The organism is Herbaspirillum sp. LeCh32-8, from assembly GCF_017814915.1.
Taxonomy (GTDB): domain Bacteria; phylum Pseudomonadota; class Gammaproteobacteria; order Burkholderiales; family Burkholderiaceae_D; genus Herbaspirillum.
Window position 1 is genome coordinate 56485 of sequence record NZ_JAGIPZ010000012.1, and the last position, 55595, is coordinate 112079.

Sequence of the window (55595 nt, forward strand, 5' to 3'; positions counted from 1 at the left end):
GTTGCCCGTCGCGGCGTGTGCAGTGCTGTTCCCACTGCGGGATTGCTGTGCGGCTTTGGCCGTTCTTCTGTGATGTTTATTATTTAAAACGGCTGGCTTACTACGAATGCTTACTTCTTCTCGCCGCCGGCGGTGTCGCCCGAAGCCGGCGGAGTGGCCGGGGTCGCCGAAGAGTCAGCCGGCGGTGCGGCCGAAGGCGCAGCCGGAGCGGCAGTCGAGCTGCCCGAATCGGTCGGAGCCGGCGTTGCCGGAGCTGCCGACGGTGCGGCCGGGGAGCTTGCCGGCGGCGTAGCGGCCGGAGTAGCGGGCGCTTCGTCGCGCTTGTTGCAGCCTGCGAGAACAGCGGTGAAAACGGCAGCGGCTAAGAGTGTGTGGCGAATCAGCATGTTTTGCCTCCAAAGGTTGTTGATCGGATTTGCCGAAGTTCATAGGTTTGCCGAAGTTCGACTACTTCTGATGCCAAATTATTCCCGTTTCAGCTGCCCGGGACTGTCAGAAAACGACGCATATTCATGTCAGCCATCCGAGGAAACATTGCTTCTACAACAACTCCATTTGGACCAAAAAGCCGTATCATCGCGGGCTATGACTCCTATCGCCGCCCGCCCCTCGCGCTCCGTGCGCCTGATGTATTCCCTGTCTGCCGCGGCCTTGCTGGCCGCCGTCTCGCTGGCGTCAACGGCGCACGCGGGCATCGTGCCGGTTTCTGCGGCGCAGTGCGCGCAAATGAAGGCGCGCAAGGTGATCACTCCCGCCAATCCGGTGCCTTGCTCGCGACTGGCGACGGTCAGTTTTGATTACACCGACTTCGACGGCGCCGTGCGCAACGGCTCGGTGGTGGTGCTCGACGCGGTGGCGCCGCAGGTGGAGTCGCTGTTCGGCGAGCTGCTGCTGCGCTCGGTGCCGATCGCCGGCGCCCAGCCGCTTGAGCATTTCGACGGCGACGACGAGAAGTCCATGGCGGCCAACAATACCTCCGCCTTCAATGGCCGCCCGATGACCGGCGGCGGCGGCTGGTCCAAGCATGCCTACGGCGCGGCGATCGATATCAATCCGCTGCAGAACCCTTACGTGACCAAGGCCGGCACCGCGCAGCAGGAAGTGCTGCCGCCGGCGTCGGCGGCCCAGTACGTGCAGCGCGCGCCGGTGCAGGCCGGCATGGCCGAGGACGTGGTGGGTGCGTTCTACGACCACGGTTTCCTGATCTGGGGCGGCAACTGGAAGCAGCCGATCGACTACCAGCACTTCGAGATCGGCAGCCGCGAGTTCATCCGCAAGCTGGCCACACTACCCAAACCTGAGGCGCGCGCCGAGTTCGAACGCTACGTGGCGCGCTACCGCAGCTGCGCGCACAAGAACGAAGAGGCCCATGCACCGGCTGCCGACAGCGACGACGACGCGCCGGAAGACACCTCCCTGCGCGACAGTTGCGCCGCGCGCTTGCGCCGCTAGATGACAGGCGGCACTGCAGGCGCAGCGGGCGCATGTCACGCGCGCGTCATCCTGCGGCGGTCGGCGTAAAGACCTGTAAGTTTGGGTTAAAAAGCACGGTCAGCACGTCACGCCCGCCTATACTTCCCCGGCAATATCAGTCTGGGCCTTGCTGCCCGGTGGCACACGCTTTCATGAGGATGAACACCATGGCGATCAACTCCGTCTCTACCAGCCACAACGCAGCTGCGCATGCGCACGCGCAGCCGGCCAAGAAATCGAATGTGAACTTCAGCGACCTGATGAACGCCGGCATGGCTGCTCAACCGCAGGCCGTCACACCGGCGCAGGCCACCGGCACCGCGTCGACCTCGACGTCGACGGCGACCACCAGCAAGATCTAAGACGCAACGCGCGACCTGCCCGCGCCCGGACCACGAAATCGAAAAAAAAGCCCGCAGCGTTCGCACGCTGCGGGCTTTTTCATGTCCTCATCCACGATCCCGCATCTGCATGCCGGGCCGTCTGGCTATACTGTGTGCTCCACAGGGAGGATGCGCATGAACCGGCATGAAGGCGAAGTCATCATCAGGACAGCGACGCGGGAGGATTTCCCGCAATGGAAGGTGCTTTGGGACGACTACAACGCCTTTTACGGACGCCAAGGCCCCACCGCCCTGCCGCTGGAGATCACCCAAGCCACCTGGGCGCGTATCCACGATGCCGGCGAGCCGGTGCATGCACTGGTGGCCGAGCGCGCCGGCCGGCTGCTGGGCATCGCCCATTACCTCTACCACCGCAATACCATCCTGATCGGGCCGGCCTGCTACCTGCAGGATCTGTACACCGCCGAAGCCGCCCGCGGCCAAGGCGTGGGCCGCGCGCTGATCGAGGAGCTGTACCGGCGAGCCGCCGCCGACGGCGCCGAGCGGGTCTACTGGCACACCCATCACACCAACGCCGCCGCGCGTCGCCTGTACGACACGATGGCGGCGGACTCCGGCTTTATCGTCTATCGCAAGTCACTGTAGCGAGCAATTAGTGCTGCGCGTTGGCCTCGTTCAAGGCATTGACGATGTCGGCGCGCTTCAGGTCGGGTGCGAACTGAAGGATGAAGTCATAGGCGTAGCCGCGCAGGTAGGCGCCGCGGCGCACGGCCAGGCGAGCGATGTTGGGCTTGAACAGGTGGGCGGCATTGATGGCCACCAGATCCTGGTGCTTGCCCTGATCCACCGCCATCGAGGCCACCAGGCCCACGCCCATGCCCAGCGCTACGTACTGCTGGATCACGTCGGAATCCATCGCGGTGAGCACGATATCGGGTTCGATGCCGGCCTGGCGGAAGGCCTCGTCGATATGACCGCGGCCGGTGAAGCCGACGTCATAGGTGATCAGCGGCCAGGTCGCCAGGTCCTCCAGGCTGACCTGCTCCAACCCTAGCAACGGATGTCCTTGCGGAACCACCAGCACGTGGCTCCAGGTATAACAGGGGAAAGACACCAGCTCCTTGAACTGCGACAGGCCCTCGGTGGCGATGCCGATGTCGGCCTTGCCCGAGATCACCCATTCGGCGATGTGTTCCGGCGCGCTCTGCTGCAGGGCGATGCGCACCTGCGGGAAGGCGTCGCGAAACGCCTGCACCACGCGCGGCAGCACGTAGCGCGCCTGCGTGTGGGTGGTGGCGATCGAGAGCGTGCCGCTCTGCTCGCCGGAGTATTCCTTGCTGGCGCGGCGCAGGTTCTCGGCCTCCAGCAGCAGGCGCTCGACGATGCCGAGGATGCCCTTGCCGGGCTCGGTCAGGCCGGTCAGGCGCTTGCCGTTGCGCTCGAAGATTTCCACGCCCAGCTCTTCTTCGAGCTCGCGGATCTGGCGCGACACGCCGGGCTGCGAGGTGAAGAGCACATTGGCCACTTCGGTCAGGTTGAAGCCGCAGCGCGCGGCTTCGCGGATGGAACGCAGTTGCTGGAAGTTCATCGCGCGTCCCCTTCTTCACGGGCGGCCTGATCGGCGAACACCCGCAGGCGACGCGGCTTGACCACCAGGGTTTCGCCGTTCTTCAGGTTCAGCTGGGCAAAACGTTCGTTGGGGATCACGGCTTCGATCCGTTGTTCGTTGTCGTCACGCTCCAGCTCCAGCTGGGCCAAAGGACCGATGGCGTGCGAGCGCTTCAGTTGCACCACGATGCCTTCGGCGCCGGGCGAGTAGCGCTCCACGTCCAGCTCGTGCGGACGCACGAAGCCGATGCCGGCCGCGTCCTGCGCGTCGCCGTGGCCGGGCGCGTCGAAACGCGCGCCGCCGGCGTCCAGCACGCCTTCATGCAGGCGGCCATGGAACAGGTTGACGTTGCCGAGGAAGCCGTAGACGAACGGCGACGCCGGCTGGTTGTAAACCTCTTGCGGCGAGCCGATCTGCTCCACTTTTCCTTTGTTCATCAGCACCACCTGATCCGCCACTTCCAGCGCTTCTTCCTGGTCGTGGGTGACGAAGATGCTGGTCACATGCAGCTCGTCATGCAAACGACGCAGCCAGCGGCGCAGCTCCTTGCGCACCTTGGCGTCGAGCGCGCCGAAGGGCTCGTCCAGCAGCAGCACGCGCGGCTCCACCGCCAGCGCGCGCGCCAGGGCGATACGCTGGCGCTGGCCGCCGGAGAGTTGCGGCGGATAACGATCGGCCAGCCAGTCCAGCTGCACCAGCTCCAGCAGGCTCCTGACCTTCTCGCGGATCACCGCTTCCGAGGGGCGCTGGCTGCGTGGCTTCACGCGCAGGCCGAAGGCGATGTTGTCGAACACGGTCATGTGCTTGAACAACGCGTAGTGCTGGAACACGAAACCGACCTGGCGCTCGCGCACGTGGCGCGCCGAGGCGTCGTCCCCGTCCAGCAGCACCTGGCCGGAGTCCGGCGATTCGAGGCCGGCAATGATGCGCAGCAGCGTGGTCTTGCCGCAACCCGACGGGCCCAGCAGCGCAGTCAGCTCGCCTGCCGGGAAGTCCAGCGAGACGTTGTCCAGCGCGGTGAAGTTGCCGAAGCGCTTGTTGATGTGTTTGACTTCGATGCTCATGTGCGACTCCCTTTATTCGCTCTCGGAGACGGTCAGCTGCTTGTGCAGCCGCCACTCGATGACGCTCTTGATCGCCAGCGTCACCAGCGCCAGGAAGGCCAGCAGGGACGCCACGGCGAAGGCGCCGGTGATGTTGAATTCGTTGTAGAGGATCTCGACCTGCAGCGGGATGGTGTTGGTCTCGCCGCGAATGTGGCCGGACACCACCGACACTGCACCGAACTCGCCCATGGCGCGGGCGTTGCACAGGATCACGCCGTACAGCAGGCCCCACTTGATGTTGGGCAGGGTCACGTGCCAGAAGGTGCGCCAGCCGGAGGCGCCCAGCACCAGCGCGGCTTCTTCCTCCTCGCTGCCTTGCGACTGCATCAGCGGGATCAGCTCGCGCGCCACGAACGGGAATGTCACGAACACGGTGGCCAGCACGATGCCCGGCACGGCGAACAGGATCTTGATGTCATGCTCGCGCAGCCACGGGCCGAAGTAACCCTGCAGGCCGAACAGCAGCACGTAGATCAAGCCCGAGATCACCGGCGAGACCGAGAATGGCAGGTCGATCAGCGTCAGCAGCAAGTTCTTGCCGCGGAACTCGAACTTGGCGATGGCCCAGGCCGCCGCCACGCCGAACACCAGATTCAGCGGCACGGCGATGGCCGCAGTCAGCAACGTCAACTTGATGGCGGACCAGGCGTCTGGCTCGGTGATCGAGGCCACGTAGACATCCCAGCCCTTCTTCAGCGCCTCGTAGAACACCGCCACCAGCGGCACGAACAGGAACAGCGTGAGGAAAGCCAGCGCGACGCCCACCAGCGCCACGCGCACCCACAAGGGTTCCAGCGTGGCGGACGGTGTCAGCGGCGGTTCGCCGCGGCCGTTGAAAGTACTTGTCGGTGCGCCGCTCATGTCAGGTTCTTTCCGCCCGGCCGCGCTTGCGGGTCCAGGCTTGCAGCAGGTTGATCGTCAGCAGCAACAGGAAGGACACGACCAGCATCACCGTGGCAATCGCGGTGGCGCCAGCGTAGTCGTATTGCTCCAGCTTGGTCACGATGAACAGCGGCGTGATCTCGGAGACCATCGGCATGTTGCCCGCGATGAAGACCACCGAGCCGTACTCACCGGCGGCGCGCGCGAAGGACAGCGCGAAACCGGTCAGCAGCGCCGGTAGCACGGTCGGGAAGATCACATAGGTGAAGGTCTGCCAGCGGCTGGCGCCGAGGCTGGCGGCAGCCTCTTCCAGCTCGCGCTCGGCGTCTTCCAGCACCGGCTGCACGGTGCGCACCACGAACGGTAAGCCGATGAAGGTCAGCGCCACCAGCACGCCCAGCGGGGTGAAGGCGACCTTGATGCCGACCTTGGCCAGCAGGCTGCCGATCCAGCCGTTCTGCGAATACAGGGTGGTCAACGCGATGCCGGCCACCGCGGTGGGCAAGGCGAACGGCAGGTCGACCAAGGCGTCGACGATGCGTTTGCCGGGAAAGCGGTAACGCACCAGCACCCAGGCCACGATGCCGCCGAAGACCACATTGATCAGCGCGCCGATCAGCGCGGCGCCAAAGGTCAACCGATAGGAGGCCATCACGCGCGGCGAGGTCACCGCGTCGACGAAGCCGTCCCAGGTCAGGGTGAAGGTCTTGAGAAACAGCGCCGACAGCGGGATCAGCACGATCAGCGCGAGATAGAAGATGGTGAACCCGAGCGACAGCCCGAAACCGGGCAGCACGCGCTTGCCGCGTCCGGCGCTTTGGGCCGGACCGACGGCCTGCGGGGCCACGATCGATACAGTTGATGCGGACATGGAAGCGTTCTCTTTTTATTACAAATGCGACTATAGGTGACCGATATTCGCATCCGTTAGTTATAAAGAGAACGAAGTTTTTTGCATTCCTTTAGACGAAAACCGAATATGGATACCCGGATCGGGTGAAGATTTCTTCGTGGAAAATTACCTTAACGGCAATCAAACCGGGCCGTCTGCGCGCTCCAGCAAGCCCAGCAGCAGGCGCTGGCCGTCGATCCAGTCGCCCAGGCCGGAGTCGGCGTTGATATGCCCCAATGCGCCGGCGCCGAGGAAATCCGCGCCCCAAGTAGCGGCCCATTGGCGGGCGCGCGGCGCGCTCATCCACGGGTCGTCCTCGCTGCCCACCACCAGCGCCGGAAACGGCAGGCGGTGGCTGACCCCGGCGGCGACGCCGAACTTCTCCGGATCGGCCGGGGCCACCAGCAAAGCAGCGGCGATGGGGGCGGCAGCGCCGGACTGCGCCTGCAAGGCGGCGGCGCGATGCACCGTGGTCAAACAACCGAAACTATGGGCCACGATCACGGTAGGTCGCGCCTGTTGCGCCAACACCTCGCCCAGGCGCTGCGACCAGCGCGGCAGGTCGGCCTGGCTCCAGTCCGCCTGCTCGACCCGTTCGAAGGCGGGATAGAGGCGCTGCCAGCGCGATTGCCAATGTTCCGGCCCGCTGCCGTGCAAACCCGGCGCAACCAGCACGCGATAAGCCGAAAGGCGCGACGAAGGCGCGGCGGCGACGGGATGCAGAGAAGGCTGGTTCATGGTGTCCTCGCTAGTCGACTGAGTAAGCAGGCAGATCGGCGTCGGGCAAGGCCGAGGCCAGGCTGCCTCAGGCGGCCTGCTGCCCTGCGCTGCCCCGACGCAGCTGCGCACCCGGGGTATCCCACAGGTAACCCTGGGCGTGGATGGGCTGGGCCAGCGCGCTGCCGTATTGTTCGAGCTTGTCGAAGACCTCGCGGTTCTCGACGCGCTTGAAGAAGATGCGTACACCCTGCTCCGCCGCGCGCAGCAGAAGCAGCGCCACGCTGTCCGGATCGGCCAGCTCGCGGGCGTCGACCTTGATCAGGTCGGGCTTGACCTTGTCCAGCAGCCCCAGCGCCTCCAGCGGGCTGTTGGCCGAGACGCCCAGGCGGAAGCCGTTGCGGCGGTAATTGTCCAGCACGTAATTGAGCAACCAGCGCTGGTTGGGGGTGACCACCGGCAGCTGCAGCACGATGCGCTCGTGCGGCAGCTCCAGCGCCGAGAGGATGCGGCGATACGCCACGCCGTGGTTGTTGTTGACCGCCGCCAGCAGGCGCGCGTGCACCGAGAGATGCAGCTCCGGCGCGGGATCGCCTGCGGCGTCGGCCTGGCGGTAGTAATTGATGGCGTGCAGCATGCGGCACAGCCGGTCCAGTTCGACCGACTCGTCATCGCTGGCGGCCTGGTCCAGCAGCTTCCAGAGGTGCAGGCCGTCGTCGATCTCGGAATAGCTGCGGGCAAACGCCTCCCAGGCGATCACCTCGCCGTCGCCGAAGCTGCGCACGGCCTGGAAGGCCGAGGTCAGCGAAGTATTGAAGAAGCGCCCGACCGCCCGGCCCTGATCATCCAGCCAGACCTTCGATGAGGTTCCGGCATTGCCCGCGTTGCCGTTGAGACGCTGCAGATATGCGTCCAGTGCCTGATAAGCCATCCGGCCTGCTCCATGAAAAAGATGCGCCGCTCCGATGACGGAGCGGCATTCGACTGCGCAGCAGATCACCTGCGGCATGCAGCGACGCTGCCGCCGGCTGTCACGCCGTGTCGGGTGTTGCGGTGATTACAGCTTGGCGATCGAGACCTCGGTCGCCTTCACCAGTGCCACCACTTCGCTGCCGATGGTCAGGCCCAGGTCCTTGACCGAGCGGGTGGTGATCACCGAGGTGACGATGCCGGCCGGCGTTTCGACATCGACTTCGGAGACGACCGAACCTTCGATGATGGCCTTCACTTTGCCCTTGAACTGGTTACGTACGTTGATTGCCTGGATGGTCATGCTCTGCTCCTTGGTGGATGGGCGGCGGCGACACCTGTCGCGCCGCAATGGTTGAAATGAGATTGCAACGACGGACGGCTTACACCGCCCACTGCACCTGCTGCACGCCACGCGGCGTGAACAGCTGCGAATGCTCTTCGATGTCCGGCTGCTCGCTGCCGGGATGGCGCAGCACGCGCGCCAGGATCGCTTCTTCCAGCAAGGCGAACTGCGCCTGGCCGCGCGAACGCGGACGCGCCAGATCGATACGTTGGTCCAGCGCGATATGGCCGTCTTCGATCAGCAGCACGCGGTCGGCCAGCGCAATGGCTTCCTGCACGTCGTGCGTGACCAGCAAGGCGGTGAAGCCGCGCTCCTGCCACAGCGATTCGATCAGTTCCTGCATCTCGATGCGGGTCAGCGCATCCAACGCGCCCAGCGGCTCGTCCAGCAACAGCAATTGCGGGTCGTGCACCAAGGCGCGCGCCAACGCCACACGCTGGCGCTGGCCGCCCGAGAGCACCGCCGGCCATTCGCCGGCGCGCTGATCGAGGCCGACGTGGCGCAGTGCCTGCAAGGCTTGCGGTGCCGCCTGTCTGGGCAGGCCGAGGGCAACGTTGGCCTGCACGCGTTTCCACGGCAGCAGGCGCGAATCCTGGAACATGATGCGGATCTCGGGATCGGCCACCGGCTGCGCGTTCTGCTCGTAAATCACCGCGCCTTCGGTGGCGCCGTCCAGCTGCGCCACCAGGCGCAACAAGGTGCTCTTGCCGCAGCCGCTGCGGCCGACGATGGCGACGAACTCACCCGGCTCGATCTCAAGGTCGATGCCATGCAAGACCTCGCGCCCGGCGAAGGACTTGGACAAAGCCTGCAGTCGGATGCCGACGCCGCGGCCCGCGGCGCGGCCCAGTTGGCGGTTCTCTTGTGCGTCGATGCGCATGGGGTTCTCCAGATTCGGTCGGGTGGCGCGGTTCATTGATAGCCGGGGTGCCAGCGCAGCCAGAAGCGTTCCAGCGCGCGCGCCGCGGTGTCGGCCAGCTTGCCCAGCAAGGCGTAGAGCAGGATGCCCACCAGCACCACGTCGGTCTGGAGGAATTCGCGGGCGTTCATGGTCATGTAGCCGATACCGGCCTGCGCCGAAATGGTCTCGGCCACGATCAGCAGCACCCACACCAGCCCCAGCGCAAAGCGCAGGCCCACCAGGATGGACGGCAAGGCGCCCGGCAGGATGACGTCGCGGTACAGCGCCCAGCCGGACAGGCCGTAGCTCCTGGCCATCTCGATCAAGCCTTTGTCGACCGAGCGGATGCCGTGGAAGGTATTCAGGTAGACCGGGAAGAACACGCCCACCGACACCAGGAACAGCTTGGCGGTCTCGTCGATGCCGAACCACAGGATCACCAGCGGAATCAGCGCCAGCGCCGGAATGTTGCGCACCATCTGCAGCGTGGTGTCGAGCAGCAGCTCGGCTGAACGCAGGCTGCCCGAGAGCAGACCGAGGATCAGGCCGAGGCCGGCGCCGACAGCAAAGCCGGACGCGGCGCGGCCGCTGGACACGGCCAGATGTCGCCACAGCTCGCCGGAGGCCGACAGGTTCCACACCGCTTTCAGGACCGCCCATGGCTCGGGCAAGATGCGGCTGGAGAGCCAGCCCGCCTGGGCGGCGATTTCCCACCAGGCCACCAGCGCCAGCGGCAGGATCCAGCCGACCCAGCCATGCCCTCGCGTGCTGCGGCCGGCGGCGGACTTCCTGGCTTTGCCTGCGATGGCCGGCACGCCCGCGGCGTCGACCGGAGGATTGGATGTGGCAGTGGTCATGATGGCCTCAGCTTGCCGACACGCGCACCGGCGCGGCCTTGGGGATTTCGGTATTGCCGACGATCTCGCCGGCCGGACCCGCCAGCTTGTGCGCTGCGGGCGTCTCTTGCTGCGTGCGCGGCAACAGCGGGAACACCAGCTCGGCAAAGCGGTAGGACTCTTCCAGGTGCGGATAGCCGGACAGGATGAAGGTGTCGATGCCCAGCGCGGCGTATTCCTTGATGCGCGCGGCCACGGTCTCGCCGTCGCCCACCAGCGCGGTGCCGGCGCCGCCGCGCACCAGGCCGACACCGGCCCAGAGGTTGGGGCTGACTTCCAGCTTGTCGCGACGGCCGCCGTGCAGGGCGGCCATGCGGCGCTGGCCTTCGGAATCCATGCGGGCGAAGTTGGCCTGGGCCTTGGCGATGGTATCGTCGTCGAGGCGGCTGATCAGTTCATCAGCGGCGCGCCAGGCGGCTTCGTTGGTGTCGCGCACGATCACGTGCAGGCGGATGCCGAAGCGCAGCTTGCGGCCGGCTTTCTCGGCGCGCTCGCGCACGCGGGCGATTTTCTCGGCCACGGCGGCAGGCGGTTCGCCCCAGGTCAGGTAGACGTCGACCTGCTCGGCGGCAAGGTCGATCGCTTCATCCGAGGAACCGCCGAAATACAGCGGCGGATACGGCGCCTGCACCGGCGGGTACAGCGCCTTGGCGCCCTTCACGCTCAGGTGCTTGCCGGCGAAGTTGGTCTCGCCGCCGGTGTGGGTCTTGGCCAGCACGTCGCGCCAGATCTTGAGGAATTCGTCGGAGATTTCATAACGCTCGGCATGGGTGCCGAACAGGCCGTCGCTCTCCTGCTCCACCGGGTCGCCGCCGGTGACGACGTTGATCAGCAGACGGCCGTTGGAGAGGCGATCGAAGGTGGCGGCCATGCGTGCCGACAGTGTCGGCGCGGTCAGGCCGGGGCGCACCGCGACCAGGAATTTCAGACGTTTGGTCGCATCGATCAGGCTGGCTGCGGCCACCCAGGCGTCCTCGCAGGAGCGTCCGGTGGGCAGCAGCACACCGTCGTAGCCCAAGGTATCGGCAGCCACGGCGACCTGCTTCATGTAGTCATGCGTAACCGCGCGCGCGCCCTCGGAGGTGCCGAGGTAGCGGCTGTCGCCGTGGGTGGGGATAAACCAGAAAACGTTCATGCCGGGCTCCTGTGATTCCAGTGGTTCCTGTGCGCTCAATGGCGTGCGATTACTTCAGCACCGCGTCGCTGACCTTCAACTGCTTGGGAATCAGCTTGAGCTCATAGAAGGCGTCGGCGATCTTTTGCTGCTCGGCCAGCACGCCGGCGTCAACCGGTTTGTAGACGTGGGCATAGCGTTTCAGGCCGGTCTCGATGATGTCGGCATCCAGGCCCTGGATCGGCGAGAGCTGCGCAGCGGCCTGGGCGGTGTGGGTGCGTACCCACTCGCCTTCACGGGTGATCTCTTCCAGCAAGATTTTTTCGATCTGTGCATTCTTGGCGGCGAAGGCGCGCGCGGAGAGGAAGAACTGGTGATGGCTGACCGCCCCTACCCCGGTGGCCAGGCGACGCGCGCCGATCTGCTTTTCGGCCGCGGCCTGGAACGGATCCCAGATCGCCCACGCGTCAACGGCGCCCTTCTCGAAGGCGGCACGGGCATCGGCCGGCGCCAGGTAGACCGGCTGGATATCGCTGTACGAAAGACCGGCCTTCTTCAACAGGGCCACCACCAGCCAGTGCACGTCGGATCCCTTGTTGAAGGCGATCTTCTTGCCCTTCAGTTCGGCCACGCTTTTCAGGGTCGAGTTCTTCGGCACCAAGAGGCCCTCGGCATCGGGGGTCGGGATTTCATAGGCGGTGTAGACGAAGTCGGCGCCAGCGGCCTGCGCGAACACCGGCGGCGCCTCACCGACGTAGCCGAAGTCGACCGAGCCGACGTTCAACGCTTCCAGCAATTGCGGACCGGCTGCGAACTCGGCCCATTTCACTTCCACGCCCAGCGGCTGCAGGCGCTTCTCCAGCGCGCCGTGCGCCTTCAGCAGCACCAGCGTGTTGGCGGCCTTCTGGTAGCCGATGCGCAGCAGCTTGGTTTCCTGCGCCTGGGCCAACGGCGCGGCGCCGATGGCAACCGCCAGCGCGCCCAGCGCGATGGCGCCCAGGCGGACCAGGGTACGGCGGCGGGTGCCGTAGGTGTTGTTCTTGTTTTGCAGGATCGGGTTCACGTCGGTTCTCCGTTTCGTTGGCGTGCAAGCGGCCTTCCGCTGCGCCAGCCGGTTGTCATGTCGGTTCTGTTTCGGGTGGCCGGCGTATGGTCGCCGGCGCATCAAGTGGCGTCAGACGCTACAGCGCACCTGCGAGAAAGGCACTTCACGAAATTCTTCGGGCGCCGCCTTGTGCAGCGCCAAGAGGCTCTCCGACAGCTGCGCCACGCCTTCTTCGACGCGGGCGGCGATGGGGGCATCGAGCTGCAGGCCCTTCTCCTCGCTCCAGGTGACCTGGGATTCGGTGGCGTAGATGCTGGGCAGCACGTGTTTGGGATTGAGCGACGACAGCACCGGGCGCAGCGCGTAGTCCAGCGCCAGCATGTGCGACTGGCTGCCGCCGGTGGCCAGCGGCAGCACCAGCTTGTTGGTCAGCCCGAACTGCGGCAGCAGGTCGAGGAAAGCCTTCAGGATGCCGCTGTAGGCGGCCTTGTAGACGGGGGTGGCGATCACCACCGCCGAGGCTTCTTCCACCGTCGACAGCGCGGCCTTGATCTGGGCATCGTTCCAATCGGCGCGCAGGATGGCCTGGCCCGGCAGGTCGCGCACCTCGAGGCGCGCGTAGCGATGGCCCCGCTGCACCAGCTTGTCGCCGACGTAGTTCAAAAGACGGGTGGAACGGGAAGGCGCCGAGGGGCTGCCGGCCAGCAACAGGATGGTCATGTCAGTCTGCTTCGCTTCTTGGGAGAACAGGCATTGCCGGTTCTTGTTGAATACGTGGCTTTGCGTTACTTGCGGGCCGGCGTCAACCGGCCCGCAGGGATGAATCACATTACTTCTTGTTCGGGGCGTACAGCTGGTCGAAGGTGCCGCCGTCGGAGAAGTGGGTCTTCTGGGCCTTCTGCCAGCCGCCGAAGTCGCGGTCGATGGTCACCAGGTTCAGCTTCGGGAATTGCGAGGCGTACTTGGCGGCGATCTTCGGATCGATCGGACGGTAGTAGTTCTTGGCGATGATTTCCTGGCCTTCTTCCGAGTACAGGTGCTTCAGGTACTCTTCGGCCACCTTGCGGGTGCCGCGGCGGTCAGCCACCTTGTCGACCACGGCCACCGGCGGCTCGGTCAGGATGGAGATCGACGGCGCGACGATGTCGAACTTGTCCGGGCCCCATTCCTTGAGCGAGATCAGCGCTTCGTTTTCCCAGGCCAGCAGGACGTCGCCGATGCCGCGTTCAACGAAGGTGATGGTAGCGCCGCGGGCGCCGGAGTCCAGCACCGGCACGTTCTTGAACAGCTTGCCGATGTAGTCGCGCGCCGCGGCGTCATTGCCGCCCTTCTTCTGCGCGTAGGCCCAGGCGGCCAGGTAGTTCCAGCGTGCGCCGCCGGAGGTCTTCGGATTCGGGGTAATGACCGACACGCCCGGCTTGATCAGGTCGTCCCAATCCTTGATCTGCTTGGGATTGCCCTTGCGCACCAGGAACACGATGGTCGAGGTGTACGGCGAGCTGTTGTGCGGCAGGCGCTTTTGCCAATCGGCCGGCAGCAGCTTGGCCTTTTCCGAAATCTCGTCGATGTCGTAGGCCAGCGCCAGGGTGACGACGTCAGCGTCGATGCCGTCGATCACCGAGCGGCCCTGCTTGCCGGAGCCGCCGTGAGAGGCCTTGATGGTGACGTTGTCGCCGGACTTCTCTTTCCAGTACTTGGCGAAGGCCTTGTTGTAGTCGGCGTAGAGTTCGCGCGTGGGGTCATAGGAGACGTTGAGCAGCGACAGGTCGGCCGCCTGGGCCACGTGTGCCGCTTGCGCCAGCACCAGCGTGGCGGCAACCGTTTTGATGATGTTCTTCAGCTTCAGCATATCCGTTCCCAGAGTGTCGTGTTTGTTATGGAGAGCACAGATTAATGAGCGGCCTTCCAAAAAAGAACGAATACTTTCTTCTCTGAATATGCGAAAAACAGATATGCAAGATCAGGCGCACGGAATAAGGCCGGCGCTCTTTATATCGAAAAGCGTAGATGCAGATGGCCGGCAATCAGCGCCCCCGCCCCTTGGGTTGCAAAATGACAATATTCAGAAGACCTGTCGCGAACGATGATGCACACGCGGCAAGCATTGCCACAGCTGAGCCCGTGGCCTATGTCTCAAAGAATGCCCAGCCATAAAAGCACGACCGGACTTTTTGTTGTTTTCACAATGTGGTATAAACAAGGCTATTGCAACGCACCAGACTGCACCATGAAAAAAGAAGCGGCAGGCGAGACAGAAAACATTTCCATCCAGGTCATCGAGCGCATGGTGTCGCTGCTTGACGCGCTGGCCGCTTATCCCGACCCGGTGAGTCTGAAGGAACTGTCGGCCGCAACCGACCTGCACCCTTCCACCGCCCACCGCATCCTCAATGACCTGGTGGTCAAACGCTTCGTCGACCGCGTGGAGCCGGGTACTTATCGGCTGGGCATGCGTCTGCTGGAACTGGGCAACATCGTCAAAAGCCGTCTGTCGGTGCGCGAGGCTGCGCTGGATTTCATGCGTGCGCTGCACCGCAAGACGCACCAGACCATCAACCTCTCGGTGCGTCAGGCCGACGAGATCGTCTATATCGACCGCTCTTTCTCCGAGCGCTCCGGCATGCAGGTGGTGCGCGCCATCGGTGGCCGCGCGCCGCTGCACCTGACGTCGACCGGCAAGCTGTTCCTCTCGGTGGACGATCCCAAGGCCGTGCGCGCCTACGCCACCCGCACCGGGCTGGCCGGCCACAACAAGAACTCGATCACCGACCTGACCAAGCTGGAACGCGAACTGTCGATGGTGCGCGCGCTGGGCTATGCGCGCGACAACGAGGAGCTGGAACTGGGCGTGCGCTGCATGGCCGCCGGCATCTGCGACGACAGCGGCAAGCTGGTGGCCGGCCTGTCGATCTCGGCGCCGGCCGACCGCCTGCAGGAGGAATGGGTGGACGACCTGGTCAGCACGGCCAACCAGATCTCATCGGCGCTGGGCTTCGACCGCAATCGCGCCTGAGCGACAACGGCAGGCGCCGCTGCCGACGCTGCTGTCACGACTACCGGGCTGCATCCGGGCATAAAAAAAGCGAACCAGAAGGTTCGCTTTTTTGTTGTTGCAGACGCCGGCGCGATCAGCCCTGGTCGGCGCGTACCATCTTCACGCGGGTCAGGTTCTTGGGTTGGTCTTCGACCAGCCACTTGCGCATGCGGGCGGCATCGCCGACGTGCGACAGGCGGCCCTTGGAGTCCAGGAACACCATCACGATGGGACGACCTTCGATGCGGGTGTACATCACCAGGCAATGGCCGGCTTCGTTGATGAAACCGGTCTTCTGCAAACCGATGTCCCAATCCTTGTTCGAGGTCAGGCGGTTGGAGCTGTTGTACTGCAGCGCGTGGCCGCTGGGTTCGACCAGATACTTCGGATCGGTCGAGTACTGGCGGATGATCGGATAGTTGTAGGCGGCGACCACCAGTTTGGCCAGATCACGCGCGCTGGCGACGTTCTGGCTGGACAAGCCGGTCGAATCCACGTAGTGGGTGTCCATCATGCCCAGCGAGCGGGCCTTGGCGTTCATCGCCGCGACGAACGCCGGCAGGCCGCCAGGGTAGTTGCGACCCAGCGCGGAGGCAGCGCGGTTTTCCGAGCTCATCAGCGCGATGTGCAGCATGTCGTCGCGGGAGAGCGTGGCGCCTACGCGCAGGCGGGAGCTGCTGTGCTTCTCGCGGTCGACGTCGTCGTCGCTGACGGTCAGCGTCTCTTCCATGTTAAGGCGCGCTTCCACCACCACCAGCGCGGTCATCAGCTTGGTGACGGAGGCGATGGGCAAGGCGACTGCGGAATTCTTTTCAAACAGGACCTGGGAGCTGGCCTGGTCGATCACCAGCGCCACGTTGGAGCGCAGGGCCAGCGGATCCGGGGTCAGATTGAGGCCGGCGATGTCGCCTGCGGTCATCACCGGCGGCACGGCGGCCACCGAGGGAACGGCCGACACGCGCTGGTAGCTGACATGGCGCTTGCCGCGCACGACGGTGACCTTGCGCACCAGTTTCTCGCGGTTGTTCAGCGATCCTTTGGCGGGGGTGGTGATAGTGCGTTTGGCAACGACCTTCTTGGGGGCCGCCTTCTTGACGACGGTTTTCTTGGCGGCCGACGTTGTCTGGGCGTTGGCGGGCGCCAAACCAGCGTGGATGAAAAGTAGCGTTGTAAAAATGGCCAGCGCTGATTTGATCATAGGTTGATCTCCCCCATTTAACCCGGATAGTACATAAGAGAAACGTTGGCAGTGTAGCAAAAAGCAGAAATTTCGCAAGAGAATTAAGTAGTTAGCGCGATTAATTAAACGACTTTCTACTTTTCGCCCTGCCCCGCGCCCCCGCGCGACTTCGTCTTTTTATTGTGTAGACGGCGATTTTTTGCTTGATTTAACTCTAATGCTGTCGGTATTTACCGACACCAACACAAAACCCAACGCATGATACCAGTCTAAGCCTGCGCCCTGCTGCGCCATTGACATAACAAAGGCGAATATCACGGCCAGATGAGCGAATTGGCCAGGCGCAACAGCACCGGCCGTCGAACAATGCATCGGGGTTGGAAAAGATAACGGCGCGAGAGGACGCGCCGTTGACGGGAAAAACCTGATATCGACAGCGCCCGCTTCAAAGAAAGCGGGGCCGTACCGACTTAGGGAGCGCGGGCGTCCAGCATGGCCACGTCGATGGAGAAGGAATACTTCTGGTCCAGCTCGAAGTAATCCTTCACCTCCTGCGGCGCGCTGTTCCACAGCGCCTTGATGGCGGTGATGTTGTCGGCCGGCGTACGCATGCGCGTCACCCAGGAATCGAACTCCAGGCGCAGCTTCCAGGTCTTGTCGGCGGCGATATCGAAGCCGGCCTGCTGCAACAGCTTGCGCCAGGAGTTACGGCTGATGTTGCGCACGTGGGAGGTGTCACGCAGCAGCTCGATCGCCTGCACGTAAGTGTCGGCCAGCACATCGGCCGGCGCGGCGGTGTCGATGGTGATGAAGCGGCCGCCCGGCTTGAGCACGCGCCGCACTTCACGCAGCGCCTGCGGCACGTTGCGCCAGTGATGCACGCTGAAGCGGGTACACACCATGTCGAAGCTGGCGTCGGGAAAATCGAGCTGGTCGGCGCTGCCCTGACGTACGGCGAGGTTGCCCAGGCCGCGCTCCTTGGCGGCGGTAGCGACCACATCGAGCATCTGTGCCGACAAGTCATAGGCAATCACCTTCTGCACCACCGGCGCCACCGCAAAGCTGGCGTGGCCGCCGCCGCAACCCAGGTCCAGCACACGCGCCTCGGGAATGCCGGCGGCGATCGTCGCCAGCTCCTGCAGATCCGCGCCCTGCGCATGGACGGCGCTGGTCAGATAGGCGGCGGCGGTGGTTCCGAATTGTTCTGTGACGACCTCTTGGTGGCTACGCATTTGCTTGGCTCCGGTTGTGCTGCGGTTGAAACGAAGGGATGAGGCAGCCCAGTCTAGACCTTTTTTATCCTGTTACAAGTTAGCCATTTATACTATTACCAAATGCAATAGCCACTACCCCGATATATGGACAACGACCTTGCGCGACGCCGTGCCCTCGGCGAATTCATCAAGACCCAGCGCGAGCAGACCGCGCCCTCGCAGGCGGGCCTGCCGCACCGGGCGCTGGGCGGCCGCCGCCGCACGCCCGGGCTACGACGCGAGGAAGTGGCGCAGTTGTGCGGCATCAGCGTGACCTGGTACACCTGGATCGAACAGGGCCGCACCGACTCGGTCTCGCCGCAGGCCTTGTCGCGCATCGGAGAGGCGCTGCATCTGCCGCGCGCCAAGCGCGCCTATCTGTTCGAACTGGCGGGGAAGAAAGACCCGGTGCTGCCGGAGCACGGCGACGAGTCGGTGATCGCGCCGGAAATCCTGGAGGTGGTGCGCAACTTCCGCGCGCCGGCCTACCTCATGGATCGCTACTGGAACGCGGTGGCGTGGAATCCCGCCGCGCGCAAGCTGTTCGCCGGCTGGCTGGATGCGCGTACGGCCAATCGCAGCCTGCTGCATTTCATGTTCTGCACGCAAGAGGCGCAGACGCTGACGGTGGATTGGGAGCAGCGCGCGCGGCGCGTGGTGGCTGAATTTCGCGCCGATTGCGCGCAGGCGCTGGACGATCCGCAGGTGGCCGCCATCGTGGATGAGCTGTCGGCGCGAAACACCCTGTTCAAGCACGCGTGGAGCCTGCAAGACGTGGTGGAACGCGAAGGCGGCGAGCGTCGCTTCCGCCATCCCGCGCTGGGCGAGCTCAGTTATCGGCAAGTGAATTTTCGCGTCGCCAACCGGCCCGACCTGAAGCTGGTGACATTGATGCCGGACGCCGCCGGCGACGCGTAATGAAGAAGAAAGAGGCGCAGGCCTACTTGCGCACCACGAAGGCTACGCCGATCACCCCAATCAACATGCCCAGCGCGCCGATCAGGCTGAAGGCTTCGCCGAACATCAGCCAGGCCATCACGGCGGTGGTCGGTGGCGTCAGGTAAAGCAGGCTGGTGACGCTGGTGGCCGCGCTCTTGCGAATCAGCGCAAACAGCAGGAAGATCGCGCCGATCGACAATGCCAGCACCGACCACAGCAAGGCGCCGACAAACTGCGGCGTCCACGACACATGGCTGAGCTTCCAGTCCAAACCTTCCACTGCCACAGCAAACGGCAGCACCACCACCGCGGACGCCAGAAACTGGATCACGGTACCGGTGCGCAGGTCGAAGTGCGCGCAATAGCGCTTCTGGTACAGAGTGCCGGCCGTGATACAGCACAGTGCGAACACGCACAACGCGATGCTGGCCGAGGACAGGCCGATCAGCGAAATCTTGTTGGCCACCACCAGACCCACGCCGCAAAGACCGAGCAGCAAACCCACCCATTGCTTGCCGCGCACCGACTCGCCCAGCAGCGGCGCGGCGAATGCGGTCAGGATGGGCTGCAACCCGACGATCAGGGCCGACAGACCTGCCGGCATGCCGATCTTGATCGCACACCAGACGCCGGCCAGATACCCGGCCTGCAGCAGCACGCCGGCCGTGGCCACGTGGCGGATACGACCATGCGGCCACGGCGCGCGAAACAGCAGCACCAGCGGCAGCAGCACCACCAGCACGCCGGCGAAACGCAGCAGCAGGAAAGTCAGCGGCGGCGCATACGGCAGGCCGAACTTGGCCACGATGAAGCCGGTGCTCCAAATCAGCACGAACACGAAGGGAACCAGGCTCATCAAGAGCTGGCGTTGCCGGCTGGCGCCGGCGGCGGATTGCATCATTTGTTTTTCCAGGGGAGGGCCGCGTGGCGGCCTGGCTCATCTCATCCGTTGTTCCAGCCGGCGGCGTGGAGGTTGGCGAGTCTTATCGTTTGTATGTGTACGGCGACGGTCTGCGCGATGTCGCGCCCGTAACCGCCCGCCATCGTAACCGCAACCGGGATTTTGTGCTGGCGCGCGAAGGAAAATACCGCCTGGTCGCGCGCCGCGAGCCCTTCCATGCTCAGCTTCATCTTGCCCAGGCGATCACCTTCATGGGGATCAGCGCCGGCCAAGAATATCAGCAACTGCGGGGCGAAGCGCTGCTGCAATGCCGCCAGCGCTTCCTGCAGCGCGGCCAGATAATCGGCATCCCCTACCCCGTCCGGCAGGGCGACGTCGAGGTCGCTGCGTTCCTTCTCGAAGGGGTAGTTATTCTGACCATGCAAGGACAAGGTGAACACCGAGTCGTCGCGCGCCAGGATGGAGGCGGTGCCGTTGCCCTGGTGCACATCGAGGTCGATAATCGCCACGCGCTGCGCGCGCCGCTCGGCCTGCATCAGCCGCGCGGCGATGGCCGAGTCGTTGAAGACGCAAAAACCGGCGCCGCGATCGGCGTAGGCATGGTGCGTGCCGCCCGCCAGGTTAACCGCAACGCCGTCGGCGAAGGCGGCGCGGCACGCAGCGATGGTGGCGCCGGATGAGCGGCGCGAGCGTTCGATCATCTGCGGCGTCCACGGAAAGCCGATCTCGCGCTGCTCGGCAGCGGTGAGCTCGCCGCGATCGGCGCGGGCGATGTAGTCGGGATGGTGAGCCAGCGCCAGCTCGCCGTCCGAGGCAGGCATCGCCTCCTGAAAATCCAGTCCCGGCACGGACGCCGCCGCCCCCTCGCGGATCATGCGGTACTTGATCATGGGAAAACGATGGCCGGGCGGCAACGGCAGGACGAAGTGATCGCTGTAAAAGGCTTTCAAACCAGATTTTCCGCAAGACAATATCAAGGTAATGATGACAACCGCGACTCCGACGATGACCGCGCGGAGCAACATCAGCGCCAGGGCCGCTGATGCGATGCGGGATGTTAGCACCAGTTGCGAACCAGGAAATGCTCATGCAGCGAGCAAAAATTCAGAATCGGTTACGTAACTTTTTGACCTGCGACAAACCGTGTTTTCGAACTACTTCTATCTTTCGTCAGAGTATGGGTAGCATCGACCAAACGTGAGTGCCAAGGCGATTAAATTAATGATTCCCGTAGTTTGAAAACCATTGACTTTGTGTCTTTTTAATCTAGAATCGTTTTGTGCAACGCATCATATCTAATAAGAATTACATCGGAGATCCCCATCAGTTCAGATCGGCCCGTAAGCAATCACCCGTAGTGACAGTCCTTTTCATCAACCATTCCAAGCGAAGGATGTTTCAACATGACGACCTACACCGAGCAATTTTCCGCCGCTGCCAAAGCCAACGCCGAAGCGCAGATCGCCCTGTTCAGCCTGCTGGCCAGCAAGACGTTTGAAGGCGTGGAAAAACTGGTGGACCTGAACCTGAAGGCGGCCAAGTCTTCCCTGGAGGAAAGCCAGGCCGCCGCGCAAAAGCTGTTCTCCGCCAAGGACCCGCAAGAGTTCTTTGCACTGACCTCGGCCCATGCCCAGCCGACGCTGGAAAAGTCGGTGGCCTATGGCCGCCACCTGAGCGGCATCTTCTCCAGCACCCAGGCTGAACTGACCAAGACCGCCGAAGCCCAGATCGCCGAAGTCAACCGCAAGGTGATATCGATGATCGACGAGGCGTCCAAGAACGCCCCGGCCGGCTCCGAGCAGGCCATCTCGCTGCTGAAGTCGACCATCGGCAATCTCAACGCCGGTTACGAGCAATTCAGCAAGAGCGCCAAGCAGGCCGCGGAAGTGCTGGAAGCCAATGTGACCAATGCCGTCGACCAGCTGTCGCAGGCGTCCACCAAGGTCACCAAGGCCACCCGCAAGTAATCGCGCATCACTGCGCACAACGCACGGTGGTGCTAATGCATCGCGCGTGCGTCTGACGGTCTGATAAGGCGTCAAAAATGCGAGCCGGTTCTGAAATTTTTGTCTATGATGAAGTTTCGGGCCGGCTCGTTTTGTTTTTCTTGCGCTGTCCGCCCGTTTGAATTTCCGCAGTCCTGCATTTCCCGCAACAGCCTCGCGGACAGGTTCCGCTGGCAGGGCTGATGCGCGCCGCGGCCAGGGGATGGCCGGAACGGCAAACCAATCGATTCCGCATGCGCTGCTGTGCGTTCATTCGCCTGCAGCGACTGCCCAAGCATTTTCCGGCGTCAGCCGGCTTGCGTGAAAAGATTGTCTCCTCGGTATCTGACTCCTCCTACGATACCGTTAAATGCCTCGGTGACGCCGAGGCATTTTTTTACCGGACGCATCCCGCCGCCGGCTGATGCGCGCCATGCGACAACAACCGGATACCGCTCAGCCGTTGATCTGGAATTCCGCCTTCAACTGACGCAGGCCTTCCTGCATCTTCTCAAATGCCGGCTCCACCTGGTCGGGGTCGCCCTTGACGCCAAGGTCGATGTGGCGACGCGTCTTCTCGTCGCCCACGTGCGGCAGGCTGAAGACCTTCACCAGCGGATATTGCGCCTCGATCAATTCCATCAGCGGCGTCAGCGTCGACTCGGCTGCTTCGAACACCAGCATCGAACGCTCCGCCCACGCGCGACGATGGAACAGGTCGGCGTAATGCGTTTCCAACACCCATTCGAACATCGGCCAGGCCATCACCGGGAAACCCGGCGCAAAGTAATGGGCGCCCTGCCCGCTGGTATTGCTGACGGAAAAACCGGGGATCTTGTTGTAGGGATTGGGAATGATGGCCGCACCCTGCGGAAACTCACCCATCTTCAGGCGATGCAGGTTTTCAGGAGAATCGAAATTGGGTTCGATACCCGCCTCGCGCGACGTATCGGCGATACGCTCGCGGATCTTTTCCTTCGCTTGCGGGTGCAAGGCCAGCGGTACGCCCAGGGCGGCGGCCGCGCATTGACGGGTGTGATCGTCAGGTGTGGCGCCGATGCCGCCGGTGCAAAAGACGACGTCGCCGCCGGCCAAAGTGCGCTTCAGAGTCGCGGTGATGCGCTCGGGTTCGTCGCCCACGTATTCCGCCCAGGAAAGCTGCAGGCCGCGCTCGGACAACAGTTCGAGCACCTTGGGAAAATGCTTGTCGATGCGACGGCCGGAGAGAATCTCGTCGCCGATAATGATGAGTCCGAATGCCATGAGTCTGCTCTGCCAGTAAGGTTGGTCAAACTCCGACGATTATGCCCGATTCCCCCTGCGCCCGCCGATACGATGGCGGGTCGGAGGCAGAGACGGGCTCAGCGCGGGTCGACGTCTATGATGTCGGCTGCCGGCCTCAGCGAATCGTCGGGCGACAGCGGCACATCCGGCGGCTGGCCGGTGCGGTGGCGCAGCAGTGCTTCCAGGCAGTAATACTGGAACCACAAGCCGGTAAACACAAAGACCAGCACATACAACCAGATGGCGCCGGCCGCCAGCACCGGGAAAAAGATCACCGACAGCGCGCCGCCCAGCCACAGCAAGGTCGGCGCCGCGCCCATGGCGCCGGCGATGGTGCCGATCGCCAGCAAGGGCCAGCGATGCAGGCGCAGCAGGATGCGCCGCTCCTCGGGTGTGGCGTAATCGGCTAGCGTGTCGTAGGCCATCACGCGATAGGTCAGCCATCCCCACAGCAACGGATGAACGATGAAACTCAGCGGCGGAATCAATGAGACCGGCAGCGTCAGCAGCCACAACACCGTGAACACTGCGAAACACCACAGCGAAGTCCACAGGCTGCCCCACACGCTGCCGCCGTGCTGCTTGGACAGGCTCGGATAATGACGTGCGCCGATGTGGCGCGCGACGGCCGGAATGGTGAACAGGCCGACGAACACTAGCGCCGTCAAAATCATCAGCGGCAGCAGCGCCCACATGGCCAGCATCGGCACGATCACCGTTTTCAGGGTACCCATGCCGAACCAGTTCAACACCGTGCCGGCGATGCCGAACACGCTGTGGACGATGAAGTATTCCTGCAGCCAGTCGATCATCGGCTGCAGCCCCAGCCACAGGCATACGGCCCAGATGCTCAGCGAAAACACGAACGGCAGCAGCGTCAGCAACAGCATGCGGATGTGCAGCTGCGACAGCAGCGCGCGTCCGAAGGAGGCCAGGAACAGCCGCATCAGCGAACCTTCTTCCGGCGCGAGAACTCCACCAGGCGCCTCAAGCCGAGCCACTGCTGCATCCAGAAGCCGCGACCATAGTCACGCCCTTTTCCTGCCGGCGGCGGCAGTTGGTCCCGCACCCCGGTCATGGCGAAGCCCTCGCTGAAATGCGCGGTGCGGAACAGAACATCCCAGATCGGGAACAGCACGGCGAAGTTATGTCCGCCCAACGAATTGCGGCCGCTGCTTTCATGGCCGATGCCGATGGCATGATGCGTGCGATGGAAGCGTGGCGACACCAGCAGGTATTCGCCGACGCGGCCGAAATGAATGCGCACGTTGGCATGCTGCAAGCTTTGTAGCATGCGCGACAGCGACACCAGCAGGATGTATTGCGACGGCTCCACGCCAATCAGCAGCGCCACCAGGCCAAGGAAGATGTCGTGCACCAGGTCGTCCAGCACGTGGTTGCGATCGTCGCTCCACAGGTTCATGTTCTGCTGGCTGTGGTGCAGGCTGTGCAGCGCCCACATCCAGCGCACATTGTGCTGCGCCCAGTGATACGCGTATTCGCACAGGTCCAGCACCACCATGTAGAGCAGGAAGCTGACCAGCGCCCGGTCGGTCACGCCCGGCCAGACCTGGTCCAGGTTCCAGGTGCCCCAGCCTTCCAGGTGCAGCGCCTCGGAGGCGTATGACAGTGCAGGATCGAGCAGCACGAAGGCAAGAATGGGGATCACCCCCAAGCGCTGCAGCACGGTGTAGATGAAATCGTTCCAGCGCGCGCGCGGGTCGTTGATCTTGTGCACCGGGATCATGGACTCCAGCGGGCGCAGGATCAGGAACAGGATCACCAGTTCGCAAATGCCCACCAGCACCCACTCGGTGCCGGTGAACGCTTCTTCGACGAACTCCCCCATGCCGATGAAAAACACCAGCGGCTGCACGAGGGTCTCGAACAGCCAGCCCTGGACGGCGGCAAATAGCTCTGAAATGGTTTGGATCATGATTCTGGTCTTGGTATGGTCTTGCACCACAGTGATCGGCGCCCCTCCGGCGGCCGATCGCCCCGTTTCGACTGAGCCCGCGCCTCAGCGTTCCTTGCCGCCCGCAAACAAATGACGATAGGCCGGGTGCTCGCGCAGCGTGGCAAAGCAGAAGCCCTTCTGCTCCAGCCCGGTGATCAAGGGCTCCAGCACGGCCGGCGCCCACGGATCCTGGCGCGACCAGATTCCCATATGGGCCAGGAAGATGTCGCCATCCTTCAGCCCGGCCAGCGCCTTCTTCAGCAAGCTCTCATTCGGGAATTTGTCGCTGGGCAACTCGTCTCCCGAAAAACCCGCCGGCGCCCACGCCACGTGGGCATAGCCGCAGGCCTGTCCGGCCTTGAGCAGGTTGGGCGTGAGCTTGCCGCCGGGAGCTCGCCACAGCGGATCGAGCTTGCGCCCGGTCATTTCCTCGAAGCGATGGTCGACCCGCGTCATTTCCTCGCAATACTGGGCCGGCGTCCATTGCAGCTTCTTGCCTGCCTGGGCGCCGAATTGCGGACGCACCTCGATCTTGTCGCCGGGCAGGTCGCGCACCACGTAGACGTGGTCGAAGGTGTGCGTGCCGAAGGCGTGCCCCTCGGCCGCCAGTCGCTTCCACAGCGGCTGCCAGCCAGGGTCGAGTGAATAATCGCCGTGGATGGTCTTTTCGTTGGCCAGGAAGAACGTAGCCTTGATGTGATGGCGCAGCAGGGTCTGCTCGATCAGCTCGGCCTGCGACTGGCTGCCGGTGTCGAAGCTCAGGTAGATCGTCCCCTTGCAGGCGGCGGCCGTCGATGAGGCCGGCGTCGCCGATTGCGCCGCGGCCTGACCGGCCGCCAGGATAGCGAGCAGGGTCAGGCCGCGGAGTTGCTTGTTTGGCATCCGTCGCTTCATGCCTCTCAGATGTCGGGCGCGCGGTTATACAGATAGATGCCGTGCGGCGAGCGGCCGACCGGGATCACCTTGCTGATCGAACGGCTGGCCAGGTCGATCACGGCGACCTTCTTCACCCAGCGCAGCGTCACCCACATGGTCTTGCCGTCGTCGGTCACTTCCATGCAGTCCGGGCCGCCCGGCACCTTGATGGTGCCGACGTTTTCCAGCGTCTGCATGTCGACCACGCTGATGGTGTTGGCCACGCGGTTGGAGACATACACGAAGCGCTTGTCGCCCTGGGCGCGGAAGTTGTGGGCGCCGTTGCCGGTCTTGATCTGCTTGACGACTTTCTGGGTGCGCCAGTCGATCACCTGCACGTAGTCGCTGCCCATGATGCCTACCAGCAGGTATTTGTTGTCCGGCGTCATCATGATGCCGGCCGGTAGCTTGCCCACCGGCATGGTCCACTTCACCTGCTGGGTGGCCAGGTCGATGGCGCTGATCTGGTCGCTGCCCTGCTGGGTGATGAAGGCAGTGGTGCTGCCGTTGTCGAAGGCGATGTGGCTGGGCGTCTTGGCCAGCGGGATACGCTTGGACAGCTTCAGGTCGGTGCCGTCATAGCTATAGACGTCGACGCGATCCAGGCGCAGGCCGGTGGCCACGAACCACTTCTGGTTGGGGGTGAAACCGATCTGGTAGGGATCGACGATGTCGCGAATGCGGCGCTGGACCTCACCGCTCTTGGGATCGAGGAACAGCAACTGATTGCCGGTGGCGCTGGCGACGATCAGGGACTTGTTGTCCGGCGTGGCCATCAGGTGGTGCGGCTCCTTGCCCACAGAGAAGGTGGAGAGCTCCTTGTGGTTGGCCTGGTCCAGCAGCGAGACCGAGGCGTCGCCCGAGTTGAGCACCACCACCACGTTGGCCTCGGCAGAGACGGCCGCAGTGGCCATGACGGCCGATACTGCCGTGACGCATGCCGCGCGGAGAGAAACGGAAAAAAGTTGACTGAATCGACGCAACATGACGAACTTTACACAAAAAGGCCTGCTCTCACCGTGCGGAAGGCACGTCTTGAGACCTTAACGTATGCAAGGACGATCCGGCTGACAAGTGCCTGACGCATTCTGCAAAAAATCCGCAGTTTTGGTTTACACTGCCTGCCGTTCCGGTCGCATCCCGCAGCCGGAGCGGCCTGCAGCCCCACCAGACCAAGGAAAAAGGGCTGCGCCGTCCGCCTGAAAAGTTTCCCGCAAGCATGCGTTTCCTTCAACCGAAACGCACCCGCGGGCGACTCCTGCCAGGACGAATGGCCGCCGGCTGCGACGACCGCAATTCTCCCCATCCATCTGAAAGGAACATGATGTCCACGATCACCACAGCTTCCGGGCTGCAATACGAAGAAATCAACGTTGGCTCGGGCGACGAAGCCAAGGCCGGCAGCCACGTTACCGTGCACTACACCGGCTGGCTGCAAAATGCGGACGGCAGCGCCGGCAGCAAGTTCGACTCCAGCAAGGATCGCAACGATCCGTTCGCGTTCCCGCTGGGCGCCGGCCATGTGATCCGCGGCTGGGACGAAGGCGTGCAAGGCATGAAGGTGGGCGGCGTGCGCAAGCTCATCATTCCCGCCGGCCTGGGCTACGGCGCGCGCGGCGCGGGCGGCGTGATTCCTCCCAACGCCACCCTGATCTTCGAAGTCGAACTGCTGGCCGTCTAAGCCCGCCGGAGGAGACACGATGAGCACCCTGCAAGAGCAATTCGAAGCCGCCGTCGCCGAGTCCAAGACCCTGCCCGAGCGCCCCGACAACATGACCCTGCTGAAGATGTACGGCCTGTACAAGCAAGGCAGCAGCGGCGATGTCCAGGGCGAGCGCCCCGGCATGACCGACTTCGTGGCGCGCGCCAAGTTTGACGCCTGGGCCGCCAACAAGGGCCTGGATCAGGCCGCCGCGCAGCAGCAGTACATCGACCTGTTCAACGACCTCAAGGGTTGATGATCGGTTGCCCCCTCCCGTCACCCGGGAGCGGTAAGCAAAAAGGGTGCGCCATCACGGCGCGCCCTTTTTCATTCTCATGCCTCCCCGAACCGGGCCCGGGGATTCGTCGGCAAGCGATTCAGGACTTCACGACATCCTTGTTCAGCAGGTTCGGCGGCGTCTGGCCCGACAAGGCTGCGATCAGGTTGTCGGCCGCGCAGTTGGCCATGGCCAGGCGCGTCGGCGTGGAGGCGCTGGCGATGTGGGGCGTGAGCACCACGTTGGTCAGCGGCAGGAACGCCGGCTTGAAGGCCGGCTCGTTCTCGAACACGTCGACGCCGGCGGCAGCGATGCGACCGGCGCTGAGCGCCTCGATCAGCGCGGCATCGTCAACGATGCCGCCGCGCGCGATGTTGGTCAGGGTGGCGGTCGGCTTCATCAGCGCCAGCTCGGCGGCGCCGATGGTGTGGTGGGTTTCCTTCGAATACGGCAGCACCAGCACGACGTGGTCGGCGCGCTTCAACAACTCTTCCTTGCCGACGTACTGCGCGTTGTTGGCGCGCGCTTCCAGTTCCGGCGCCAGGCGCGAACGGTTGTGATACAGCACGTTCATGTCGAAGCCCAGCGAGCGGCGCGCGATGGCCTGGCCGATACGCCCCATGCCGATGATGCCCAGCGTGGCGCCATGCACGTCGGGACCGACGAAGCTGTCGTAGCTCCACTTCTTCCATTTGCCGGCGCGCAGGAAATGCTCGGACTCGGTGATGCGGCGCGCGGTTGCCATCATCAGCGCCCAGCCGAAGTCGGCGGTGGTCTCGTTGAGCACGTCGGGCGTGTTGGTGGCCATCACGCCGGCGGCGGTGGCGGCGGCGATGTCGATGTTGTTGTAGCCGACCGCCATGTTGCACACCGCCTTCAACTGCGGATTGGCGGCAAACAGGGCCGCCGTGACCGGCTCGCTGGGCGTAGTGAACAGGCCGTCCTTGCCTTGCGACTTGGCCAGCAGTTCGTCGGCCGAATAGATGCGGTCTTCCTGGTTGGACTCCACCTCGAAGTGCTGTTCCAGGCGGGCCAGCACTTCCGGGAAGATGGCGCGCGATACGAAGATCTTTTGTTTCATGGCTGTGTCTCTTTGCTTTGTTTTCGGATGGGCAAACCGGCAAGACTCCGATTCTGCCCTACTTGAAGAAAATGAAGGTCATCACGACGAACAACGGCACGAGGATGCCGCAGGACCAGGCCATGTAGCCGAAGAAGGACGGCATGCGGATGCCGCGCTCCTCGGCGATGGCCTTGACCATCATGTTGGGGGCATTGCCGATGTAGCTGTTGGCGCCCATGAACACGGCGCCGGCCGAGATCGCCGCCAGCGTGGAGGCCAGCGGCCCCATCAGTTCGGCGGCGTCGCCCGAGGCGGTGTTGAAAAACACCAGGTAGGTTGGCGCGTTGTCGAGGAAGGACGACAGCGCGCCCGTCATCCAGAAATACATGGCGTCGTCGGGGCGGCCGTCGGGCCCCGTCACGGCGCGCACCACGGCGGCGAAAGCGCCCTGCTCGCCCGCGCGCAGCATGGCGATCACCGGCGCAATGGTGAGGAAGATCGCAGCAAACAGCTTGGCCACCTCCAGCATCGGCCCCCAGCCGAAATCGTTGCCCTCGCGCGCGCTGCGCGGCGTCAGCTTCAGCGACGCCAGGATCACCGCGACCAGGCCCAGGTCGCGCGCCAGGTTCTGCCAGTCCTGCGGCGCGCCCATCACCTCGAAGGCCGTGCCCGGCTTCCAGATCCCGCTCATCAGCACCAGCGCCACAGCCACGGCCAGGAGGATGAAGTTGACGCCGCCCTCGAAGCTGAGCGGCGCGTCCGGCGTCGGATCGAGCGCGCGGATTTCCTCACGGTTCAGGTAGTAGTGGCGGTCGAGCAGGTAAAAGATGGCCAGCAGCGCCGCACACAGGAACAGCATCGGCAGCAGCACGTGGCGCGCTGTCCAGAAGAAATCGACGCCCTTGAGGAAGCCCAGGAACAGCGGCGGATCGCCCAGCGGCGTCAGTGAGCCGCCCGCATTGGCGACCAGGAAGATGAAGAACACCACGATGTGCGCCACGTGGCGCCGGTCGTCATTGGCGCGGATCAGCGGCCGGATCAGCAGCATGGCCGCGCCGGTGGTGCCCATCACGCTGGCCAGCACCGTGCCCAGCGCCAGGATCGCGGTGTTCAGTCCCGGCGTGCCGCGCAGGTTGCCGCGCACGCAGATGCCGCCGGCCACCGTGAACAGCGCCGTCAGCAGGATGATGAAAGGAAGATATTCCGCCAGCAGCGCATGCACGCTTACGGCCAGCGCCGCATGGGCGCCCTGCGCAACGCCGAAGGGCAACAGGAAGGCCAGCGCCCAGAACGCCGCGATCTTGCCGAAATGGTGATGCCACAAGGACGGCGCCAGCAGCGGCAGCACCGCAATCGACAGCAGCACGCCGGCAAACGGCAGCGCCCACAAGGTGGAGAGTGCGGCGCCATCGATCTCGGCGGCCAGGCACAGTGACGGAAAGGTGAAGGCGGCGAAGGCCGCGGACGCGGTCGCGATGGCTCTGGTCTGCAATGTCGTCCCGCAATGGCTGGTGGCGAAGAGGTGCCACACTATAGCAGCCGCGCCGGCGGCCCCGCCTGAAACGAGGTGTACCGCCAAAAACTTTCAACTGTTGCGCAGAGCGCCCGGCAACAGCGGGCACCTGCGCGGACGGCCGGTCTCAGCCCTTGATCTCGAACACCTGGCGCAGGTAGTTCACGTAAGCCAGGTCATCGCACATGTTCTTGGACGGGGTATCGGACAGCTTGGCCACCGGCTGGCCGTTGCAACGGACCATCTTCATGACCACCTGCAGTGGCGTGTAGCCCAGGTCGTTGGTGAGGTTGGTGCCCACGCCGAAGGCCACCTTGGCGCGATCCTTGAAGCGCAGGTAGAGCGCGCGCACCTTGTCGAAGTCGAGGCTGTCGGAGAACACCAGTACCTTGGAAGACGGGTCGACGCGGTTGTCCCGGTAGTGCTGGATCAGGCGCTCGCCCCATTCGAACGGGTCGCCGGAGTCGTGACGGGCGCCGTCGAAGAGCTTGCAGAAGTACATGTCGTAGTCGCGCAGGAAGGCGTCCATGCCGTAGACGTCGGACAGCGTGATGCCGAGGTCGCCGCGATACTCGCGCGCCCACATCTCGAAGGCGAAGGTTTGCGAGTCGCGCAGGCGCGGACCGAGCGCCTGGCAGGCCTGCAGGTATTCGTGCGCCATGGTGCCCAGCGGGGTCAGTCCGTGCTGCATGGCGTACATGACATTGGAGGTGCCCGCGAAGTGGGTGCCCATGCGCTGCTTCATTTCGTCGATCACCTCGGCGTGCCAGCTGCGCGAGAAGCGGCGGCGCGTGCCGTAGTCGGCGATGTTGCAGCCGGCCAGCTCCGGATCGTCGGTAATCACCGAAATCTTCTTGCGCAGGCGCGCGCGCCCCTCTTCCAGGTCGGGCGAGCGCTGGGTGTCGCGGAAATAGACTTCGTTGACGATGGCCAGCACCGGCACCTCGAACATGATGGTGTGCAGCCACGGGCCCTTGACGATGATCTCGATCTCGCCGTTGCCGGCGGCGGCCGGCTGCACGGTGATGTATTTCTCGTTCAGGTGGAACAGGTCGAGGAAGTCAACGAAGTCGCTCTTGATGAAGCGCAGGCTGCGCAGGTAGCTGAGTTCGTCTTCCTTGAAGCGCAGGCGACACATCGCCGCGATCTCGGCGCGAATCTCGTCCACGTAGGGCGTCAGGTCGACGCCTTCGTTGCGGCACTTGAACTTGTATTCGACCTGCGCGCCGGGGAAGTGATGCAGCACCACCTGCATCATCGTGAATTTGTACAGATCGGTATCGAGTAAGGATGTGATGATCATGAAATCCGGATGCGGCCATGCCGCCTGTTGCCGTGTTGGTGGGTCCGTCCCCGCATCCGGACCGCGTGGCGGTCCCGTGCAGCGGGAGGGGCGGCGCCGGTGTGCGCCATGCCCGCTAGTTTAACCCGGATCAGATAAAGCAAAGCCCCCTGCATCGAGGGGGCTTTGGGGGCGCTACGCGAACAAACGCGGCGTGGCCGGATTACTTCATGGCCGACGCCGGACGACGGCTGCGCACGTAGGTCGCGTTGGGCAGGTAAGCCGCGCCGTCGAGGTAGCGCCAGTTGCTCATGCTGCTGCGACCATCCTTCTGCGACACCAGGCCGACGAAGGCGCCCATGGAGGCTTGCTGGTCCAGCGGGCGGAAAGCGATCGGGCCCAGCGGCGAATCCAGCTGCAAGCCGCGCAGGGCATCCACCAGGGCATCGCCGTCGGCGCCGTCGGTCTTCTTCAGGCCGGCCGCAATGGCTTTCATGGTGGTGTAGCCGAAGATCGCCGAGAGCTGCGGGCGCTGGCTGAATTTCTTCAAATAAGCCTCAAGGAACTGCTGGTGCTCGGGCGTGGTGATCTGGTCCCATGGATAGCCGATCGCGACCCAGTCGCGAATCGCCTCGCTTTGCGCCGGATCCAGGCTCTGAGCCCCGGCCGAGGCCATCGACACCACACTGGCGCCGGCGAACAGCTGCTGGCGGTTGCCGGCCTGGACGAATTTCTGCAGGTCGTCGCCGAAGGTGGCGTTGAAGATGCCGTCAGGGCGCGCCTGACGCAGCACGCGCACCACCTCGTCGGCCTTGATCTTGCCCAGCGCCGGCCATTGCTCGGCGATGAACTCGACATCCGGGCGCGCCTGCTTCAACAGCAGCTTGAAACTGGCCGCGGCGCTCTGGCCGTACTCATAGTTGGGCGCCACTACCGCCCAGCGACGGCCCGGCATGCGCGCGGCCTGCTCGGCCAGCATCGCGGCCTGCATGTAGGTCGACGGACGCACCCGGAAGGTGTAGCGATTGCCCTTGTCCAGCGTGATGGCGTCCGACAGGGCATCCCCCACCACGAACACCGTCTTGCCGCGCGCCGCTTCGCGCGCCACGGCCAGCGCCACGTTGGAGAGCATGGTGCCGGTCAGCACCTCGACATGTTCCTTGGACACCAATTCGCGGGCATTGCGGGCGGCCTGGTCGGCATCGCCGTCGTCGTCGCGCGCCACCAGCTCCAGCGGACGGCCGCGCACGCCGCCGGCGGCATTGATTTCTTCCAGCGCCAGCGCCAAGCCGTTACGGTAGGCCTGGCCCACCGGCGACAGGCTGTTATGGCTGTTGATCTCGCCGATGCGGATGGCATCGGCGGCGCAAGCCCGGCCCGGGCCGAAGACCAGGGCCAGACCCAGGCCGATACCGGCCAGCAGGGTGCGACGAGGGAAACGATAGGCTTGTTGGGGCTGTTCAGCGTTCACGCCGGGACATCCTTTTCTTGATTCGGGCGGTTCTCAGCAGGCTGCAAAGCCCCGCCCCATGCGCTGTTTCGGCATTACGCAGGGCATTGGCGGCGGCTTGTCCCATCGCTGAGTTGTTTATTTACTTATACGTAATCTGTATAAGCCTCATTTGTGGGAAAAATCGAATTACCTTAAAATACAAGGCTTTGCAGCGGGTTGCGCAGCGTGTTTCCGGGGCCGCCGAACGATATCCAGACGATGTCAATCGGATATGAAAAGGCGGGGAAAGACGGCAAGACAATCAGGCGAACCGGCTGTGAAATGATTTTAACCGTGCCATATTGCCATCAATTGCGGCGCAGTTAGCCATCGGTTTTAAGAATATTTACAGATAGGACAGTTATGACCCACGTTGTCACCGATTCCTGCGTCCGTTGCCGCTATACGGATTGCGTGGATGTTTGCCCGGTGGATTGCTTCCGCGAAGGCCCGAATTTCCTGGCGATCGATCCGGACGAATGCATCGACTGCGCGGTGTGCGTCGCGGAATGCCCGGTCAACGCGATTTACGCGGAAGAAGACGTGCCGGCCGACCAGCAGGAATACATTGACCTGAACGCGCAACTCTCGCGCAACTGGCCCTCCATCACCAAGACCAAGGCCCCGCTGGCCGAAGCCGAGGAATGGAAGGACAAGACCGGCAAGCTGCAATATCTGCAGCGCTGATCGCTGCGGCATATCAAGACTCGCGGCAGGCAATACCCCCAGAATTGCGGTTGCGCATCCAGCCAGGCAGCTCCATCGTCCCAGCCAGATGCGCAGCCGTTTGTGTTTTACCCCCGGGTAAAACCACGCGGAAGACGAGGTCTTCCGGACTTTTCACCGTCGCGGCATGCCCCGCCCACGCGGCCCGGGCTCCCGCCGACCGATCTCACAGCAAACCGGCGTCCGCCTCTAGCCAATTGAGTGTGAAAAAACCTCTCAACTGAAACTGAAACAGGAATATCAAGAAATCATGGAAAACAACGTCAAGGGCGCAGCCGCTCAGGGCACCATCGAAGCCGATGCCGTCATCATCGGCGCCGGCCCGGTCGGCCTCTTTCAGGTGTTCGAACTCGGTTTGCTGGAGATCAAGGCGCACGTGATCGATTCGCTGCCGGTCGTCGGCGGCCAGTGCGTCGAGCTGTACCCGGACAAGCCCATCTATGACATTCCCGCCGTGCCGGTCTGCACCGGCCAGGAACTGACCGACAACCTGTTGAAGCAGATCGAGCCCTTCGAGCCGACCTTCCACCTGGGTCAGGAAGTGACCGTGGTGCAAAAGCGCGAAGACGGCCGCTTCGACGTCGAGACCTCGACCGGCACCAAGTTCATCACCAAGACCATCTTCATCGCCGCCGGCGTCGGTTCGTTCCAGCCGCGCACGCTGAAGGTCGAGGGCATCGAGCAGTTCGAGAACTCGCAAGTGTTCTACCGCGTCAAGGATCCGGCCAAGTTCGAAGGCAAGAACATCGTCATCTGCGGCGGCGGCGACTCCGCCCTGGACTGGGCGCTGAACTTCGTCGGCAAGGCCGAATCGGTGATCCTGCTGCACCGTCGCGAAGAATTCCGCGCGGCCCCGGCGTCGGTGGCCAAGATGAAGGAACTGTGCGAACAGTATGAAATGCAATTCCTGGTCGGCCAGGTCACCGGCACCGAGATCGCCGACGGCCAGCTCAAGGAAGTCAAGGTCACCGGCGCCGACGGCGTCACCCGCCGCCTGCCGCTGGACATGCTGCTGGTGTTCTTCGGCCTGTCGCCGAAGCTGGGCCCGATCGCCGAGTGGGGCCTGGACATCGAACGCAAGCAGCTGAAGGTGATGGACACCGAGAAGTTCGAGACCAACGTCCCGGGCATCTTCGCCGTGGGCGACATCAACACCTATCCGGGCAAGAAGAAGCTGATCCTGTCGGGCTTCCACGAAGCCGCGCTGGCCGCTTTCGGCGCCGCGCCCTACATCTTCCCGGAAAAGAAGATCCACATGCAGTACACCACCACCTCGCCCAAGCTGCACAAGATCCTGGGCGTGGAAACCCCGGTGTTCGACTGATCAGCCAGTCCCATGTCGCCGCGGAGCCGATCCGCAGCGCATGGCAGCATGACCGAAGCCCCTGCCCTGCAGGGGCTTTTTCATTGCGGCCTCGAAAACTGTCGCAATGCACCAAACTTTCCCGGCGAATTTCTGTCTTTGGTCTTACCAGCGTCAGGAGCCGCCGGCGAAGCATGTTATGCTACCGCGTCGCAGCACGAACAATGTTGACAAATTGCAATATTTGTGGTGTGTCAGCCAACAACCTTCGCCAAACGTTTGATGCACATGCCTGCTCGCGCCCTTCCCGGCGCCCGGCGCGGCCACAAGCCCGCCCGCAACCGGGACGCCGCCGGCATCTGTATAAAGGTCAGCTATGCTTTATCAATTGCATGAACTCAACCGCGCGTTTCTGAACCCGATGATGCAGTGGGCGGAAACCTCCGCCAAGCTGTTCTCGGATCCGGTTTCCCCGCTCGCCCATACCCCTTTCTCGCAGCGCATCGCCGCCGGCTATGAGCTGCTGTATCGCCTGTCCAAGGAATACGAAAAGCCGCAGTTCAACATCCATGAAGTGGAAGTCGACGGCAAGGCCACGGGCATCGTCGAAGAAGTCGTCGAGACCAAGCCGTTCTGCCGCCTGATCCACTTCAAGAAGGACCTGTCGGCGCGCCAGATCTCCACGCTGAAGCAACCCACCGTGCTGGTCGTGGCGCCGCTGTCGGGTCACCACTCCACGCTGCTGCGCGAGACCGTACGCGCGCTGCTGCAAGAGCATGACGTCTACATCACCGACTGGACCGACGCCCGCATGGTGCCGGTCGAGCAAGGCGACTTCCACCTGCATGACTACGTCTACTACGTGCAGGACTTCATCCGCACCCTGGGCCCGGACGTGCACGTGATTTCGGTGTGCCAGCCCACCGTGCCGGTGCTGGCGGCCATCGCGCTGATGGCCAGCGCCAACGACCCCAAGCTGCCCAAGAGCATGACCATGATGGGCGGCCCGATCGATGCCCGCAAGTCGCCGACCTCGGTCAACGACCTGGCCACCGAAAAGCCCTACGCCTGGTTCGAGAACACCGTGATCTACAGCGTGCCGGCCAACTACCCCGGCTTCGGCCGCAAGGTCTACCCGGGCTTCCTGCAGCACGCCGGTTTCGTCGCGATGAACCCGCGCCGCCACGCGCAAAGCCACTGGGACTTCTACATGCACCTGCGCGACGGCGACGATGCCTCGGCCGAAGACCATCGCAAGTTCTATGACGAGTACAACGCCGTGCTGGACATGCCGGCCGAGTTCTACCTTGAGACCATCAAGATCGTGTTCCAGGACTTCGACCTGGCGCGCGGCACCTGGGAGATCGAAGGCAAGCCGGTACGCCCGCAGGACATCAAGTCGGTGGCGCTGTTTACCATCGAGGGCGAGCTGGACGACATCTCCGGCTCCGGCCAGACCGAGGCCGCGCAAAACCTCTGCAGCGGCATTCCGAAGGCGAACAAGCAACACTTCACGGTGCCCAAGGCCGGCCACTACGGCATCTTCTCGGGCCGCCGCTGGCGCGAGATCGTTTGTCCGAAGATCGGCGAATTCATCCGCAGCAAGAGCTGAATTCGGCCAGCGCGACCGGCAGGCGCGCCAGCCGACCAAACGGCCAAGCAAAAATCCGGCGCTACGCACAAACGTAGCGCCGGATTTTTTATGCCGCCGGGGATGACGCCAAATGCCTAATGCGCCGCCGCGGCGTGCGAGCGCCGCTCCCTGCCGCGCTTGCGGTAGTCTTTCCAGACCTGGGCCAGCACGCCGACGGCCAGCATCGCTGCAATGGCGCAGATGTCGGCCATCAGGCCGGCCCAGCGGCCCGGCTGCCCGCCGACGGCGAGATACAGCAGGATGTCGGCCAGCAGCGAAATCATCGTCCCCGCGACGAAGCACACCAAACCGTTCTTGCCCACTGTGACCACCAACGGCAGGTGGTCGGCCAGCTGCCGGATCCAGCCCTGGCGCACCATCATCGCCACCAGCCACAGCACCGCCATGAAACTGCCCACCCGCAGCGACGACAGATTCTGCTTGAATACCGGGCCGGGATCGAACTCGACGAACATGCGCATGCACAAGAAGCCGATCGCCACCGCCGCCGCCACCCGCGTCAACTTGCGCCGGCGCAGCGCGGCGTCGGCGTCCTCGCGCTGGTAGCTCTTCAGTGGATGCAGGCGGCACACCACGCCGATCACGAACAGCAGCTGCCAAGCGAAGGGGTTGAAGGTCCAGCCGGCCGGCGTCACCGTCGGCAGGAAGCGCGCCAGCAGCGGCGCCAGGCCCCACATCGCCAGGCTGCCGGCGGCGGCCAGCCAGGGCCGCCGCCGCACCGACGGCACGATCAGCGGCGAGGCCAATGCGAACAGCATGTACATCGGCAGGATGCTCGACAGATAAGGCTGGCGCGCCAGCCGGATCATCTCGCTGCCGATCTGCAACGGCTCATCGATGAAGGTGCCGATGTCGGTATATTCCAGCGTGGGGGTGTGCAGCCGCAGCGCGGTGAACAGCAGGCCCAGCAACAGCATCAGCGTCACCGTCAGCAGGAAGGAACGGTAGAGCTGCCAGCCGCGCTGCAGGAAGCGCCAGCGCGCGGCTTCATCGCCGTTCTTGTCGGCGATGGCGGTGTAGGCGGCGGCGGTGGCGTAACCGGCCAGGAAGACGAACACCTCGGTGGCGTCGAAGATGGCGAAACGCTGCAGCGTGAACTGGCCGAGCATGCTGCCCGAAATGTGGTCGACCACGATCATCAGCAACACCACGCCGCGGAAGAAGTCGACTTCGAGGGAACGCCCGCCGTGGGCAGGACCTGGAAACTTGATCATGGTGCGCCTGCGCCGGAGCGCCCGTCTGGAAGGATCCGGATGCGCGGCATCCGGTGCTCTCTCAGATGGATGGCGCAAAAAGCGCGAAGTTCATCCCGATTGAGGCTTCATAACGAGACGTTCTAAGGACGATTCCTTGCGCTCGCGCAGGCCGGCGGCTGTCGGACGGCATGACTTCGGGCCGTTTTCCCCGGATAATGTCGGCTTTGTGTTGTTGACCTGCCCTACCGACGTGCCGCCATCCGCCACCACATCGCCCGCCTTGCCGACCGAGACCTCCGCCCTCGCCGACCGGATCGAAGACCTGCTGCCGCAAACCCAGTGCACCAAATGCGGCTACCCGGCCTGCCGTCCCTACGCCGAGGCGATTGCCGAGGGCCGCGCCGGGCATAACCAGTGCCCGCCCGGCGGCGCCGAAGGCATTGCACGCCTGGCGCAACTGCTGGGCAAGCCGGTGATCCCGCTCAATCCCGTCCACGGCGTTGAACAGCCGCGCCTGCTGGCGGTGATCGACGAGCAGGTCTGCATCGGCTGCACGCTGTGCATCCAGGCCTGCCCGGTGGACGCCATCGTCGGCGCGGCCAAGCAGATGCATACGGTGGTCGACGACCTGTGCACCGGCTGCGAGCTGTGCGTGGCGCCCTGCCCGGTGGACTGCATCGCGCTGGTTGAGGCGACGCCGGGCCGCAGCGGCTGGCAAGCCTGGTCGCAACAGCAGGCCGATGCCGCCCGCGCCCGCCACGACTGGCGCAACACGCGGCTCAAGCGCGACAAGCAGGAAAACGACGACCGCCTGGCCGCCAAGGCGGCCGCCAAATTGAAGGAAGTGGAAGCTGCCGCAGCCGGCACGCCCGAAGAACAAGCCGAACTGGCGCGCAAGAAGGCCATCATCCAGGCCGCCATGGAGCGCGCCCGCCTGAAGAAACTGGAAGCAACACAAGAACAAGACCGCTCATGAACCCGACCAAACGCCGCGAGATCTTCGAGCGCCTGCGCCGCGCCAATCCCGAACCGCGCACCGAACTGGAATACACCACCCCCTTCGAGCTGCTGATCGCGGTGCTGCTGTCGGCCCAGGCCACCGACGTCTCGGTCAACAAGGCTACGCGCAAGCTCTACCCGGTGGCCAATACGCCGGAGAAGATCTACGCCCTGGGCGTGGACGGCCTGATCCCCTACATCCAGACCATCGGCCTGTATCGCACCAAGGCCAAGAACACCATCGAAACCTGCCGCATCCTGATCGAGCAGCACGACAGCCAGGTGCCGGAGTCGCGCGAGGAGCTGGAGGCTCTGCCGGGCGTGGGCCGCAAGACCGCCAACGTAGTCTTGAACACCGCCTTCGGCCATCCCACCATCGCGGTGGACACGCATATCTTCCGCGTCTCCAACCGCACCGGCATTGCGCCGGGCAAGGATGTGGATGAGGTCGAACGCAAGCTGCTGAAGTTCGTCGCGCCGGAATTCCGGCTGGACGCGCACCACTGGCTGATCCTGCATGGCCGCTACACCTGCATCGCGCGCAAGCCGCAATGCTGGAACTGCGTGATCGCCGACCTGTGCGAATTCAAACAGAAGACGCCGCTGCCGCAAAAAGGCGTCTGAGCGTCTCTTCCCCGCCGTTCATGGTCGCGGCGCGCCGTCGATTTGCAGCACGGGCGCCCAGCGCCGGTCCTGCACCTCGTACATGGTGAAGCTTGGATGCAGTAGGTCGCCCTCCTCATTGAAGGCGATCGTCCCGCTCACCCCGGCCAGCTTCAGCTTGTGCATCTCGCGCGCGATGGCCGCGCCGTCGGTCGCGTTGGACTGGCGCATGCCGCTGATCAGCGCCTGCGCGGCGTCGTAGGCGAAGGTAGCGTACAGGTCGACATTGGTGTCGAAGCTCTGCCCATAGCGCTGGCGAAACGCCTTCCAGCCCGGCATCTTGTCGGCCGCCGGGCCCGGCTCCAGCACCAGGGCGCCGTCGGCATCGGCGCCGGCCTGCATCAGGAAAGGCAGGCCGACCGTGCCGGCCGAGCCCATTAGTCGGGAATCGATCTTGAGCCGCCTGATCGCCTTGGCCAGCAGGCCGGCTTGCCAGTCCAGGCCGCCGAAGAAGATCAGATCGGGACTACGCTTGCGGATCTGCAGCAGCGGGCCGTTGAAGTCCGAGGTCTTGTCGCTGACCGAATAACTGCCGGTCACCTCCACTCCCAGCTCGCGCGCCGTGCGCGCCACCTGCTCGGCCAGCCCCTTGCCGAACGGCGTGCGGTCATCAATGGTGGCCAGCGTCTTCACGCCCAGCTTGCGTACCGCGAACTCGGCCGACAACTGGCCCACGGCGTCGTTGTTGGGAATGGTGCGAAACACGCCGGGATACGCCTGCGCGGTGAAGCGGCGACTCATGGTCGCCGGGGAAATCTGGATCACGCCGGCGGCATGGTAGATCGGCGCCGCCGCCAGGCTGGCGCCGCTGTTCCAATGCCCGACTACGCCCAGCACGTGCTGGCTGACCAGGTAGCGCGCCACATATTCGGCGGTCGCGGGATCGGCGCGGTCATCCTGGGCCAGCAGCCGCAGGCGGTAATTCTTGCCGGCCAGGCGCAAGCCCTTGCGGTTGGCCTCGTCCACCGCCAGTTGCACCGCGTTCTGCATGCTCTTGCCGACGCCGGCCGAGGGGCCGCTCAACGGGCCGGCGAAACCGATCAGCAATGTGTCTTCGTCGGTCGGGTCGGACGGCGCAGCCTTGGACTCTTCCGCCTTGGCCGGGGTAGCCGTGCGCTCGGGCGTGCGCGCGTGCGCATCCGGCAGCGCCAGCGAGAGCGCAGCCATCAAACCGACGGCCGCGCCCCATGAGAGGCGCCATGGACGTGGGTGAGGCAAGCAACGGTGAAGCAGGCGTGCTGCGAAGTGCATGCGACCATCCCCTTTTGATGCCCGGCCCTGGTGCGATACCGACAGGAATGCGCAACGGGCGGGTCTGCTTGTGGTGGTGACTCGATGTGAAACTTGTCTGCCGGCAACGATAGTACTGCAAGAGCGGCCGCCCGGGGGACTCGCTACCGGCTTTCGTGCGCCCGTGCCGCCGCGCCCGCCTGAAGACCGTGCGCAGGCAGCGTAAAATAGCGGTTTCACCGAGTCTTTGATTGCCCCGCAGCGCCATGATATTCAACCCGACCCAGCACGATGTCCGCCGCTTCTTTTGCGAAGCCTACCGCAAGCACCAAGGCAATGAAGTCCTGACACCGCTCGAAGCCATCGCGCGCGACTGGATCATGCAACACCCCGAATACCAGAACGACCTGGGCGATGTCGAGCAGGCGCTGGCCGCCGACTACTCGGTCGAGCGCGGCCAGACCAATCCCTTCCTGCATCTGTCGATGCACCTGTCGATTACGGAGCAGATCTCGATCGATCAGCCGCCCGGCATCCGCGCCGCCTTCCAGATGTTGGCGCAGCGCCGCGGCTCCGAGCACGAGGCGCACCATGAAATCATGGAATGCCTGGGCCAGATGATCTGGAACGCGCAACGCAACGGCCAACCGCCGGACGGCGCGGCCTATATCGAGAGCATCAAGCGGCGCGCGCAGGGCTGAACGCAAGCCTCGCCGCTCGCCGAAAAAAAAGCCACGCATGCGCGTGGCTTTTTTCATGCGCGAGCGATCAGGACATCACTTGCGCAGCACCAGCGAGCCCGGCAGGCTGTGCAGGTAAGCGGCGATGTTGTTGATGTCCTGGTCGGTCAACGGCTTGGCCTGGCCGGCCATGATGGCGTTGGTGCGACCGTTCATGGCGGTGTCGCCGCGCCGATAGGCGGTCAGCGCGTGCTTGAGGTAATCTGCGTGCTGGCCGGCCAGCTTGGGATAGGACGGGTCGATCGGCGAGTTGTAGTCCTTGCCGTGGCAGGACGCACAGTTGTATTTTTCCACCAGCGCGCGGCCGGCGGCGATATCGGCAGCGCCCGCTTGCAGCGACGTCACGCTCAGGACGGCCAGCAACGCGGCCGAACGGGTCAGAATCTTTTTCATCTCGTGCGTCCCCTTACTTCTGCTGCGAATAGTAGGCGGCCAGGTCGGCGATGTCCTGGTCCGACAGGCTGGTGGCGATGCCCACCATCGACGGATGCTTGCGCTCGCCCTTCTGGTAGGCGCGCAAGGCGTTTTCGATGTATTTGGGAGACTGGCCGCCCAGCATGGGCACCTGATAGACCTCGGGGAAGGTGGCCTTGTAGCCGGGGATGCCGTGGCAGCCGATGCACATAGAGACTTTGTTTTCGGCGGCCTTGGCATTGCCGACGATGTCCGCTGCGGACGCACCGCCGACGACGCCAGCCAATGCAAGAAACACGAGGTGTTTTTTCATGTTAGCAGGGTAAGTGAATTGGACGTTGGAGCCCGCTCACGAGGAAACGGGCTCTCGGCGAAACAAATCTTTTTTTGCTACCAGCGGCAAATTTTGTCGTGCTCGTTCGCTTGCTTCTGGGTCGGCAGGTTTGGCTGTTCTGCTATGGCTCAACCGTTGTTTCGGCTCAAGCTTGTCTCTTCCACTCCCCCTGCTTACGCAAAAAACCGTTTGATTCTAACCCAATAAACTCGGCGCAGTCATCCCTGCCGGGAACACCTGCAAATCGGCCGCAACAGCCCGCCGGTGGCGGGCTTTCGGGTAGTTTGACAAATATATGCGCTGCAATATTACCGGTATTGCATTGGCATTAATTCAAGACCTATGCGAGACGCCTCAGCTCTTCCTCCAGCGCCTCCCTCCCTTTGCCGCGTGCGCCTGTCGCAGGCTCGGCAAGGGCTTCTTCGGCAGGTTGCGCGGCATCGTCGCCGTCGCCACCGTCATCCGGGCCGACGTCTTCATCGTCGTCGGCATCCTCATCATGCGCCGCCGCATCGGCGCGCTCGGGCAGGATGAAGAATCCCGGCGCCACGACGAAACGGCGCAACACCGCGCGCATGGCGCGACGGCGCACGCGACGCGGCAGGTCGCGCGAGCGCAGCGCCAAGGCCAGCGCGCAGGCAAAGGCCACCGCCACAGACAGCAGCGCGGTAAGCGCCACGCCGCCGCCGGCCAGCCAGAATTCCGGCGTGCCCAGCGATTGCCAGCCCAGGCTGAAGACGGCCGCCGCCAGCGTGCCGGCGGCCAGCGTGACCTGGCGGATGTCCAGCGGCAGGCTGAAGAACGCCGCCAGCACCGGCGCCATGCCCAACAGCAAGGCCAACGCCAGGCTGCCGGCGATGGTGGCGACGTTGCGCTCCAGCCAGCCGGCGCAGCGCTCGGCGCGCAGCGGGCCCAGCGCGTGCTTCAGGCGGCGATGGTTGGCGACCACCTCACGCACCCGGCGCAAGGCGAACCAGTTGTCGGCGAATCCGGCGGCCAGGCTGGCCAGCCATAACAGCACACCGGTCAGCGCCGCATACAGCGGCGTGGGGCCGACCACCGACAGCGACGCCAGCATGGCGTGCGCCTGCTCCGCCGACATCGGCGCCGCGCCCAACGCAAACCAGCCGATGGCGCACAGCGCCGCCGTCACCGGCACCACCGCCAGCAGGTTGCCGAAGATGCCGGCCGACTGCGAACGCAGCATTCGCCCCGATTCGGCCAGCAGGCCGCGCATGCCGTCAGCGTCCAGCTCGCCCATGCGCGAGGCCAGCGCCGGCGCCGTCACCGCCGGCTGGCGCGTGGCCAGCACGCCGCCCAGGGCCGCGATCAGCAGGAAGCTGACCGCGTAGTTCAGCGACGCCGCCGCACCTTCAAAGAAATGCACCATGCCCAGCTTGGCCAGCGTGATCTTCAGCAGCGCCGCACCGGCCATCACTGCACCGCCCAGCAAGCCGCCTTTAAGCACTTTGCGGTAGCCGGCACGGTCGCGCGCGATGGCGCGCTCGCCGTGGTCGGCGTTGCGCTCGACCATCTTGCGCGCCAGCAGCGCAAAGCTGCGCCGCATCAGGCCGCGCACCGAGCCGCGGTTGTGGTGGGCCGAAATCAGGTCGGCCAGCAACAGCTGCACGCGCCCCGCACCGGACTCGCCGGGGGCGGCGGCGCGCACGTCGATCAGGCGGCCGATGCGCTGCAGGTGGGCGCGCATGCGCTCGACCCGGTACACCAGGCTGACCGAGACGCCGTATTCGTCCAGGTGGGCGTAGATGCGGTCGGTCTGCGCATGGCACACCGCCACCAGCATGCGCACGCTGCGCAGCGCCCCCTGGTCGTGGGGATGACCGCGCAGCCAGGCCTCCATCTCGCGCCGCAACGCCAGGAAAGGCGTGGCGCGCATCGGCATCTTTGGCTCCAGGCGCTGGCGGAAGGCCGGGCTGATGCCGTCGGCGATCACTGTGGTGGTGAGGTAGGTGATGGCCTCCTCCACCTGCTGCCAATACATGTGCGAAATGCCGTCGTCGGCCAGCAGTTTCCACAGCCGCGCCAGCAAGTCATTGTCGAGCTCCAGCAGCCAGGCGGCGTCGTCCGGATCGGGGAACATCGCCGTGAACAGCGAGGACAGGTCGGTCGGGGAAAGATGGCGCGGCAACACCATGCGCGCCAGGCGCTCGGCCAGTTCGCCGAAGAAGCCGGGTTCGTGCGGCAGGCCGGTGGTGGAAAAGAGTTCGGGGCCGGTGGCTTCACGCAGCGTCTTTTGCAGCGCATTCTGCACGCTGCGGCGCACGTCGCGGTGCTGGTCCAGCCAGTCCAGCAGAATCTCCAGCCGCTGGCACCGCACCCGGTGCCAGGCCTGGCGGTCCAGCAGCGAGACCGCAGGGCGGTGGCGCAGCCACTCGGCGACATCGATCATCCAGTTGGCGCGCTCGTGCCACGGCGCCGCCGGATCGGCACGGCCCATCAGCGCCTCGAGCTGGCGGCCGACATCCTGGCGATCCATGTAGCGCGCCTGCATGCCGTGCCGCATGCGTCTCCACACCACCAGCATCTTGAAGAACAGGTATTTCATGTCTCTTGTAAGCGTTATGCATGCGGAATTGGGTATATAGGGACGATTCCGCGCTTTTCAACGCCCCCTGAGGGGCGCGGGGTTTTACCTTATACTCGTTGAAATTGACAGGGCTGTGTCTTGCATCGCAACATCGGCGCGCCGGCCCGTCCCAAGAACAAGACAGCCGCGGCCGCAAGGCCGGCGAGGCCTCCCCATCGAGACATCACCAAGGACCGCGCATATGCCCGATCATTCCGCACGCCCCGCACGTTTCACCGGTTCCGAGAACTACGTCGCCACCGACGACCTGAAACTGGCGGTCAACGCCGCGCTTACCCTGCAACGCCCGCTGCTGATCAAGGGCGAACCCGGCACCGGCAAGACCATGCTGGCCGAGGAAGTAGCGGCCGCGCTGGGACGCCCGCTGCTGCAGTGGCACATCAAGTCAACCACCAAGGCCCAGCAGGGCCTGTACGAATACGACGCGGTGTCGCGCCTGCGCGACTCGCAGCTGGGCGACGAGCGCGTCAAGGATATCCACAACTACATTGTCAAGGGCGTGCTGTGGCAGGCCTTCACCTCGGATGAACCGGTGGTGCTGCTGATCGACGAGATCGACAAGGCCGACATCGAGTTCCCCAACGACCTGCTGCGCGAGATCGACCGCATGGAGTTCTACGTCTACGAGACGCGCGAGCTGGTCAAGGCCAAACATCGCCCGCTGGTGGTGATCACATCCAACAACGAGAAGGAGCTGCCGGATGCCTTCCTGCGTCGCTGCTTCTTCCACTACATCAAGTTCCCCGACAAGGAGACGATGCAAAGCATCGTCGACGTGCACTTCCCTAACATCAAGCGCGAGCTGCTGGCGCAGGCGCTGCAGACCTTCTATGAAGTGCGCGAGGTGGCCGGCCTGAAGAAGAAGCCCTCCACCTCCGAACTGCTGGATTGGCTCAAACTGCTGATGGCCGAAGACATCGGCCCCGAGGCACTGCACAACAAGGACAATAAAGCGTCCGTGCCGCCGCTGCACGGCGCACTGCTCAAGAACGAGCAGGACGTGCACCTGTTCGAGCGGCTGGTCTTCATGTCGCGTAACAACCGCTAGGCCGCCCACAACAACAAGTCCAGGGAGATCGTCATGCAATTCCTTTCGCCCATCACGCTCAAAGGCCAGTTCGCCAACGTCGAACCCTTGCATCCTGAGCACCACGATGCGCTGATCGCGGCGGTCTCCGATGGCAAGCTGTGGAAGCTCTGGTACACCTCGGTGCCCAAGCCGGAAAACATGCGCGCCGAAATCGAGCGCCGCCTGCACTTGCAGCAGCAAGGCAGCATGCTGCCGTTCGTGATCCGGCGCCACGACACCGGCGCGCTGTGCGGCATGACCACCTACATGAACGCCGACCCGCTCAACCGCCGGGTCGAGATCGGCTCCACCTGGTACGCCGCCAGCGCCCAACGCACCGGCATCAATACCGAGTGCAAGCTGATGATGCTGTCGCACGCCTTCGAGGACATGCACTGCATCGCCGTCGAGTTCCGCACCCACTGGATGAACCAGCAGTCGCGCGCGGCCATCGCCCGTTTGGGCGCCAAGCAGGACGGCATCTTGCGCAACCACCAGCGCATGCCCGACGGCTCGCTGCGCGACACCGTGGTGTTCTCCATCATCGAATCCGAATGGCCGGCAGTGCGGCGCCATCTCCAGTTCAAGCTGGGACGTTGAGCCGTCAATGTAAATATCCATGCTGATCGATTTCTTCTACACCGTGAAAGAGGCCGGCGTGCCGGCTTCGATCAACGAATTCCTGACCTTGCTGGAGGCGATGGACAAGCAGGTCATCGCGCCCTCGGTGGACGAGTTCTATTTTCTCTCGCGCCTGACGCTGGTCAAGGACGAGGCCAATTTCGACAAGTTCGACCGCGCCTTCAGCGCCTACTTCAAGGGCATCGACGCCCTCTTCGAGAAGAAACCGGAGATCCCGCTGGAGTGGCTGAAGAAGCAGCTCGAGCGCGACCTCACGCCCGAGCAGAAGGCCGCCATCGAGAAGTTCGGCTACGACAAACTGATGGACCGCCTGAAGGAATTGCTGGAAGAACAGAAGGAACGCCATGAAGGCGGCAGCAAGTGGATCGGCACCGGCGGCGTGTCGCCGTTCGGGCACGGCGGCTACAACCCGGAAGGCGTGCGCATCGGTGGCAAGGGTGGCAACCGCAGCGCGGTCAAGGTATGGGATGCGCGCGAGTACAAGGATTACGACAGCGAGCGCGAGCTGGGCACGCGCAACATCAAGGTGGCCCTGCGCCGCCTGCGCCGCTTCGCGCGCGAAGGCGCCGAGGAAGAACTGGCGCTGGACGACACCATCCGCGCCACCGCCAGCAATGCCGGCTACCTCGACATCCGCATGCAGCCCGAGCGCAGGAACAATATCAAGGTGCTGATGCTGTTCGACGTCGGCGGCTCGATGGATGATCACATTGCGCGCACCGAGGAATTGTTCTCGGCCGCGCGTAGCGAATTCAAGAACATGGAGTTCTTCTACTTCCACAACTGCGTCTACGACTACCTGTGGAAGAACAACCGCCGCCGTCACGCCGAGCGTTTTCCGACCTGGGAGGTGCTGCGCAAATACACGCCGGACACCAAGCTGATCTTCGTCGGCGACGCCACCATGAGCCCTTACGAGATCGTGCAGCCGGGCGGCTCGGTGGAATACAACAACGCCGAAGCCGGGGCCGCCTGGCTGCAGCGCTTCACCACCGCCTTCCCGCGCTTCGCCTGGCTCAACCCCGAGCCCGAAGCACTGTGGCAATACCGCCAGTCGATCGCGCTGATCCGCCAGCTGATGAGCGATCGCATGTATCCGCTCACCATTGACGGGCTGGAGCGGGCGATGCGGTTGTTGAGCAAGTGAGCTGAATGAGGGTTGTCGGGACGTAGCCGACGACAGGTGAACCGGGCGACGCTGGTCGGGGCGAGACAAACGACACTGGGCCCCTGCTTTCGCAGGGGCGACGGCGATGGGGCGTGTTATTCCTGCTTAGAAAGCAGCGGCAAGGGACGTTGAGCCAACCTTGGCCTGTCGCCCCTGCGAAAGCAGGGGCCCAGTGCCGTTCAGCGTGCGTCAACACATGACAAGCGGCGCCGGATCCCGTCCTGCGCCGCAATGACCGGCAAACCGCTCAGCCCGCCACCGGCGTATAACCCGCCTCTTCGATCGCCTCCGCAAACTCCTGCGCGGGCAATGCGCTGTCGATCACCACACGCTTGTCGGCCACGGCGATCTCCACTTTGGCGTTCGCGTCCACATCCTTGACGGCCTTGGTGATGACGCCGGCGCAATGGTTGCAGGTCATGTCGTTGACGGTGAAGGTGGTGCTCATGGCGGTTTCCTTTCAAAAATGACGAATGATGGGGCAAGCTTAAACCTTCCCATTGTGGCAAGGTCAAGCACCCGTTTGTCGTATCCATGCGAAAATGCCGCTTGACCTTCCCATGATGGGAAGGATGATGATGGCGTCGTGTCCATTGCCGCCACGGAGCGTGTTCCATGACTTCCGCCGTTTCTTCCACTGCGTCCCCTGCCACTTCGTCCGCCACCCGCGAGTTCAGCCTCGACATCGAAGGCATGAGCTGCGCCTCCTGCGTCAACCGCGTCGAGAAGGCCTTGCGCGCCGTGCCAGGCGTGGCCGACGCCAGCGTCAACCTGGCCACCGAGCGCGCCACCGCACATGCCGCCGGCAATGTCGACGCGGCCCAGCTGGCCGCTGCCGTGGAAAAGGCCGGCTATCGCGTCAAGGCGGGACAGGTCGAGCTGGAGATCTCAGGCATGAGCTGCGCCTCCTGCGTCACGCGCGTGGAGAAGGTGTTGAAGAAAGTGCCGGGCGTGTCCGGGGTGAGCGTGAACCTGGCCACCGAACGCGCCAGCATCGCCACGCTGGGCGACGCCCCCTTGCCCGCGCTGATCGCCGCTATCGAAAAAGCCGGCTACCAGGCCAAGCTCCATGAAACAGCCGGCCCACAGAAAGCATCGGGAGCCGCCCTGCCCTCGTGGTGGCCGGTCGCCTTGGCGGCCGCCCTGTCGCTGCCGCTGGTCTTGCCGATGCTGCTGATGCCTTTGGGCATCCGATTCGACTTGCCGCCGCTGTGGCAGTGGCTGCTGGCCACGCCGGTGCAGTTCTGGCTGGGCTGGCGCTTCTATCGCGCCGGCTGGGGCGCGCTGCGCGCGTTCTCCGGCAACATGGACCTGCTGGTGGCGCTGGGCACCAGCGCGGCTTACGGCCTGTCGCTGTATCAATGGCTGAACGCGACGCAGATGGCCGGCCATGGCATGGCGGCGCCGCACCTGTATTTCGAAAGCTCGGCCGTGGTGATCACACTGGTGTTGCTAGGCAAATGGCTGGAGACCGGCGCCAAGCGCCAGACCGCCGACGCCATCGCCGCGCTTAACGCGCTGCGTCCCGACACCGCCCGCGTGCGGCGCGACGGCAAGGATCTCGACGTGCCGTTGGCGCAGGTGCGCGTGGGCGACCTGGTGGTGCTGCGCGCCGGCGAGCGCGTGCCGGTCGACGGCACGGTGCGCGAGGGACGCAGCCACCTGGACGAGGCCATGCTGACCGGGGAAAGTCGCCCGCAGGCCAAGGAGCCCGGCGACAAGGTCGCCGCCGGCGCCATCAATGCCGAGCGCGTGCTGCTGATCGAGACCACCGCCATCGGCGCCGAAACCGTGCTGGCGCGCATCGTGCGCATGGTGGAGCAGGCGCAGGCGGCCAAGGCGCCGATCCAGCGCCTGGTGGACAAGGTCAGCGCGGTGTTTGTGCCGGCGGTGCTGCTGCTGGCGCTGGTCACGCTGCTGGGCTGGGGCCTGGTCGCGGGCGACTGGGAACAGGCGTTGCTGAACGCGGTGGCGGTGCTGGTGATCGCCTGCCCCTGCGCGCTGGGGCTGGCCACGCCCACCGCCATCATGGCCGGCACCGGCGTGGCGGCGCGCCACGGCATCCTGATCAAGGATGCGCAGGCGCTGGAGATCGCGCATCGCACCACGGTGGTGGCCTTCGACAAGACCGGCACGCTGACCGAGGGCCGGCCGCGCCTGACCGAGACTGAAGCGCAAGATGGCGACGATCAAACGCAACTGTTGGCGCTTTCGGCCGCACTGCAGGCCGGCAGCGAGCATCCGCTGGGACGCGCCGTGGTGGATGCCGCGGCGGCACGACAGGACCTGCCGCGCCTGCAGGCCAACGCGCTGCGCAGCGTACCCGGACGCGGCATCGAAGGCGTGATCGACGGCGCCCGCTATTGCCTGGGCAGCAGCCGCTGGATGCAGGAACTCGATGCACACTCGCCGGCGCTGGCAGCGCGCGCGCAGGCGCTGGAACAGCAAGGCCGTACGCTGTCTTGGCTGGCGCGGGTGGACGACGGCGCGGCAAGCATCATCGGCCTGCTGGCCTTCGGCGACGCCGTCAAGCCGCAGGCGCGGGACGCCGTGCGCACGCTGCGCGAACTCGGCATCACCAGCGTCATGCTGACCGGCGACAACCGGGGCGCCGCGCAGCAGGTCGCAGCCGAGCTGGGCATCACCGATTTCCGGGCTGAAGTGCTGCCGGTCGACAAGGCGCAAGCCGTCGACCAGCTGCGCCGCCGCGACGGCAAACCGGCCGTGGTGGCGATGGTCGGCGACGGCATCAACGACGCGCCGGCGCTGGCCGCGGCCGATGTCGGCATCGCCATGTCGACCGGCACCGATGTGGCCATGCAGGCGGCCGGCATCACGCTCATGCACGGCGACCCGGGACTGGCGGCCGACGCCATCGACATCTCGCGCCGCACCTATGCCAAGATCCGCCAGAACCTGTTCTGGGCCTTCATCTACAACCTGGTCGGCATCCCGCTGGCGGCCTTGGGCCTGTTGAACCCGATGCTGGCCGGCGCCGCGATGGCCTTTTCCAGCGTCAGCGTGGTCAGCAACGCCCTGCTGCTGCGCCGCTGGCAAGCGCATCGTCCCCTTCGCTCGGGAAAGGAGCAATGACATGAACATCGGAGAAGCGGCCGCCGCCTCGGGCGTCTCGGCCAAGATGATCCGCCACTATGAAGAGACCGGCCTGATCCCCAAGGCCGGCCGCACCGACGCCGGCTACCGCGTCTACGGCGAGCGCGAGGTGCACCTGCTGCGCTTCATCCGCCAGGCGCGCCAGCTGGGTTTTGCGATGAAGCAGATCGGCGACCTGATCGGCCTGTGGCTGGACCAGTCGCGCTCCAGCCGCAAGGTGAAGCAACTGGCCGAGACCCACATCGGCGAGCTCGACCAGCGCATCCGCGAGCTGCAGGCCATGAAGTCGACGCTGGAAAAGCTGGCCCACGACTGCCACGGCGACAATCGCCCCGACTGCCCCATTCTCGACGCGCTGGGCAGCGAACACGGCTGCTGCGTCGATGTCCCGAAAGCTGCGGCATGAGCGCGCTGCGCTGGGGCATCATCGGCTGCGGCGCCGTCACCGAGCGCAAGAGCGGCCCGGCCTATCAACAGACGCCGGGCTTCACGCTGGCGGCGGTGATGCGACGCGACGCCGCGCTGGCGGCCGACTATGCGCAGCGCCACGGCGTGCCGCGCTGGTTTGACGACGCCGATGCGCTGATCAACGATCCGGACATCGACGCCGTCTACATCGCCACCCCGCCCGACACGCATCTGCACTACGCGCGAAAAGTTGCCGCCGCCGGCAAACCCTGCTGCGTGGAAAAGCCGATGGCGCCCAGCCACGCCGAATGCCTGGCCATGCTCGCAGCGTTCGAGCAGGCCGGCGTGCCGCTGTTCGTGGCCTACTACCGCCGCTCGCTACCGCGCTTCGAGCAAGTGCGCGCCTGGCTGGCCGAGGGCCGTATCGGCGCGCCGCGTCACATCCACTGGCAACTGGCACGCACGCCCGGCCCCGACGACCTGGCCGGCACCTACCGCTGGCGCACCGATGCCAGCATCGCGCCGGGCGGCTATTTCGACGACCTCGCCAGCCATGGCCTGGACCTGTTCTGCCACTTCTTCGGCAAGGTGGCGCAGGCAACCGGCAGCAGCACCAACCAGCAGGGCCTGTACAGCGCGCGCGACGCGGTGGCGGCCAGCTGGATCTACCGCAACGGCGTGACCGGCAGCGGCAGCTGGCACTTCGGCAGCTTCGAGCGGGCCGACCGGGTCGAGATCACCGGCAGCGGCGGCAAGATCGTGTTCTCGGTGTTCGACGAACATCCCCTGCAACTGATCACCGCCGGCGGCGTTGAAAACATGGAGATCGCCAACCCGCCGCACATCCAGCTGCACCATGTGGCCAACATGTGCGCGCACCTGTCCGGCGGCGCGCGCCATCCGTCCTGCGGCGACAGCGCCGCGCATACGGCCTGGATGATGGATTGCATCCTCGGCAAGTCAGCAGCCTGAGCGGGCCTCGGCCGCATTGCCCGAATCCGGTTAAGCTGCCCATGCATGAGGAGTTTTCATTCGCCCCGGCCGTTTTGACATTGCGGGTCGGCAGCGCTGCTGCCATGATGGTTACAATAAAAGAGTAATTTTCCCGCAAGTCCAGCAAGTCGAGCCGCACCCACCGGAGATCGCCTGCCATGCCCCAGACCAACCATCTGAGTTTCATCGATACCGACAAACTGCGCGTGGGTTATGAAGAGAGCGGGCCAGTCGATGCCCCGGCTGTGGTGCTGGTGCATGGATGGCCGGACGATGTACGCACCTGGGATCACTTCCTCAAGCCCCTGCGTGCGGCCGGCTATCGCGTGATCCGCCCCTTCCTGCGCGGCTACGGGCCGACCCGATTCCTCTCCGACACGACACCGCGTAGCGGCCAGTTGGCCGCCTTGGGGGCCGACCTGATGGCGTTCGCCGACGCCCTCGGCCTGCAGCGCTACTCGGTCATCGGCCACGACTGGGGTGCACGCGCGGCCTACATCGCCGCCTCGCAGACGCCGGAACGCATCGCGCATTGCATCACCCTCTCGGTCGGCTGGGGCACCAACACCGCCGACCAGAAACTGTCGCTGCAGCAGTCGCGCAATTATTGGTACCACTGGTTCTTCGCCACGCCGCGCGGCGAGGCCGAGCTGTGCGAAGACCGACGCAACTTCGCGCGTTTCATGTGGAATACCTGGTCGCCGTCTTGGAATTTTGCCGACAGCGAGTTCGGCAACACCGCAGCCTCGTTCGACAATCCCGACTGGATCGACATCTGCCTGCACTCGTATCGCCATCGCTGGGGCTTCGTCGCGGGCGATCCGGACTACGCCGAGCTGGACGCCAGGCTGGCCGCCACGCCGCGCATCATGGTGCCGACCCTGATGCTGCACGGCAGCGAGGACGGCGCCAACCATCCGGTCACCTCGGAGGGAAAAGAGAAGTTCTTCGGCGACGCCTACAAGCGCGTGCTGATCAAGGGCGCAGGGCATTTCCCGCAGCGGGAAAAACCGGATGAAGTGATCGGGGAAGTGATGGCCTGGCTGGACCGCTGAGTTCGCCCGACGCTTGGCCGGCAAGGACGCTCAGTGGCAGCCGCCGCCGTGGCTGCCCAGGTTAGCCGGCCTCGCATCGTCCGGCATGTTGGCCAGGCCCTGCAGGATGCCGCAATCGCGCGCCGGCTGATCGGTATCACACTGCGCACGTAGCAGGTGCAATTGCTGCTGCAATCCTTTCAACTGCTCGATGCGCTGGGCCACGTGACCGATGTGCTTGTCCAGCAGCGCGTTGACCTCCCCGCAATTCTGCTCGGGCGCGTCGCGCAGGCGCAGCAGCTCGCGCACCTCGTCCAGCGTCATGTCCAGCGAGCGGCAATGGCGGATGAACTGCAGCCGCTCCACATGGCGCTCGCCATACAAGCGGTAATTGGCCTGCGAGCGAGTAGGCTCGGGTAGCAGCGCTTCCTTTTCGTAATAACGAATGGTTTCCACCGGGCAATCTGCACGACCGGCGAGCTCACCTATTTTGAGGTTGTCCATGAATTTCTCCTTCACTTGACCTTGTAGCTACTCCAGGGTTTTTAATATACCCCGGATAAAGATCTGTCGCACAAGGAGAGCCCGATGGCCGAACACAAGCATGGACACACACACAACCACGACCACGATCATCACGATCAAGGCCACAGCCATGCCCACGACCACCCGTCCGAACATTCCCGCGCCGCCCCGGCCGCCGGCTGCTGCAGCGGCCACGCTTGCGCAGGTACGCCCGCCGGCGCGCCGCTGGCCATGCCGCAGGCGCGACGCTTGTCCGGCCAGGCCGAGCAGGCGGTGTTCTTCATCCAGAAGATGGACTGCCCCACCGAGGAAAAACTGATCCGCGAGCGCCTGGCGCACATGGATGGCGTGGGCGCGCTGGAATTCAACCTGATCCAGCGCGAGCTGACCGTGCAGCACCAGTTGCCGTCGATCGCCCCCATCGTGGCCACATTGAAGGCGCTGGACATGCTGCCGGCGGTCAAATCCGATTCGCTGGACGCCGCCGCCGGTGCTGACGCCCCCGACCAAGCCGCGGCCTATCGCATCCCGGCGCGGCGCTGGATCATGCTCGGCCTGGCCGGTCTCGCCGCACTGGCCTCCGAGCTGGTGGCCTGGACCAGCGGCGACGAGCGCTCGCTGCCCGTGATCGCGCTGGCGCTGCTGGGCATTGCGCTGGGCGGCCTGGGCACGCTGAAGAAGGGCTGGATCGCGCTGCGCAACTTCTCGCTGAACATGAACTTCCTGATGTCGCTGGCCGTCATCGGCGCCGCCGTGATCGGCCAGTGGCCGGAGGCGGCGGTAGTGATCGTGCTGTTTACGCTGGCCGAGATGATCGAGGCACTCTCGCTGGACCGCGCCCGCAACGCCATCGCCGGACTGATGGCGATGACGCCGGACGTGGCCACTGTGCGCGGCGCCGACGGCGCCTGGCGCAGCATGGCCGCGCGCGAGGTCGCCATCGATGCGCTGGTGCGCGTGGCCCCCGGCGAGCGCGTGCCGCTGGACGGCGTGGTGACCAGCGGCAGCACCAGTATCAATCAGGCGCCGATCACCGGCGAGAGCATCCCGGTGGCCAAGCAGGTCGGCGACCCGGTGTTCGCCGGCACCATCAACGAACATGGCGCCATCGAGCTGCGCGTCATCGCCGCCCAGGGCGACTCCACCCTTTCGCGCATCGTCAAGAGCGTGCAGCAGGCCCAGGGCCAGCGCGCGCCGACGCAACGCTTCGTCGATGGCTTCGCGCGCTGGTACATCCCGGTCGTGGTGGCGATGGCGGTGCTGGTGGCGGGGCTGCCGCCGCTGTTGCTGGGCGCGGCCTTTTACCCTTGGTTCTACAAGGCGCTGGTGCTGCTGGTGATCGCCTGCCCCTGCGCGCTGGTGATCTCCACCCCGGTGACCATTGTCAGCGGTCTCGCGGCGGCGGCGCGCCACGGCATCCTGATCAAGGGCGGCGTCTATCTGGAACAGGGCCGCAAGCTGCGTGCGCTGGCGCTGGACAAGACCGGCACCATCACCTTCGGCAAGCCCGTGGTGACCGACGTGGTGTCGCTGGACGCGGCCGCCGACCAGGACGCGCTGCTGCGCCTGGCCGTTTCGCTGGCGGCGCGTTCGGACCATCCGGTCTCGCGCGCCATTGCCGCCCAGGAGGGCGTGGCGGCGCAGGAGGTGGACGCATTCGAGGCGCTGGCCGGCCGCGGCGTGAAGGGCCGCATCGACGACGAG

56 protein-coding genes (1 of these 56 running past the window's edge) are annotated in these 55595 nt (G+C 64.6%); 22 read left to right on the top strand and 34 right to left on the bottom strand.

Annotation, left to right across the window (positions count from 1 at the left end; translation table 11 throughout):
* Window positions 1–174: 174 nt before the first annotated feature.
* Window positions 175–429, bottom strand: coding sequence for a hypothetical protein (locus tag J8I26_RS18750; RefSeq protein ID WP_209608623.1), 255 nt, complete (start codon window positions 427–429; stop codon window positions 175–177).
* Between the two features lie 156 nt (window positions 430–585).
* On the opposite strand from J8I26_RS18750, the gene J8I26_RS18755 reads away from it, so the two are divergent.
* The 3 genes from J8I26_RS18755 to J8I26_RS18765 all read left to right on the top strand — a co-directional run bounded on the left by J8I26_RS18755 (window position 586) and on the right by J8I26_RS18765 (window position 2462).
* Window positions 586–1452: a M15 family metallopeptidase gene (locus J8I26_RS18755; protein WP_209608624.1), complete on the top strand. Its 867-nt coding sequence runs from the start codon at window positions 586–588 to the stop codon at window positions 1450–1452.
* Window positions 1453–1640: 188 nt separating this feature from the next.
* Window positions 1641–1835 carry a hypothetical protein gene (locus tag J8I26_RS18760; RefSeq protein ID WP_209608625.1) on the top strand — a complete coding sequence of 65 codons (195 nt, stop codon included), beginning with the start codon at window positions 1641–1643 and terminating at the stop codon, window positions 1833–1835.
* 156 nt (window positions 1836–1991) lie between these two features.
* Window positions 1992–2462 carry a GNAT family N-acetyltransferase gene (locus J8I26_RS18765; RefSeq protein WP_209608626.1) on the top strand — a complete coding sequence of 157 codons (471 nt, stop codon included), beginning with the start codon at window positions 1992–1994 and terminating at the stop codon, window positions 2460–2462.
* Window positions 2463–2469: 7 nt separating this feature from the next.
* Here the strand turns inward: J8I26_RS18765 and J8I26_RS18770 are convergent, their stop codons facing one another.
* The 13 genes from J8I26_RS18770 to J8I26_RS18830 all read right to left on the bottom strand — a co-directional run bounded on the left by J8I26_RS18770 (window position 2470) and on the right by J8I26_RS18830 (window position 14143).
* Complete coding sequence (locus tag J8I26_RS18770; RefSeq protein ID WP_209608627.1) at window positions 2470–3405, bottom strand: CysB family HTH-type transcriptional regulator; 936 nt, start codon at window positions 3403–3405, stop codon at window positions 2470–2472.
* Window positions 3402–4490: a sulfate ABC transporter ATP-binding protein gene (locus J8I26_RS18775; RefSeq protein WP_209608628.1), complete on the bottom strand. Its 1089-nt coding sequence runs from the start codon at window positions 4488–4490 to the stop codon at window positions 3402–3404. Before J8I26_RS18775 ends, J8I26_RS18770 begins: the two co-directional genes overlap by 4 nt.
* A gap of 12 nt (window positions 4491–4502) precedes the next feature.
* The gene (gene cysW, locus J8I26_RS18780; RefSeq protein ID WP_209608629.1) at window positions 4503–5393 is read right to left on the bottom strand and encodes a sulfate ABC transporter permease subunit CysW; all 891 of its coding nucleotides are present in this window, start codon (window positions 5391–5393) and stop codon (window positions 4503–4505) included.
* Window position 5394: 1 nt separating this feature from the next.
* Window positions 5395–6285, bottom strand: a complete 891-nt coding sequence (gene cysT / locus J8I26_RS18785; protein WP_209608630.1) for a sulfate ABC transporter permease subunit CysT — start codon at window positions 6283–6285, stop codon at window positions 5395–5397.
* Window positions 6286–6447: 162 nt separating this feature from the next.
* Window positions 6448–7044, bottom strand: a complete 597-nt coding sequence (locus tag J8I26_RS18790; protein ID WP_209608631.1) for an alpha/beta hydrolase — start codon at window positions 7042–7044, stop codon at window positions 6448–6450.
* A gap of 67 nt (window positions 7045–7111) precedes the next feature.
* On the bottom strand, window positions 7112–7954 hold the full coding sequence (locus tag J8I26_RS18795) for an EAL domain-containing protein (protein WP_209608632.1): 843 nt from the start codon (window positions 7952–7954) through the stop codon (window positions 7112–7114).
* A 126-nt stretch (window positions 7955–8080) separates the two neighbouring features.
* Window positions 8081–8296, bottom strand: coding sequence for a TOBE domain-containing protein (locus J8I26_RS18800; RefSeq protein WP_006464491.1), 216 nt, complete (start codon window positions 8294–8296; stop codon window positions 8081–8083).
* A 79-nt stretch (window positions 8297–8375) separates the two neighbouring features.
* On the bottom strand, window positions 8376–9218 hold the full coding sequence (locus tag J8I26_RS18805) for an ATP-binding cassette domain-containing protein (RefSeq protein ID WP_209608633.1): 843 nt from the start codon (window positions 9216–9218) through the stop codon (window positions 8376–8378).
* A gap of 32 nt (window positions 9219–9250) precedes the next feature.
* Window positions 9251–10096, bottom strand: coding sequence for an aliphatic sulfonate ABC transporter permease SsuC (gene ssuC, locus J8I26_RS18810; protein ID WP_209608634.1), 846 nt, complete (start codon window positions 10094–10096; stop codon window positions 9251–9253).
* A 7-nt stretch (window positions 10097–10103) separates the two neighbouring features.
* The gene (ssuD, locus tag J8I26_RS18815) at window positions 10104–11270 is read right to left on the bottom strand and encodes an FMNH2-dependent alkanesulfonate monooxygenase (RefSeq protein WP_209608635.1); all 1167 of its coding nucleotides are present in this window, start codon (window positions 11268–11270) and stop codon (window positions 10104–10106) included.
* Between the two features lie 49 nt (window positions 11271–11319).
* The gene (locus tag J8I26_RS18820; protein WP_209608692.1) at window positions 11320–12303 is read right to left on the bottom strand and encodes a sulfonate ABC transporter substrate-binding protein; all 984 of its coding nucleotides are present in this window, start codon (window positions 12301–12303) and stop codon (window positions 11320–11322) included.
* Window positions 12304–12423: 120 nt separating this feature from the next.
* On the bottom strand, window positions 12424–13014 hold the full coding sequence (gene ssuE / locus J8I26_RS18825) for an NADPH-dependent FMN reductase (protein ID WP_209608636.1): 591 nt from the start codon (window positions 13012–13014) through the stop codon (window positions 12424–12426).
* A gap of 109 nt (window positions 13015–13123) precedes the next feature.
* Window positions 13124–14143: a sulfate ABC transporter substrate-binding protein gene (locus J8I26_RS18830; RefSeq protein WP_209608637.1), complete on the bottom strand. Its 1020-nt coding sequence runs from the start codon at window positions 14141–14143 to the stop codon at window positions 13124–13126.
* Between the two features lie 378 nt (window positions 14144–14521).
* Between J8I26_RS18830 and J8I26_RS18835 the strand changes: the two genes are divergently transcribed.
* Window positions 14522–15307 (top strand): IclR family transcriptional regulator, encoded by a 786-nt coding sequence (locus J8I26_RS18835; protein WP_209608638.1) that lies wholly within the window; start codon window positions 14522–14524, stop codon window positions 15305–15307.
* Window positions 15308–15422: 115 nt separating this feature from the next.
* Here J8I26_RS18835 and pbpG read toward each other — a convergent pair whose 3' ends face one another.
* Entirely contained in the window at window positions 15423–16526 is a 1104-nt protein-coding gene (pbpG, locus tag J8I26_RS18840) for a D-alanyl-D-alanine endopeptidase (protein ID WP_209608639.1), read from the bottom strand.
* Window positions 16527–16978: 452 nt separating this feature from the next.
* Window positions 16979–17740, bottom strand: coding sequence for a class I SAM-dependent methyltransferase (locus J8I26_RS18845; RefSeq protein WP_209608640.1), 762 nt, complete (start codon window positions 17738–17740; stop codon window positions 16979–16981).
* A 126-nt stretch (window positions 17741–17866) separates the two neighbouring features.
* On the opposite strand from J8I26_RS18845, the gene J8I26_RS18850 reads away from it, so the two are divergent.
* Window positions 17867–18679: a helix-turn-helix transcriptional regulator gene (locus tag J8I26_RS18850; protein WP_209608641.1), complete on the top strand. Its 813-nt coding sequence runs from the start codon at window positions 17867–17869 to the stop codon at window positions 18677–18679.
* A 22-nt stretch (window positions 18680–18701) separates the two neighbouring features.
* Here J8I26_RS18850 and J8I26_RS18855 read toward each other — a convergent pair whose 3' ends face one another.
* Window positions 18702–19601, bottom strand: a complete 900-nt coding sequence (locus tag J8I26_RS18855; protein ID WP_209608642.1) for a DMT family transporter — start codon at window positions 19599–19601, stop codon at window positions 18702–18704.
* Window positions 19602–19642: 41 nt separating this feature from the next.
* Complete coding sequence (locus J8I26_RS18860; RefSeq protein WP_209608693.1) at window positions 19643–20491, bottom strand: histone deacetylase; 849 nt, start codon at window positions 20489–20491, stop codon at window positions 19643–19645.
* A 513-nt stretch (window positions 20492–21004) separates the two neighbouring features.
* Here J8I26_RS18860 and J8I26_RS18865 point away from each other — a divergent pair.
* Window positions 21005–21568, top strand: a complete 564-nt coding sequence (locus J8I26_RS18865) for a phasin family protein (RefSeq protein WP_209608643.1) — start codon at window positions 21005–21007, stop codon at window positions 21566–21568.
* 474 nt (window positions 21569–22042) lie between these two features.
* Here J8I26_RS18865 and J8I26_RS18870 read toward each other — a convergent pair whose 3' ends face one another.
* The 5 genes from J8I26_RS18870 to J8I26_RS18890 form a co-directional block, all read right to left on the bottom strand.
* A complete protein-coding gene (locus J8I26_RS18870; protein WP_209608644.1) occupies window positions 22043–22849 on the bottom strand; it encodes a molybdopterin-binding protein in 807 nt (268 codons plus the stop codon).
* 98 nt (window positions 22850–22947) lie between these two features.
* The gene (locus J8I26_RS18875) at window positions 22948–23817 is read right to left on the bottom strand and encodes an EI24 domain-containing protein (protein ID WP_209608645.1); all 870 of its coding nucleotides are present in this window, start codon (window positions 23815–23817) and stop codon (window positions 22948–22950) included.
* A complete protein-coding gene (locus J8I26_RS18880; protein WP_209608646.1) occupies window positions 23817–24806 on the bottom strand; it encodes a sterol desaturase family protein in 990 nt (329 codons plus the stop codon). The genes J8I26_RS18875 and J8I26_RS18880 overlap by 1 nt, the downstream gene beginning before the upstream one ends.
* Window positions 24807–24890: 84 nt before the next feature.
* Complete coding sequence (locus J8I26_RS18885) at window positions 24891–25721, bottom strand: polysaccharide deacetylase family protein (RefSeq protein WP_209608647.1); 831 nt, start codon at window positions 25719–25721, stop codon at window positions 24891–24893.
* Window positions 25722–25726: 5 nt separating this feature from the next.
* Entirely contained in the window at window positions 25727–26728 is a 1002-nt protein-coding gene (locus J8I26_RS18890; RefSeq protein WP_209608648.1) for a YncE family protein, read from the bottom strand.
* A gap of 338 nt (window positions 26729–27066) precedes the next feature.
* Between J8I26_RS18890 and J8I26_RS18895 the strand changes: the two genes are divergently transcribed.
* Together J8I26_RS18895 and J8I26_RS18900 are read left to right on the top strand one after the other, a co-directional pair.
* A complete protein-coding gene (locus J8I26_RS18895) occupies window positions 27067–27423 on the top strand; it encodes an FKBP-type peptidyl-prolyl cis-trans isomerase (protein ID WP_209608694.1) in 357 nt (118 codons plus the stop codon).
* A 19-nt stretch (window positions 27424–27442) separates the two neighbouring features.
* Window positions 27443–27700, top strand: coding sequence for an acyl-CoA-binding protein (locus tag J8I26_RS18900; RefSeq protein WP_209608649.1), 258 nt, complete (start codon window positions 27443–27445; stop codon window positions 27698–27700).
* Between the two features lie 121 nt (window positions 27701–27821).
* Here the strand turns inward: J8I26_RS18900 and J8I26_RS18905 are convergent, their stop codons facing one another.
* From J8I26_RS18905 to J8I26_RS18920, 4 genes are all read right to left on the bottom strand, one after another.
* On the bottom strand, window positions 27822–28802 hold the full coding sequence (locus tag J8I26_RS18905; RefSeq protein ID WP_209608650.1) for a D-glycerate dehydrogenase: 981 nt from the start codon (window positions 28800–28802) through the stop codon (window positions 27822–27824).
* Window positions 28803–28860: 58 nt separating this feature from the next.
* Window positions 28861–30261, bottom strand: coding sequence for a sodium:proton antiporter (locus J8I26_RS18910; RefSeq protein ID WP_348635344.1), 1401 nt, complete (start codon window positions 30259–30261; stop codon window positions 28861–28863).
* Window positions 30262–30424: 163 nt separating this feature from the next.
* Window positions 30425–31600 carry a nicotinate phosphoribosyltransferase gene (pncB, locus tag J8I26_RS18915; RefSeq protein WP_209608652.1) on the bottom strand — a complete coding sequence of 392 codons (1176 nt, stop codon included), beginning with the start codon at window positions 31598–31600 and terminating at the stop codon, window positions 30425–30427.
* Between the two features lie 202 nt (window positions 31601–31802).
* Window positions 31803–32990, bottom strand: coding sequence for an ABC transporter substrate-binding protein (locus J8I26_RS18920; RefSeq protein WP_348635345.1), 1188 nt, complete (start codon window positions 32988–32990; stop codon window positions 31803–31805).
* A 444-nt stretch (window positions 32991–33434) separates the two neighbouring features.
* Here J8I26_RS18920 and fdxA point away from each other — a divergent pair, with 444 nt between their 5' ends.
* From fdxA to phaZ, 3 genes are all read left to right on the top strand, one after another.
* Window positions 33435–33758 carry a ferredoxin FdxA gene (gene fdxA, locus J8I26_RS18925; RefSeq protein ID WP_209608654.1) on the top strand — a complete coding sequence of 108 codons (324 nt, stop codon included), beginning with the start codon at window positions 33435–33437 and terminating at the stop codon, window positions 33756–33758.
* A 289-nt stretch (window positions 33759–34047) separates the two neighbouring features.
* Complete coding sequence (locus J8I26_RS18930) at window positions 34048–35121, top strand: NAD(P)/FAD-dependent oxidoreductase (RefSeq protein ID WP_209608655.1); 1074 nt, start codon at window positions 34048–34050, stop codon at window positions 35119–35121.
* 355 nt (window positions 35122–35476) lie between these two features.
* Window positions 35477–36712, top strand: coding sequence for a polyhydroxyalkanoate depolymerase (gene phaZ, locus J8I26_RS18935; protein WP_209608656.1), 1236 nt, complete (start codon window positions 35477–35479; stop codon window positions 36710–36712).
* Window positions 36713–36828: 116 nt separating this feature from the next.
* Here phaZ and opgC read toward each other — a convergent pair whose 3' ends face one another.
* Window positions 36829–37968, bottom strand: coding sequence for an OpgC domain-containing protein (opgC, locus tag J8I26_RS18940; RefSeq protein ID WP_209608657.1), 1140 nt, complete (start codon window positions 37966–37968; stop codon window positions 36829–36831).
* A gap of 232 nt (window positions 37969–38200) precedes the next feature.
* On the opposite strand from opgC, the gene rsxB reads away from it, so the two are divergent.
* Both rsxB and nth read left to right on the top strand, forming a co-directional pair.
* Window positions 38201–38926: an electron transport complex subunit RsxB gene (gene rsxB / locus J8I26_RS18945; protein WP_209608695.1), complete on the top strand. Its 726-nt coding sequence runs from the start codon at window positions 38201–38203 to the stop codon at window positions 38924–38926.
* The gene (gene nth, locus J8I26_RS18950; protein WP_209608658.1) at window positions 38923–39573 is read left to right on the top strand and encodes an endonuclease III; all 651 of its coding nucleotides are present in this window, start codon (window positions 38923–38925) and stop codon (window positions 39571–39573) included. Before rsxB ends, nth begins: the two co-directional genes overlap by 4 nt.
* An 18-nt stretch (window positions 39574–39591) precedes the next feature.
* On the opposite strand, the gene J8I26_RS18955 is transcribed toward nth, so the two are convergent.
* A complete protein-coding gene (locus J8I26_RS18955; protein ID WP_209608659.1) occupies window positions 39592–40779 on the bottom strand; it encodes a branched-chain amino acid ABC transporter substrate-binding protein in 1188 nt (395 codons plus the stop codon).
* Window positions 40780–41111: 332 nt separating this feature from the next.
* Between J8I26_RS18955 and J8I26_RS18960 the strand changes: the two genes are divergently transcribed.
* Window positions 41112–41543 (top strand): DUF1841 family protein, encoded by a 432-nt coding sequence (locus tag J8I26_RS18960; protein ID WP_209608696.1) that lies wholly within the window; start codon window positions 41112–41114, stop codon window positions 41541–41543.
* Between the two features lie 75 nt (window positions 41544–41618).
* Here the strand turns inward: J8I26_RS18960 and J8I26_RS18965 are convergent, their stop codons facing one another.
* From J8I26_RS18965 to J8I26_RS18975, 3 genes are all read right to left on the bottom strand, one after another.
* Entirely contained in the window at window positions 41619–41975 is a 357-nt protein-coding gene (locus J8I26_RS18965; RefSeq protein WP_209608660.1) for a cytochrome c, read from the bottom strand.
* Between the two features lie 13 nt (window positions 41976–41988).
* A complete protein-coding gene (locus J8I26_RS18970; protein WP_209608661.1) occupies window positions 41989–42309 on the bottom strand; it encodes a cytochrome c in 321 nt (106 codons plus the stop codon).
* 361 nt (window positions 42310–42670) lie between these two features.
* A complete protein-coding gene (locus J8I26_RS18975) occupies window positions 42671–44896 on the bottom strand; it encodes a preprotein translocase subunit TatB (protein WP_209608662.1) in 2226 nt (741 codons plus the stop codon).
* A gap of 223 nt (window positions 44897–45119) precedes the next feature.
* Here J8I26_RS18975 and J8I26_RS18980 point away from each other — a divergent pair, with 223 nt between their 5' ends.
* From J8I26_RS18980 to J8I26_RS18990, 3 genes are read left to right on the top strand one after another with little or no spacing between them, the layout of a single operon-like run.
* Window positions 45120–45986 (top strand): MoxR family ATPase, encoded by an 867-nt coding sequence (locus tag J8I26_RS18980; RefSeq protein WP_209608663.1) that lies wholly within the window; start codon window positions 45120–45122, stop codon window positions 45984–45986.
* 33 nt (window positions 45987–46019) lie between these two features.
* Window positions 46020–46607, top strand: a complete 588-nt coding sequence (locus J8I26_RS18985) for a GNAT family protein (protein WP_209608664.1) — start codon at window positions 46020–46022, stop codon at window positions 46605–46607.
* Between the two features lie 19 nt (window positions 46608–46626).
* Window positions 46627–47796 carry a VWA domain-containing protein gene (locus tag J8I26_RS18990; protein WP_209608665.1) on the top strand — a complete coding sequence of 390 codons (1170 nt, stop codon included), beginning with the start codon at window positions 46627–46629 and terminating at the stop codon, window positions 47794–47796.
* Between the two features lie 268 nt (window positions 47797–48064).
* Here the strand turns inward: J8I26_RS18990 and J8I26_RS18995 are convergent, their stop codons facing one another.
* The gene (locus tag J8I26_RS18995) at window positions 48065–48265 is read right to left on the bottom strand and encodes a heavy-metal-associated domain-containing protein (RefSeq protein WP_209608666.1); all 201 of its coding nucleotides are present in this window, start codon (window positions 48263–48265) and stop codon (window positions 48065–48067) included.
* 167 nt (window positions 48266–48432) lie between these two features.
* Between J8I26_RS18995 and J8I26_RS19000 the strand changes: the two genes are divergently transcribed.
* From J8I26_RS19000 to J8I26_RS19015, 4 genes are all read left to right on the top strand, one after another.
* A complete protein-coding gene (locus J8I26_RS19000) occupies window positions 48433–50910 on the top strand; it encodes a heavy metal translocating P-type ATPase (RefSeq protein WP_280868878.1) in 2478 nt (825 codons plus the stop codon).
* 1 nt (window position 50911) lies between these two features.
* Window positions 50912–51337: a Cu(I)-responsive transcriptional regulator gene (gene cueR, locus J8I26_RS19005; RefSeq protein WP_209608667.1), complete on the top strand. Its 426-nt coding sequence runs from the start codon at window positions 50912–50914 to the stop codon at window positions 51335–51337.
* Window positions 51334–52311 (top strand): Gfo/Idh/MocA family oxidoreductase, encoded by a 978-nt coding sequence (locus tag J8I26_RS19010; RefSeq protein WP_209608668.1) that lies wholly within the window; start codon window positions 51334–51336, stop codon window positions 52309–52311. Before cueR ends, J8I26_RS19010 begins: the two co-directional genes overlap by 4 nt.
* Window positions 52312–52490: 179 nt before the next feature.
* A complete protein-coding gene (locus J8I26_RS19015; RefSeq protein WP_209608669.1) occupies window positions 52491–53387 on the top strand; it encodes an alpha/beta hydrolase in 897 nt (298 codons plus the stop codon).
* 30 nt (window positions 53388–53417) lie between these two features.
* Here J8I26_RS19015 and cadR read toward each other — a convergent pair whose 3' ends face one another.
* On the bottom strand, window positions 53418–53870 hold the full coding sequence (gene cadR, locus J8I26_RS19020; RefSeq protein WP_209608670.1) for a Cd(II)/Pb(II)-responsive transcriptional regulator: 453 nt from the start codon (window positions 53868–53870) through the stop codon (window positions 53418–53420).
* Between the two features lie 84 nt (window positions 53871–53954).
* On the opposite strand from cadR, the gene J8I26_RS19025 reads away from it, so the two are divergent.
* On the top strand, window positions 53955–55595 hold the 5' portion of the coding sequence (locus J8I26_RS19025) for a heavy metal translocating P-type ATPase (RefSeq protein ID WP_209608671.1). 696 nt of this gene lie beyond the right edge of the window; only the first 1641 of its 2337 coding nucleotides appear in the window; it begins with the start codon at window positions 53955–53957; its stop codon lies beyond the right edge, outside the window.

Bases quoted from the DNA above. Each gene is read 5' to 3' on its own strand.
- fdxA (WP_209608654.1), top strand. From the start codon at position 33,435: ATGACCCACGTTGTCACCGATTCCTGCGTCCGTTGCCGCTATACGGAT.
- opgC (WP_209608657.1), bottom strand. From the start codon at position 37,968: ATGATCAAGTTTCCAGGTCCTGCCCACGGCGGGCGTTCCCTCGAAGTC.
- J8I26_RS18885 (WP_209608647.1), bottom strand. From the start codon at position 25,721: ATGAAGCGACGGATGCCAAACAAGCAACTCCGCGGCCTGACCCTGCTC.
- J8I26_RS18790 (WP_209608631.1), bottom strand. From the start codon at position 7,044: ATGAACCAGCCTTCTCTGCATCCCGTCGCCGCCGCGCCTTCGTCGCGC.
- J8I26_RS18800 (WP_006464491.1), bottom strand. From the start codon at position 8,296: ATGACCATCCAGGCAATCAACGTACGTAACCAGTTCAAGGGCAAAGTG.
- J8I26_RS18880 (WP_209608646.1), bottom strand. From the start codon at position 24,806: ATGATCCAAACCATTTCAGAGCTATTTGCCGCCGTCCAGGGCTGGCTG.
- J8I26_RS19000 (WP_280868878.1), top strand. From the start codon at position 48,433: ATGACTTCCGCCGTTTCTTCCACTGCGTCCCCTGCCACTTCGTCCGCC.
- J8I26_RS18860 (WP_209608693.1), bottom strand. From the start codon at position 20,491: ATGATCAAGTACCGCATGATCCGCGAGGGGGCGGCGGCGTCCGTGCCG.
- J8I26_RS18970 (WP_209608661.1), bottom strand. From the start codon at position 42,309: ATGAAAAAACACCTCGTGTTTCTTGCATTGGCTGGCGTCGTCGGCGGT.
- J8I26_RS18855 (WP_209608642.1), bottom strand. From the start codon at position 19,601: ATGATGCAATCCGCCGCCGGCGCCAGCCGGCAACGCCAGCTCTTGATG.
- J8I26_RS18975 (WP_209608662.1), bottom strand. From the start codon at position 44,896: ATGAAATACCTGTTCTTCAAGATGCTGGTGGTGTGGAGACGCATGCGG.
- J8I26_RS19010 (WP_209608668.1), top strand. From the start codon at position 51,334: ATGAGCGCGCTGCGCTGGGGCATCATCGGCTGCGGCGCCGTCACCGAG.
- J8I26_RS18980 (WP_209608663.1), top strand. From the start codon at position 45,120: ATGCCCGATCATTCCGCACGCCCCGCACGTTTCACCGGTTCCGAGAAC.
- phaZ (WP_209608656.1), top strand. From the start codon at position 35,477: ATGCTTTATCAATTGCATGAACTCAACCGCGCGTTTCTGAACCCGATG.
- J8I26_RS18845 (WP_209608640.1), bottom strand. From the start codon at position 17,740: ATGCGTAGCCACCAAGAGGTCGTCACAGAACAATTCGGAACCACCGCC.
- J8I26_RS18755 (WP_209608624.1), top strand. From the start codon at position 586: ATGACTCCTATCGCCGCCCGCCCCTCGCGCTCCGTGCGCCTGATGTAT.
- J8I26_RS18870 (WP_209608644.1), bottom strand. From the start codon at position 22,849: ATGGCATTCGGACTCATCATTATCGGCGACGAGATTCTCTCCGGCCGT.
- cysT (WP_209608630.1), bottom strand. From the start codon at position 6,285: ATGTCCGCATCAACTGTATCGATCGTGGCCCCGCAGGCCGTCGGTCCG.
- J8I26_RS18795 (WP_209608632.1), bottom strand. From the start codon at position 7,954: ATGGCTTATCAGGCACTGGACGCATATCTGCAGCGTCTCAACGGCAAC.
- J8I26_RS18895 (WP_209608694.1), top strand. From the start codon at position 27,067: ATGTCCACGATCACCACAGCTTCCGGGCTGCAATACGAAGAAATCAAC.
- J8I26_RS18770 (WP_209608627.1), bottom strand. From the start codon at position 3,405: ATGAACTTCCAGCAACTGCGTTCCATCCGCGAAGCCGCGCGCTGCGGC.
- J8I26_RS18905 (WP_209608650.1), bottom strand. From the start codon at position 28,802: ATGAAACAAAAGATCTTCGTATCGCGCGCCATCTTCCCGGAAGTGCTG.
- J8I26_RS18805 (WP_209608633.1), bottom strand. From the start codon at position 9,218: ATGCGCATCGACGCACAAGAGAACCGCCAACTGGGCCGCGCCGCGGGC.
- cysW (WP_209608629.1), bottom strand. From the start codon at position 5,393: ATGAGCGGCGCACCGACAAGTACTTTCAACGGCCGCGGCGAACCGCCG.
- cueR (WP_209608667.1), top strand. From the start codon at position 50,912: ATGAACATCGGAGAAGCGGCCGCCGCCTCGGGCGTCTCGGCCAAGATG.
- pncB (WP_209608652.1), bottom strand. From the start codon at position 31,600: ATGATCATCACATCCTTACTCGATACCGATCTGTACAAATTCACGATG.
- J8I26_RS18875 (WP_209608645.1), bottom strand. From the start codon at position 23,817: ATGCGGCTGTTCCTGGCCTCCTTCGGACGCGCGCTGCTGTCGCAGCTG.
- pbpG (WP_209608639.1), bottom strand. From the start codon at position 16,526: ATGATCAAATCAGCGCTGGCCATTTTTACAACGCTACTTTTCATCCAC.
- J8I26_RS18890 (WP_209608648.1), bottom strand. From the start codon at position 26,728: ATGTTGCGTCGATTCAGTCAACTTTTTTCCGTTTCTCTCCGCGCGGCA.
- J8I26_RS18955 (WP_209608659.1), bottom strand. From the start codon at position 40,779: ATGGCTGCGCTCTCGCTGGCGCTGCCGGATGCGCACGCGCGCACGCCC.
- J8I26_RS18965 (WP_209608660.1), bottom strand. From the start codon at position 41,975: ATGAAAAAGATTCTGACCCGTTCGGCCGCGTTGCTGGCCGTCCTGAGC.
- J8I26_RS18900 (WP_209608649.1), top strand. From the start codon at position 27,443: ATGAGCACCCTGCAAGAGCAATTCGAAGCCGCCGTCGCCGAGTCCAAG.
- J8I26_RS18995 (WP_209608666.1), bottom strand. From the start codon at position 48,265: ATGAGCACCACCTTCACCGTCAACGACATGACCTGCAACCATTGCGCC.
- J8I26_RS18990 (WP_209608665.1), top strand. From the start codon at position 46,627: ATGCTGATCGATTTCTTCTACACCGTGAAAGAGGCCGGCGTGCCGGCT.
- ssuD (WP_209608635.1), bottom strand. From the start codon at position 11,270: ATGAACGTTTTCTGGTTTATCCCCACCCACGGCGACAGCCGCTACCTC.
- cadR (WP_209608670.1), bottom strand. From the start codon at position 53,870: ATGGACAACCTCAAAATAGGTGAGCTCGCCGGTCGTGCAGATTGCCCG.
- J8I26_RS18760 (WP_209608625.1), top strand. From the start codon at position 1,641: ATGGCGATCAACTCCGTCTCTACCAGCCACAACGCAGCTGCGCATGCG.
- J8I26_RS18750 (WP_209608623.1), bottom strand. From the start codon at position 429: ATGAACTTCGGCAAATCCGATCAACAACCTTTGGAGGCAAAACATGCT.
- J8I26_RS18985 (WP_209608664.1), top strand. From the start codon at position 46,020: ATGCAATTCCTTTCGCCCATCACGCTCAAAGGCCAGTTCGCCAACGTC.
- nth (WP_209608658.1), top strand. From the start codon at position 38,923: ATGAACCCGACCAAACGCCGCGAGATCTTCGAGCGCCTGCGCCGCGCC.
- J8I26_RS18865 (WP_209608643.1), top strand. From the start codon at position 21,005: ATGACGACCTACACCGAGCAATTTTCCGCCGCTGCCAAAGCCAACGCC.
- J8I26_RS18830 (WP_209608637.1), bottom strand. From the start codon at position 14,143: ATGCTGAAGCTGAAGAACATCATCAAAACGGTTGCCGCCACGCTGGTG.
- J8I26_RS18765 (WP_209608626.1), top strand. From the start codon at position 1,992: ATGAACCGGCATGAAGGCGAAGTCATCATCAGGACAGCGACGCGGGAG.
- J8I26_RS19015 (WP_209608669.1), top strand. From the start codon at position 52,491: ATGCCCCAGACCAACCATCTGAGTTTCATCGATACCGACAAACTGCGC.
- J8I26_RS18835 (WP_209608638.1), top strand. From the start codon at position 14,522: ATGAAAAAAGAAGCGGCAGGCGAGACAGAAAACATTTCCATCCAGGTC.
- J8I26_RS18930 (WP_209608655.1), top strand. From the start codon at position 34,048: ATGGAAAACAACGTCAAGGGCGCAGCCGCTCAGGGCACCATCGAAGCC.
- ssuC (WP_209608634.1), bottom strand. From the start codon at position 10,096: ATGACCACTGCCACATCCAATCCTCCGGTCGACGCCGCGGGCGTGCCG.
- J8I26_RS18850 (WP_209608641.1), top strand. From the start codon at position 17,867: ATGGACAACGACCTTGCGCGACGCCGTGCCCTCGGCGAATTCATCAAG.
- ssuE (WP_209608636.1), bottom strand. From the start codon at position 13,014: ATGACCATCCTGTTGCTGGCCGGCAGCCCCTCGGCGCCTTCCCGTTCC.
- J8I26_RS18775 (WP_209608628.1), bottom strand. From the start codon at position 4,490: ATGAGCATCGAAGTCAAACACATCAACAAGCGCTTCGGCAACTTCACC.